48 protein-coding genes, 1 tRNA gene and 1 pseudogene are annotated in these 49,279 nt (G+C 68.0%); 21 read left to right on the top strand and 29 right to left on the bottom strand.

Features of this window, described 5'->3' with window-relative positions; translation table 11 throughout:
• From ACHZD8_RS14810 to ACHZD8_RS14775, 8 genes are all read right to left on the bottom strand, one after another.
• Positions 1-662: phosphate ABC transporter ATP-binding protein (locus tag ACHZD8_RS14810; RefSeq protein WP_394771194.1), on the bottom strand; the 662-nt coding region annotated here is incomplete at its 3' end.
• A gap of 24 nt (positions 663-686) precedes the next feature.
• Complete coding sequence (gene pstA, locus ACHZD8_RS14805) at positions 687-1,775, bottom strand: phosphate ABC transporter permease PstA (RefSeq protein ID WP_394771193.1); 1,089 nt, start codon at positions 1,773-1,775, stop codon at positions 687-689.
• Positions 1,775-2,716, bottom strand: a complete 942-nt coding sequence (gene pstC / locus ACHZD8_RS14800; protein WP_394771192.1) for a phosphate ABC transporter permease subunit PstC — start codon at positions 2,714-2,716, stop codon at positions 1,775-1,777. The genes pstA and pstC overlap by 1 nt, the downstream gene beginning before the upstream one ends.
• A gap of 100 nt (positions 2,717-2,816) precedes the next feature.
• Positions 2,817-3,929 (bottom strand): phosphate ABC transporter substrate-binding protein PstS, encoded by a 1,113-nt coding sequence (gene pstS, locus ACHZD8_RS14795; protein ID WP_394771191.1) that lies wholly within the window; start codon positions 3,927-3,929, stop codon positions 2,817-2,819.
• 132 nt (positions 3,930-4,061) lie between these two features.
• Positions 4,062-5,006, bottom strand: a complete 945-nt coding sequence (locus ACHZD8_RS14790; protein ID WP_394771190.1) for an NUDIX domain-containing protein — start codon at positions 5,004-5,006, stop codon at positions 4,062-4,064.
• A 2-nt stretch (positions 5,007-5,008) separates the two neighbouring features.
• Entirely contained in the window at positions 5,009-7,183 is a 2,175-nt protein-coding gene (locus tag ACHZD8_RS14785; RefSeq protein ID WP_394771189.1) for an RNA degradosome polyphosphate kinase, read from the bottom strand.
• A gap of 257 nt (positions 7,184-7,440) precedes the next feature.
• On the bottom strand, positions 7,441-8,289 hold the full coding sequence (gene mshD / locus ACHZD8_RS14780; RefSeq protein ID WP_394771188.1) for a mycothiol synthase: 849 nt from the start codon (positions 8,287-8,289) through the stop codon (positions 7,441-7,443).
• Positions 8,252-8,944: a DNA-binding response regulator gene (locus ACHZD8_RS14775; RefSeq protein ID WP_394771187.1), complete on the bottom strand. Its 693-nt coding sequence runs from the start codon at positions 8,942-8,944 to the stop codon at positions 8,252-8,254. Before ACHZD8_RS14775 ends, mshD begins: the two co-directional genes overlap by 38 nt.
• Positions 8,945-9,021: 77 nt before the next feature.
• On the opposite strand from ACHZD8_RS14775, the gene ACHZD8_RS14770 reads away from it, so the two are divergent.
• The 4 genes from ACHZD8_RS14770 (at position 9,022) to ACHZD8_RS14755 (ending at position 12,251) form a co-directional block, all read left to right on the top strand.
• Positions 9,022-9,312, top strand: a complete 291-nt coding sequence (locus tag ACHZD8_RS14770; RefSeq protein ID WP_394771186.1) for a hypothetical protein — start codon at positions 9,022-9,024, stop codon at positions 9,310-9,312.
• A gap of 168 nt (positions 9,313-9,480) precedes the next feature.
• On the top strand, positions 9,481-10,077 hold the full coding sequence (locus ACHZD8_RS14765) for an FABP family protein (protein ID WP_394771185.1): 597 nt from the start codon (positions 9,481-9,483) through the stop codon (positions 10,075-10,077).
• Entirely contained in the window at positions 10,067-11,158 is a 1,092-nt protein-coding gene (locus tag ACHZD8_RS14760; RefSeq protein ID WP_394771184.1) for a YgfZ/GcvT domain-containing protein, read from the top strand. Before ACHZD8_RS14765 ends, ACHZD8_RS14760 begins: the two co-directional genes overlap by 11 nt.
• A 10-nt stretch (positions 11,159-11,168) precedes the next feature.
• On the top strand, positions 11,169-12,251 hold the full coding sequence (locus tag ACHZD8_RS14755; RefSeq protein ID WP_394771183.1) for an aromatic acid exporter family protein: 1,083 nt from the start codon (positions 11,169-11,171) through the stop codon (positions 12,249-12,251).
• Positions 12,252-12,315: 64 nt separating this feature from the next.
• On the opposite strand, the gene ACHZD8_RS14750 is transcribed toward ACHZD8_RS14755, so the two are convergent.
• The gene (locus tag ACHZD8_RS14750; protein WP_394771182.1) at positions 12,316-13,104 is read right to left on the bottom strand and encodes a class I SAM-dependent methyltransferase; all 789 of its coding nucleotides are present in this window, start codon (positions 13,102-13,104) and stop codon (positions 12,316-12,318) included.
• A gap of 260 nt (positions 13,105-13,364) precedes the next feature.
• On the opposite strand from ACHZD8_RS14750, the gene ACHZD8_RS14745 reads away from it, so the two are divergent.
• Positions 13,365-14,108 carry a phosphoglyceromutase gene (locus ACHZD8_RS14745; protein WP_394771181.1) on the top strand — a complete coding sequence of 248 codons (744 nt, stop codon included), beginning with the start codon at positions 13,365-13,367 and terminating at the stop codon, positions 14,106-14,108.
• Between the two features lie 45 nt (positions 14,109-14,153).
• Here ACHZD8_RS14745 and phoU read toward each other — a convergent pair whose 3' ends face one another.
• The gene (gene phoU, locus ACHZD8_RS14740; protein ID WP_394771180.1) at positions 14,154-14,807 is read right to left on the bottom strand and encodes a phosphate signaling complex protein PhoU; all 654 of its coding nucleotides are present in this window, start codon (positions 14,805-14,807) and stop codon (positions 14,154-14,156) included.
• A 166-nt stretch (positions 14,808-14,973) separates the two neighbouring features.
• Here phoU and ACHZD8_RS14735 point away from each other — a divergent pair, with 166 nt between their 5' ends.
• Complete coding sequence (locus tag ACHZD8_RS14735) at positions 14,974-16,125, top strand: sensor histidine kinase (RefSeq protein WP_394771179.1); 1,152 nt, start codon at positions 14,974-14,976, stop codon at positions 16,123-16,125.
• Positions 16,125-16,805, top strand: a complete 681-nt coding sequence (locus ACHZD8_RS14730) for a response regulator (RefSeq protein WP_394771197.1) — start codon at positions 16,125-16,127, stop codon at positions 16,803-16,805. The genes ACHZD8_RS14735 and ACHZD8_RS14730 overlap by 1 nt, the downstream gene beginning before the upstream one ends.
• Positions 16,806-17,240: 435 nt before the next feature.
• Here ACHZD8_RS14730 and ACHZD8_RS14725 read toward each other — a convergent pair whose 3' ends face one another.
• Complete coding sequence (locus ACHZD8_RS14725; RefSeq protein ID WP_394771178.1) at positions 17,241-17,774, bottom strand: hypothetical protein; 534 nt, start codon at positions 17,772-17,774, stop codon at positions 17,241-17,243.
• Positions 17,775-17,938: 164 nt separating this feature from the next.
• On the opposite strand from ACHZD8_RS14725, the gene ACHZD8_RS14720 reads away from it, so the two are divergent.
• The 4 genes from ACHZD8_RS14720 to rlmB are packed head-to-tail and all read left to right on the top strand — an operon-like array spanning position 17,939 to position 22,081.
• Positions 17,939-18,421 (top strand): CarD family transcriptional regulator, encoded by a 483-nt coding sequence (locus tag ACHZD8_RS14720; protein WP_134506949.1) that lies wholly within the window; start codon positions 17,939-17,941, stop codon positions 18,419-18,421.
• A complete protein-coding gene (gene ispD, locus ACHZD8_RS14715; RefSeq protein WP_394771177.1) occupies positions 18,411-19,619 on the top strand; it encodes a 2-C-methyl-D-erythritol 4-phosphate cytidylyltransferase in 1,209 nt (402 codons plus the stop codon). Before ACHZD8_RS14720 ends, ispD begins: the two co-directional genes overlap by 11 nt.
• A 3-nt stretch (positions 19,620-19,622) precedes the next feature.
• The gene (gene cysS / locus ACHZD8_RS14710; RefSeq protein WP_394771176.1) at positions 19,623-21,053 is read left to right on the top strand and encodes a cysteine--tRNA ligase; all 1,431 of its coding nucleotides are present in this window, start codon (positions 19,623-19,625) and stop codon (positions 21,051-21,053) included.
• Entirely contained in the window at positions 21,053-22,081 is a 1,029-nt protein-coding gene (gene rlmB, locus ACHZD8_RS14705; protein WP_394771175.1) for a 23S rRNA (guanosine(2251)-2'-O)-methyltransferase RlmB, read from the top strand. The genes cysS and rlmB overlap by 1 nt, the downstream gene beginning before the upstream one ends.
• A 41-nt stretch (positions 22,082-22,122) precedes the next feature.
• Here rlmB and ACHZD8_RS14700 read toward each other — a convergent pair whose 3' ends face one another.
• Positions 22,123-23,328, bottom strand: coding sequence for a trans-sulfuration enzyme family protein (locus tag ACHZD8_RS14700; RefSeq protein WP_394771174.1), 1,206 nt, complete (start codon positions 23,326-23,328; stop codon positions 22,123-22,125).
• 140 nt (positions 23,329-23,468) lie between these two features.
• On the opposite strand from ACHZD8_RS14700, the gene ACHZD8_RS14695 reads away from it, so the two are divergent.
• Positions 23,469-23,930 (top strand): Lrp/AsnC family transcriptional regulator, encoded by a 462-nt coding sequence (locus ACHZD8_RS14695; RefSeq protein ID WP_394771173.1) that lies wholly within the window; start codon positions 23,469-23,471, stop codon positions 23,928-23,930.
• A 336-nt stretch (positions 23,931-24,266) separates the two neighbouring features.
• On the opposite strand, the gene ACHZD8_RS14690 is transcribed toward ACHZD8_RS14695, so the two are convergent.
• Positions 24,267-25,544, bottom strand: a complete 1,278-nt coding sequence (locus tag ACHZD8_RS14690) for a DUF4032 domain-containing protein (protein WP_394771172.1) — start codon at positions 25,542-25,544, stop codon at positions 24,267-24,269.
• A gap of 83 nt (positions 25,545-25,627) precedes the next feature.
• Positions 25,628-26,722, bottom strand: a complete 1,095-nt coding sequence (locus ACHZD8_RS14685) for an ABC transporter ATP-binding protein (protein WP_394771171.1) — start codon at positions 26,720-26,722, stop codon at positions 25,628-25,630.
• 243 nt (positions 26,723-26,965) lie between these two features.
• Between ACHZD8_RS14685 and ACHZD8_RS14680 the strand changes: the two genes are divergently transcribed.
• Positions 26,966-27,877, top strand: coding sequence for a DsbA family protein (locus ACHZD8_RS14680; protein ID WP_394771170.1), 912 nt, complete (start codon positions 26,966-26,968; stop codon positions 27,875-27,877).
• Positions 27,878-27,880: 3 nt separating this feature from the next.
• Here the strand turns inward: ACHZD8_RS14680 and ACHZD8_RS14675 are convergent, their stop codons facing one another.
• Positions 27,881-28,930, bottom strand: coding sequence for a LacI family DNA-binding transcriptional regulator (locus ACHZD8_RS14675; protein ID WP_394771169.1), 1,050 nt, complete (start codon positions 28,928-28,930; stop codon positions 27,881-27,883).
• Between the two features lie 210 nt (positions 28,931-29,140).
• Here ACHZD8_RS14675 and ACHZD8_RS14670 point away from each other — a divergent pair, with 210 nt between their 5' ends.
• Positions 29,141-30,256, top strand: a complete 1,116-nt coding sequence (locus ACHZD8_RS14670) for a Gfo/Idh/MocA family protein (protein ID WP_394771168.1) — start codon at positions 29,141-29,143, stop codon at positions 30,254-30,256.
• Positions 30,253-30,993, top strand: a complete 741-nt coding sequence (locus tag ACHZD8_RS14665; protein WP_394771167.1) for a ThuA domain-containing protein — start codon at positions 30,253-30,255, stop codon at positions 30,991-30,993. Before ACHZD8_RS14670 ends, ACHZD8_RS14665 begins: the two co-directional genes overlap by 4 nt.
• Here ACHZD8_RS14665 and ACHZD8_RS14660 read toward each other — a convergent pair.
• The 3 genes from ACHZD8_RS14660 to ACHZD8_RS14650 all read right to left on the bottom strand — a co-directional run bounded on the left by ACHZD8_RS14660 (position 30,990) and on the right by ACHZD8_RS14650 (position 33,992).
• A complete protein-coding gene (locus ACHZD8_RS14660; protein WP_394771166.1) occupies positions 30,990-31,682 on the bottom strand; it encodes a 4'-phosphopantetheinyl transferase family protein in 693 nt (230 codons plus the stop codon). The two genes, ACHZD8_RS14665 and ACHZD8_RS14660, sit on opposite strands and share 4 nt — an antisense overlap.
• A 2-nt stretch (positions 31,683-31,684) precedes the next feature.
• Positions 31,685-32,464, bottom strand: coding sequence for a phosphatase PAP2 family protein (locus ACHZD8_RS14655; protein ID WP_394771165.1), 780 nt, complete (start codon positions 32,462-32,464; stop codon positions 31,685-31,687).
• 88 nt (positions 32,465-32,552) lie between these two features.
• Positions 32,553-33,992 (bottom strand): MinD/ParA family protein, encoded by a 1,440-nt coding sequence (locus tag ACHZD8_RS14650; RefSeq protein WP_394771164.1) that lies wholly within the window; start codon positions 33,990-33,992, stop codon positions 32,553-32,555.
• A 171-nt stretch (positions 33,993-34,163) separates the two neighbouring features.
• On the opposite strand from ACHZD8_RS14650, the gene ACHZD8_RS14645 reads away from it, so the two are divergent.
• On the top strand, positions 34,164-34,601 hold the full coding sequence (locus tag ACHZD8_RS14645) for a BLUF domain-containing protein (protein ID WP_394771163.1): 438 nt from the start codon (positions 34,164-34,166) through the stop codon (positions 34,599-34,601).
• Between the two features lie 372 nt (positions 34,602-34,973).
• Here ACHZD8_RS14645 and ACHZD8_RS14640 read toward each other — a convergent pair whose 3' ends face one another.
• The 6 genes from ACHZD8_RS14640 to ACHZD8_RS14615 all read right to left on the bottom strand — a co-directional run bounded on the left by ACHZD8_RS14640 (position 34,974) and on the right by ACHZD8_RS14615 (position 39,307).
• Positions 34,974-35,255, bottom strand: a complete 282-nt coding sequence (locus ACHZD8_RS14640; protein WP_394771162.1) for a hypothetical protein — start codon at positions 35,253-35,255, stop codon at positions 34,974-34,976.
• A gap of 180 nt (positions 35,256-35,435) precedes the next feature.
• A complete protein-coding gene (locus ACHZD8_RS14635) occupies positions 35,436-36,272 on the bottom strand; it encodes an ABC transporter permease (RefSeq protein ID WP_394771161.1) in 837 nt (278 codons plus the stop codon).
• On the bottom strand, positions 36,269-37,258 hold the full coding sequence (locus ACHZD8_RS14630) for an ATP-binding cassette domain-containing protein (RefSeq protein ID WP_394771160.1): 990 nt from the start codon (positions 37,256-37,258) through the stop codon (positions 36,269-36,271). Before ACHZD8_RS14630 ends, ACHZD8_RS14635 begins: the two co-directional genes overlap by 4 nt.
• A gap of 31 nt (positions 37,259-37,289) precedes the next feature.
• A complete protein-coding gene (locus tag ACHZD8_RS14625) occupies positions 37,290-38,135 on the bottom strand; it encodes a DUF4097 family beta strand repeat-containing protein (RefSeq protein ID WP_394771159.1) in 846 nt (281 codons plus the stop codon).
• A 77-nt stretch (positions 38,136-38,212) separates the two neighbouring features.
• Positions 38,213-38,701: a histidine kinase gene (locus ACHZD8_RS14620; protein ID WP_394771158.1), complete on the bottom strand. Its 489-nt coding sequence runs from the start codon at positions 38,699-38,701 to the stop codon at positions 38,213-38,215.
• A gap of 165 nt (positions 38,702-38,866) precedes the next feature.
• Positions 38,867-39,307 (bottom strand): iron chaperone, encoded by a 441-nt coding sequence (locus tag ACHZD8_RS14615; RefSeq protein ID WP_394771157.1) that lies wholly within the window; start codon positions 39,305-39,307, stop codon positions 38,867-38,869.
• A gap of 663 nt (positions 39,308-39,970) precedes the next feature.
• Here ACHZD8_RS14615 and ACHZD8_RS14610 point away from each other — a divergent pair.
• From ACHZD8_RS14610 to ACHZD8_RS14600, 3 genes and pseudogenes are all read left to right on the top strand, one after another.
• Positions 39,971-41,749, top strand: a pseudogene (locus ACHZD8_RS14610) (adenylyl cyclase); the annotation flags it as partial.
• Positions 41,735-44,035, top strand: a complete 2,301-nt coding sequence (locus ACHZD8_RS14605) for an Ig-like domain-containing protein (protein WP_394771196.1) — start codon at positions 41,735-41,737, stop codon at positions 44,033-44,035. The pseudogene ACHZD8_RS14610 and the gene ACHZD8_RS14605, both read left to right, overlap by 15 nt.
• Positions 44,036-44,103: 68 nt before the next feature.
• Positions 44,104-44,445 (top strand): winged helix-turn-helix transcriptional regulator, encoded by a 342-nt coding sequence (locus ACHZD8_RS14600; protein ID WP_394771195.1) that lies wholly within the window; start codon positions 44,104-44,106, stop codon positions 44,443-44,445.
• 182 nt (positions 44,446-44,627) lie between these two features.
• Here the strand turns inward: ACHZD8_RS14600 and ACHZD8_RS14595 are convergent, their stop codons facing one another.
• Positions 44,628-45,266, bottom strand: coding sequence for an HD domain-containing protein (locus ACHZD8_RS14595; protein WP_394771156.1), 639 nt, complete (start codon positions 45,264-45,266; stop codon positions 44,628-44,630).
• Between the two features lie 147 nt (positions 45,267-45,413).
• On the opposite strand from ACHZD8_RS14595, the gene ACHZD8_RS14590 reads away from it, so the two are divergent.
• Both ACHZD8_RS14590 and ACHZD8_RS14585 read left to right on the top strand, forming a co-directional pair.
• A complete protein-coding gene (locus tag ACHZD8_RS14590; protein WP_394771155.1) occupies positions 45,414-46,379 on the top strand; it encodes a GlxA family transcriptional regulator in 966 nt (321 codons plus the stop codon).
• Between the two features lie 314 nt (positions 46,380-46,693).
• Positions 46,694-47,473, top strand: a complete 780-nt coding sequence (locus ACHZD8_RS14585) for a TylF/MycF/NovP-related O-methyltransferase (protein ID WP_394771154.1) — start codon at positions 46,694-46,696, stop codon at positions 47,471-47,473.
• A gap of 234 nt (positions 47,474-47,707) precedes the next feature.
• Here ACHZD8_RS14585 and ACHZD8_RS14580 read toward each other — a convergent pair.
• The 4 genes from ACHZD8_RS14580 to ACHZD8_RS14565 all read right to left on the bottom strand — a co-directional run bounded on the left by ACHZD8_RS14580 (position 47,708) and on the right by ACHZD8_RS14565 (position 48,929).
• Positions 47,708-47,777 (bottom strand) — tRNA-Thr (locus ACHZD8_RS14580).
• Between the two features lie 135 nt (positions 47,778-47,912).
• A complete protein-coding gene (locus ACHZD8_RS14575) occupies positions 47,913-48,173 on the bottom strand; it encodes a ribbon-helix-helix protein, CopG family (protein WP_394771153.1) in 261 nt (86 codons plus the stop codon).
• A 116-nt stretch (positions 48,174-48,289) separates the two neighbouring features.
• Positions 48,290-48,742, bottom strand: coding sequence for a PIN domain-containing protein (locus tag ACHZD8_RS14570; RefSeq protein ID WP_394771152.1), 453 nt, complete (start codon positions 48,740-48,742; stop codon positions 48,290-48,292).
• Complete coding sequence (locus tag ACHZD8_RS14565) at positions 48,732-48,929, bottom strand: type II toxin-antitoxin system VapB family antitoxin (RefSeq protein WP_394771151.1); 198 nt, start codon at positions 48,927-48,929, stop codon at positions 48,732-48,734. The genes ACHZD8_RS14570 and ACHZD8_RS14565 overlap by 11 nt, the downstream gene beginning before the upstream one ends.
• Between the last annotated feature and the right edge of the window lie 350 nt (positions 48,930-49,279).

The raw sequence follows: 49,279 nt of genomic DNA, 5'->3' as shown, positions 1-49,279 counted from the left end.
AAGAAGGCGGTGCGGTCGGATACCCGGCTGGCCTGCTGCATGTTGTGGGTCACGATCACGATCGTGTACTCGAGCTTGAGCTCCTCGATGAGGTCCTCGATCGCGAGGGTCGAGATGGGGTCGAGCGCGGAGCACGGCTCGTCCATCAGCACGACGTCCGGCTGGACGGCGATCGCCCGCGCGATGCAGAGGCGCTGCTGCTGCCCGCCCGAGAGGCCGGACCCCGGCAGGGCGAGGCGGTCCTTCACCTCGTTCCACAGGTTCGCGCTTTGCAGCGACTTCTCGACCAGGGCATCCGCATCGGTCTTGGAGATCTTGCGGTTGTTGAGCTTCACCCCGGCCAGGACGTTGTCGCGAATGGACATGGTGGGGAAGGGGTTGGGGCGCTGGAAGACCATGCCCACCTGGCGGCGCACGAGCACGGGGTCGACGCCCGGCCCGTAGAGGTTGTTGCCGTCGATGAGCACCTCGCCCTCGACGCGGGCCCCGGGGATCACCTCGTGCATGCGGTTGAGCGTGCGCAGGAAGGTGGACTTGCCACAGCCGCTCGGGCCGATGAAGGCGGTGACGGTGCGGGGTTCGATCGTCAGGGTGACGTCTTCCACGGCCTTGAACTTGCCGTAGTAGACGTTGAGATCGTTCACTTCAATGCGCTTGGACACGGGTTTCCTTTTATTGTGCGCCGCTCAGCGGCCGAGCTTGGGGGCGAAGATTCGGGCGATGAGGCGGGCGATGAGATTGAGGGCCATGACGATCAGGATGAGGGTGAGCGCCCCGGCCCACGCCCGGTTGACGAAGTCCGACTGGTTGGCGCCCTGGTTGGAGTACTGCGTGTAGACGAACACCGGGAGGGTCATCATCCGGTCGTTGAAGAGATCGTAATTAACGCTAGCGGTAAGACCGGCGATGATGAGCAGCGGGGCGGTCTCGCCGATCACCCGGGCGATGGAGAGCATGACGCCGGTGGTGATTCCGGCGATCGAGGTGGGGATCACGATCTTGATGATGGTGAGCCACTTGGGCACGCCGAGCGCGTATGACGCCTCGCGCAGCTCGTTGGGCACGAGCTTGAGCATCTCCTCCGAGGAGCGAACCACGACGGGGATCATCAGCACGGCGAGGGCGACGGAGCCGCCGAATCCCGACCGGTAACCGACGTTGCCGGTCACGAGCACGAAGAGGGCGTACGCGAACAGGCCGGCGACGATCGACGGGATGCCGGTCATCACATCCACCATGAAGGTGATCACGCGGGCGAGGGCGCCGCGGCCGTACTCGACGAGGTAGATCGAGGTGAGGAGGCCGATCGGCACGGAGATGAGGGCGGCCACGGCTGTGATCTCGAGGGTGCCCACGATGGCATGCACGGCCCCGCCCTCCGCCCCGAGCACGTTGCGCATCGACTGGCTGAAGAACGACGGCTGGATCATGCGGCCGAGCCCGTTGAGCAGCACGGTGTAGATCAGCGACACGAGCGGCAGCAGGGCGATGATGAACGCCGTGGTGACCAGCGAGGTCGCCAGGCGGTCCCTGGCCTGACGCACTCCCTCCACGAGGTAGGAGATCACGAAGACGAGGATGTTGAAGAGCACCGTGCCGAGGAACAGCGCCCCGACCAGGTTGTACTGCTTAGTGCCGCCCGCCATCTGCACGAGGGCGAAGATGATGCCGAGGAGCAGCCAGCTGCCGCCGAGCACCATCCAGATGGTGCCCTTGGGCAGCCGACCGGTGGTGAGCGCGTTGGGCATGGGGCCGGCGGCGGTGGATACGGCCATTAGTTCGCTCCCGAGAATGCCTTGCGCCGATTGACCGCGATGCGGGCGATCGCGTTGACGATGAAGGTGATGACGAACAGCACAAGTCCGGAGGCGATGAGCACGTTGATGCGCACGCCCGAGGCCTCAGGAAACTGAAGGGCGATGTTCGCCGCGATGGTGTTGGGGTTCTGCGAGGTGAGCAGGAAGAAGTTGATCACGATCGCGGGCGACAGCACCATGGCCACCGCGAGGGTCTCGCCGAGAGCTCGGCCGAGGCCCAGCATGGAGGCCGAGATGATGCCGGGGCGGGCGAAGGGCAGCACGGCCACGCGGATCATCTCCCACCGGGTGGCGCCGAGCGCGAGCGCGGCCTCCTCGTGCAGCACGGGGGTCTGCAGGAAGATCTCGCGGCACACGGCGGTCATGATCGGCAGCACCATGACGGCGAGCACGATGGACACGGTGAGCACGGTCTTTCCCGTGCCGGAGACGACGCCACCGAAGAGCGGGATCCAGCCGAGGTTCTCGTTGAGCCAGACGAAGAAGGGCTGGATGCCCTTGGCGAGCACGAGAACTCCCCACAGGCCGAACACCACGGAGGGCACGGCGGCGAGGAGGTCGATGACGTAGCCGAGGCCCTGCGAGAGCTTCCTCGGGGCGTAGTGCGAGATGAAGAGGGCCACGCCGATGGAGATCGGAATGGCGATGAGCAGGGCGATGGCCGCGGCCCAGACGGTGCCGAAGACGAGGGGCCAGACGTAGACCCAGAAGTTGGGTGCGGCATTCGGAAGCGTGCCGGCCTTGGCAGTGATCGCCGGGAGGCTCTGCACGATGAGGAAGATCGCGACGGCGGCGAGGAGAACGAGGATGAGGGATCCAGCGAAGACGGTGCTGCTCGAGAACACTCGATCACCAAGGCGAACCCTGGCCTTGATCGCTCCTGTGGTTGGGGTGGCCATTCCTAGCTTCCTGACGTGCGGACGTCGTTCTTCGGGTGAAACGCGCAAACTCGGCCCAGGCTGCGAATTGCCGCCAGCCCGGGCCGAGTGTGCACGAGCGCTACTTGATGGTAGCGATTGCCGTCGCAACCTTGGCTGCGAGATCCTTCGCGAGCGGCGAAGAACCGGCCTGCGTTGCCGCAGCGGCCTGGCCTTCGGCGCTGGCGACGTACGAGGCGTACGCCTTCACGAGGGTGCCCTTGGCGGCGTCGTCGTAGGTGTTGCAGACGATCAGGTAGCTCACGAGCACGAGCGGCCAGGCGTTCTTGTCGGTGTTCTTACGGTCGATCGCGATGGCGAGGTCGTTGTCGCCACGGCCGGTCGCGAGCGGGGACTTGGCAACCACATCGGCTGCACCGGCTGCGTTGATCTTGACGAACGAGTCGCCGACCTTGAGCTGCGCGATACCGAGGCCGGTCGCGCCGGACTCGTCGATGTAGGTGATGCTGTTCGCGGCGCCCTTGACGGCGTCGGCGACACCGGAGGTGCCCTTGGCGGCGTCACCCACGGTGAAGGGGAACGTCTGCGCGGCCGGCTTGTCCCACACGGTGGGGGCGTTGGCGGCCAGGTACTCGGTGAAGTTCTGCGTGGTGCCCGAGTCGTCAGAGCGGTGCACAACGGTGATCGGCGCCGAGGGGAGCGTGGCTCCGGCGTTGAGCGACTTGATGGCCGCGTCATCCCACTTGGTGATGGCGCCCTTGAAGATGCCGGCGATGGTCGCGGCGTCGAGCTTGAGGTCCTTGAGGCCGTCGACGTTGTACGCGATCGCGATCGGGGAGATGTAGACGGGCAGGTCGATGGCCTTCGCGCCGCTCTTGCAGAGCGGGGACGGGGTGGCGACCTCGGCGTCCTTCAGCGCGGCATCCGAGCCGGCGAAGTCCGCGGCGCCCGAGATGAAGTTGGTGCGACCGGCGCCGGAGCCCTGGGGGTCGTAGTTGATGGTGACCTTGGGGTTGGAGGTCTGGAAGCCGGCGATCCAGGCGGTCTGGGCCGCGCCCTGCGCGGACGAGCCGATGCCGTTCAGCGTGCCGGAGAGCTTGCTCACCGGGGCGGATGAGCCGGAGGTGGAGGGTGCTGCCTCGTTTGCTGCGCACGAGGAGAGGACGATGGTTGCCGCGATGGCAATGGCTGCGATGCTGCTCGCGCGTGTAACGATACGTCGATTGACGTTCACGGGGGTCCCTTCGGGAATTTCTTGATTACAGGAAGCGGGTCGGGTGCCGACCCCTCAGCGAGAATACAAAGCGCGGTTAACCGGTCACGCCCCAGACGGTTAACGGAGGGTGAACAGGACGCAAATTCCCGGCTAGAAGACGGCGGGTCCGTGCGTTTCGACCGCCACGATGCCCCCGTCGGGCTGCTCGACCGACAGGTGCAGAACGGTGAACTCCGAGGTGGCGAGCATGCCCGCCCGGCGCAGCGGGGCGTCGAGCGGCGTGCCTGTCGCGTCGGCGATCGCGTCGATGATCTCGGGGAGGACCGGGCCGTGGCTGCACAGCACGACGGCCTCGCGCCGCTCCAGTCGTTTGCGCACCACCTTGCGCACGCGGGAGGTGCCGTCCTCGTAGGCGTCCTGGCTGATGCTCACCGAGCGCTTCACGAGCAGGCCGGTGAGGGCGGCGACGGGCTCGATCGTCGCGAGGCAGCGCACCGCCGTGCTGCTGATGAGCTTCTTCGGACCCCAGGCGGCGATGGCCGGGGCGATGCTCTCGGACTGCTCGAGTCCGCGGTGGAGGAGCGGCCGGGTGGAGTCCGGCCCGTCCCAGCTCGCCGGAGGCACCGCCTTGCCGTGCCGCAACGCGATGATCGGGAAGGTGCGGGCGGTGCCGGCCGCGACCCGCTCGGCGAACCGATCGAGCACATCCCGGTCCCGCTCGTAGCTCAGCATGCCGCGAGCGGAGTCGATCGACATCCAGTGCAGGGCGGCGATCTCCTCGTTCGGGGCGAAGGTGGAGGCGGCGACCGTCTCCTCGCTCACCTCGGCCGACCAGTAGAAGACGGTCTTCTCCCGGCCGCCGGGCAGGGTGTACTCGATGGTGCCGAGGGGGGCGCCGAGGGCGATCGACAGGCCGGTCTCCTCCGCGATCTCGCGCACGGCGGTCTGCGGAGGCGTCTCGCCCGGGTCGACCTTGCCCTTGGGCAGGGAGATGTCAGCGCGTTCCTCGCGGTGCACGAGCAGGATGAGCGTCTCGCCGTCGACGACCCTCCAGCAGAGAGCGCCGGCCGCGAATACCCTGGAGGGGCCGGGCATGATCACCGAACGACACCGGATCGCTTGCGGGCGGAGATTCGTCGCATCAGAACATTCTGCATGTCTTCGAGGGGCTGGCCGTTCGCGTCGTGGTGGAAGCGGCTCCAGCTGCCGTCGCCGGCGAGCTTCCAGTGCGAGGTCGAGTCGCCGAGCGCGAGCTCGAAGAGTTCGTCGATGTCGCGCAGGTGGTCGGCGCTGGTGAGCCGCACGAGCGCCTCCACCCGCCGATCGAGGTTGCGGTGCATCATGTCCGCGCTGCCGATGTACACCTGCGGGTCCCCGTTGTTCACGAAGGAGAAGATGCGCGAGTGCTCGAGGTACCGGCCCAGGATCGACCGCACGATGATGTTCTCGCTGAGCCCCTCCACGCCGGGCTTGATCACGCAGATGCCGCGCACCACGAGCTCGACCGGCACGCCGGCCTGGCTCGCCCGGTAGAGCGCGTCGATGATCGCCTCGTCCACGATCGAGTTGAGCTTGATCCGGATGCCGGAGGGCAGCCCGGCCTGCGCGTTGACGGCCTCGGCGCGGATGCGCTTGAGCAGACCGTTGCGCAGGTGCAGGGGAGCCACGAGCAGGCGCTTGAACTTCTTCTCGATGGCATAGCCGGAGAGCTGGTTGAACAGTCGCGTGAGGTCCTTGCCCACCGTGTTGCTCGCAGTGAGGAGCCCCAGGTCCTCGTAGATGCGGCTCGTCTTGGGGTTGTAGTTGCCCGTGCCGATGTGGCTGTAGTGCCGCAGCGTGCCACCCTCCTGGCGGATCACCAGGGCGAGCTTGCAGTGCGTCTTGAGCCCGACCAGCCCGTAGACCACGTGCACTCCGGCCTTCTCGAGCTTGCGGGCCCAGGAGATGTTGGCCGACTCGTCGAACCGCGCCTTGATCTCCACCAGGGCGAGCACCTGCTTGCCGGCCTCCGCGGCCTGGATGAGGGCCTCCACGATCGGGCTGTCTCCGGAGGTGCGGTAGAGCGTCTGCTTGATGGCGAGCACGTTCGGGTCGGCCGCGGCCTGTTCGAGGAACGCCTGCACGCTGGTGGCGAATGACTCGTACGGGTGGTGCAGCAGGATGTCCTGCCGGGCGATCGAGCCGAAGATGTCCGGCGGCGAGTTCGACTCGAGCGGCATGAGACTCACGCTGGTGGTGGGCACGTGCCGGCGGTACTTCAGCCGAGGGCGATCGATCTTGGTGATCTCGAACAGCCCACCGAGGTCGAGAGGGGCCGGCAGCCGGTAGACCTCGTGCTCGGTGATGTCGAGCTCCCGCACCAGCAGGCTCAGGGTGAGGTCGTCCATGTCGTCCGTGATCTCGAGCCGGATCGGCGGCCCGAACCGGCGGCGCAGCAGCTCGCGCTCGAGGGTCTGGATGAGGTTCTCGGACTCGTCCTCCTCCACCTCGACATCCTCGTTGCGGGTGACCCGGAACTCGTGGTGGTCGAACACCTCCATGCCCGGGAAGAGATCGCCGAGGTGATTGGAGATGAGGTCCTCGAGGGGGATGAAACGCAGCAGCCCGGTTCCGTCATCCGGCAGCTGCACGAAACGGGAGAGCATCGGCGGCACCTTGAGGCGGGCGAACTCCTCCTTGCCCGTCTTCGGGTTGCGCACGCGCACCGAGAGGTTAAGGGAGAGGCCGGAAATATAGGGGAACGGATGCGCGGGGTCGACGGCGAGCGGCATCAGCACCGGGAAGATCTGGTTGGCGAAGATCTCGTCGAGCGACTCGCGGTCGGCCGGGCCGAGGTCGGCCCAGGTCTCGATGTGGATGCCAGCGTCGTCGAGGTCGGGCTTGACCAGGTCGCGGAAGGCGGCCGCGTGCCGTGCCTGAAGCTCGTGGGCGCGATCCTGGATCACCGCGAGCACCTCCGTCGGCGCGGTTCCCACGTTGGTGGGCACGGCGAGGCCGGTGAGGATGCGGCGCTTGAGGCCGGCGATGCGCACCATGAAGAACTCGTCGAGGTTGCTCGCGAAGATGGCCAGGAAGTTGGCACGCTCGAGCAGCGGCAGCTCCGGGTCTTCGGCGAGCTCGAGCACCCGGGTGTTGAAGGCCAGCCAGCTCAGCTCGCGGTCGAGGTAGCGCTCGGGCGGGAGCGTCCCGTCGTCGACCCACGTCGTGTCGTAGTCGTCGTCGAGGCTGTCAGTGGCCAGCCCGGCATCGCCAAGGTACGTCTCGCTATCCATCCCCACATCATCCCACTCCCGCATTCCCGGCAATCGCGTGCCACATTAACGCGGGGTAAACGCGGCCCCTCTCGCCCCTCGCCCCTGCCCTTCCTTCCGAAATCCATGCAATCGGAGGCAACACGCCGCTCAACAGTGACTCCCAGCGCGTGTCGCTCCAGAAATGCATGGATTTCGGAACCGGGAACTCGGAACAGGGAGCGCCGAAGCGCCGAGCGCGGAAGCGCCGAAGTGCGGCGTCCGGCACCGGGGCGGCGTCAGGTGGCGCGGGCGTACTGGATGTCGATGGAGTGGTCGACGAAACCGAGCGGCCGGTAGAGCCGCAGCGCCGGCACGTTGTCGGCCTCCACGTAGAGGGAGGCGGTGCGGATGCCGCGCGCGGCGAGCCGCGCGAAGCCCGCGTGCATGAGGCGCCGACCGATGCCCTCGCCCTGGCGATCCGGGGCGACCCCGACCACATAGAACTCGCCGACGGCTCCCTCGATCTTGAGCCAGCAGTATCCGATGATGGCGCCGTCGGCGCCGCGCAGCAGCAGGAAGTCGTCAGGGTCGAACCAGGGTTCGCCCAGGAGCGCGTCGAGGTCGGGCTGGCTCAGCCGTCCCTGCTCCGGGTGGGTGGCGAACGCGCGGGCGTTGAGCCGCAGCCACTCCTCGTCATCGACGCCCGGGCGGAACGGCTCCACGGGCTCCGCGTGCGCGGGGGCGACGACGGGCGCCCTCAACTGCAGCAGCTCCCGCACCGGCTCGAACCCGTGGCTGCGGGCGAGCGCCCTGGCCGCCGGGTGGTCGCCGTGTGCCCAGATCCTGAGCTCGCCCGGCCTGGCCGCCAGGATCGCCTCGAGCATGGTCGTGCCGTTGCCGCGGGCGCGGGCATCCGGGGCCACGACGAGCTCCGCCTCCGTGGGTGACAGGATGGCGGCGGCCACCTCGTCCATGAGGAGGAGTTCGCGCGAGCCGCCCCGCATCCCCACCAGGGACTGGTCGGAGAACGGCGGCTGGCCGTCCTGCCGGGTCGCCTGCTGGATCAGCCCACGCAGAAACGGCTCGGCGCTCACCGGGTCCGCGCGCTCAGGACGAGACGGGCTGGGCAAGTCGTTCGGCCTCATCGTCGTACACGTTGAAGCGGTACCCGACGTTGCGCACGGTGCCGATGAGTGACTCCAGGTCGCCGAGCTTGGCGCGCAACCGTCGCACGTGCACGTCGACCGTGCGGGTGCCGCCGAAATAGTCGTAGCCCCAGACCTCGCTGAGCAGCTGTTCGCGAGTGAACACGCGCGAGGGATGCGTGGCGAGGAAGCGCAGCAGCTCGAACTCCTTGAACGTGAGGTCGAGGGGACGCCCGTGCACCTTCGCGGAGTAGCTCGCCTCGTCGATGACGACCCCGGAGGCGTGGATCTTGTTGCTCGTCTTGTCGAGGGCCTGGCGTCCGACGACGAGTCGGATGCGGGCATCGACCTCCGCCGGCCCCGCCGTCTCGAGAATGACGTCGTCGACCCCCCAGTCGGCGCTCACCGCGGTGAGGCCGCCCTCGGTGAGGATGAGCATGAGCGGAACGTTCACGCTGGTGGTGTTGAGAATCTTGCAGAGCGACTTAGCGCTGGCCAGATCCTGGCGCGCGTCGACGAGGATCAGATCGCAACTGGGCGCGGTGATGAGGGAGGCGGGTTCCGCCGGAATCTGCCGCGTGCGATGGCTGAGCAGCCCGAGGGCCGGTAAGACGTCGCTGTTGACGGCAGAAGTAAGGATCAACAGCTGCGCCAAAGGGTCCTCCAAGTGCCAAGACCACAGTCTAAAGGCACTTTCAGCGGCGGGCCCGCCGGGTAGGGCAAGATTGGCAGGTGACCATTGATCAGCCCGGCCTGGCCCTCGCGCTTCGCAGCGTGATTCCCGTGTGGGTTCTCGTGGTCATCGGCGCCGTGCTCGTTGGCGTCTTCACGCCTGCCGCGGAGTTCGGAAAGTGGATTCCGATCGTGCTGGCCGCCGCCATCCTCGTCACCTTCTGCGTGCAGCTCGCCACCGAGGAGAAGATCGGATTCGTCAACCGGGTGATGGCGAGCCTCGGCGGCTCGGTCGTGATCCTCGCCGCGGCCACCGCGATCCTCGCGGTCATCGCCCTCGCACCGAAATAGGCGCGAGCCCGGCATAGGATTGGCTCATGTATCTTCCGCTGGAACTGTTCTTCATCGGACTGCTCGTGCTGGCCACTCTCGCCATCGGGTACGTGTCGGTCGTTGTGCTGTACAACCTGTTCCGCGGCCAGCGCTGAACCGCTCGACGCTCATGACGACCCGGCTCTCATGATCGAGCTCGACGCGGATCTCCCGGCCGAGCTCGTTCCGCTTTCCTGGCTCATCGGGGTCTGGGAGGGCACCGGCATCGTCAACTACGCGGTCGGCGAGGAGACCCGAAACTACGAGTTCGGGCATCGCCTGAGTTTCAGTCACGACGGGCTGCCGCATCTCAACTACACCGCGTACACCTGGTTGCTCGACGAGAACCTCACTCCGCTCGCCACCGAGACCGGCTACTGGCGGCTGAGCCGGGCGGCCACGGAGGGCGATCCCGGTCCGGGCCTGCTCACCGGCGTGGGCATCCAGCCCTTCACCACCGCGCGGTCGGTGGAGACCCTGCGCAACGCCACGGGCGGCTTCGACATCGAGGTGTCGATCCTGCACCCGGGCGGCGTGAGCGAACTGTATGTGGGCCAGGTGAAGGGACCGCGCATCGACCTGGTGACGGATGCCGTGCTGCGGTCAGTCACCTCGAAGGAACACAGCGCGTCAACGCGCCTCTACGGCCTTGTCGACAACCATCTGCTCTGGGCGTGGGACATCGCCGCGCTCGGGCAGGAACTCGCCAGCCACGCATCCGGAAGGCTCGCCCGTGTCGAATAGCCCATTCCTCGATCGCCCGGGCGCCGTCGACGGTGCCGGCCGGGACGCCGGCGTGCCAGCGCACTACGGCAACCCGATGGCGGAGCAGCGCACACTCGCCGACGGCACGGCCGTCGTCGACCTGTCCAACCGCGCGGTGCTCACCATCACCGGGCCGGATCGCCTCACCTGGATCGACTCGCTCACCAGCCAGAGCGTCGCCCGCCTCTCGCCGGGCGAATCGAGCGAGACTCTGCTGCTCGACCCGACCGGACGCCTCGAGTACGCGGTGCGCCTCCTCGACGACGGGGTCACCCTGTGGCTGCTGCTCGAGAGCGCCGAGGCGCCGGGGCTCCTGGCCTGGCTCGATCGGATGCGGTTCATGCTGCGCGTGGAACTCGCCGATCGCAGCGCCGACTTCGCCACCATCGGAACGCTTGGCTCGCCGGTGATCGCCGCGGCGGTGCCCAGCGGCGTCCCCCTCGTCTGGCACGACCCGTGGACGGCGGTGACTCCCGGCGGCCACCAGTACGCGGTGATCGACCGGCATCCGGGCGCCGACTGGACCTACAGCGAGATCCTCGTGCCGCGCGAGGCGCTCGCCGGCCTCGCCGCGCTGCCCGCCGGCGGCCTGCTCGCCCTCGAGGCGCTGCGCATCGCCGCCTGGCGTCCGCGCTTCGCCACCGAGGCCGACGACAAGACGATTCCGCACGAGCTCGACTGGCTTCGCTCGGCGGTGCACCTCAGTAAGGGCTGCTATCGCGGCCAGGAGACCGTGGCCAAGGTGCACAACCTCGGGCATCCTCCGCGCCGCCTGGTCATGCTGCACCTCGATGGGTCAGAGTCTGTGCTGCCGCAGCCGGGGGACGAGGTGGTGGACGGCGAGAAGGTGGTCGGGGCGATCACCTCCTCGGCCAGGCACTTCGAGCTCGGGCCGATCGCGCTCGCCGTGGTCAAGCGCACCACGGATCCGCTGGCGACCCTCACCGTCCGCGCCGCCGACGGGATCGTGGCCGCCGCGCAGGAGATCGTCGTGCCGCCGGGCGCGGGGGCAGAGGCCCACGTCCCGCGGCTTCCGCGACTCGGCGCGGTCAAGCGTTAAAGGTTCCGTCGTGTCGCGCTCCGGCCTGACGCTCGGGCTCGCGCCGCGGGAGTCGCTCGGCAGGGTCATCGACTCGATCGTGCCCGCGCTGCAGATCGTCGCGGCGGCGGCCGCGGCCTACGCGATCGCGCACTACCTCTTCGGCCATGCCGTGCCGCTGCTCGCCGTCACGGTCACCATCTCGAGCCTGGGCTTCGCCCGCGACGCTCGGCCGGCCAGGGTGCTCGAGTCGGCGATCGGCATCGTGATCGGCATCGCGCTGAGCGAGCTGCTGCTGCTGGCGATCGGGCGGGGCGTGTGGCAGATCGCCCTGGTGCTGCTCGTGACCCTGCTGGTGGCGCGGCTGCTCTCGTCGAGCAACGCCTTCGTCGTCGCCGCCGGGGTGCAGTCGATCCTCGTGATGCTGCTGCCGGCGCCGTCGGGGGGACCGTTCGTGCGCAGCATCGACGGCATCATCGGCGGGGCCGTGGCGCTCATCGTGACGGCGCTGCTGCCCCGGGACCCGCGCCGGATCGCCCGGCGGGACGCCGCCCGGCTGTTCGGCGCCCTCAACGAAGCGCTCGACTCCCTCGTGTCGGCGCTCGAACGGGCGGATGAACCGGCGGCGGAGCACGCGCTCGAGCGCCTGCGCAGCACCCAGCCGATCATCGACCAGTGGCGGTCATCCCTCGACTCCGCGGTCGCGATCGCCCGGATCTCGCCGTTCCTTCGCCGGCACGGGCCGGAGCTCGATGCCCAGCGCCGCGTGCTCATCGGCATGGACTTCGCCACCCGCAACCTGCGGGTGATCAGCCGGCGCATCGACTTCCTCGTTCGGGACGGGGTCGCGCGCCCGGCGCTGGCCTCGCTCGTGGCCTCCCTCGCGACCTCGGTGCGGCTGCTCGGCCAGAGCCTCGACGATCCGCGGCTCGCGGACACCGTGCGCGTCGGCCTCGTCGCGGTGGCCGAGCGACTGCGTCCGGAGCTCGTGGCGAAGGGTGCCCCGATGACCGAGTCGGTGGTGGTGCTCATGCTCCGGCCGCTCCTCGTCGACCTGCTCACGGCGGCGGACCTTCCGGAGGAGAAGGCGCGGGCGCTCCTCCCCGAGGTCTAGCTGTTGTTCCCCGACAGGCAGACCACATCCGAAAACGCAGGAGCTGCCGCCGGGGAGCGGCCGTTCAGCTCCAGTCGAACCCGGTCGGGGCGACGGCGCCCCACGCGATCGTGAGCTCTCCGAGCTTCCATCGCGACCGGGTGCCCAGCACCGGCCAGCCGTCGCCGGCGAGGCCTTGCGCGGTGGCGATCCATCGCTGCGACGGCCCGTAGACCGAGAGCGGGGAGTTGAGCTGCCAGTGCCGGTCGAGATCCCGCAGGAAGGCGTGGATCCTCTCCCCGGGCACGTTGCGGTGGATGAGCACCTTCGGCAGTCGTTCGGCGACGATCGACGGCCTCTCCAGGTCGGCGAGGCGCAGGCTTACCGTCAGCGAGAGCGGACCGCTCGCCGCGACATCCACCCAGCTGGCCACTCGGCCCACCTCGTTGCAGGTTCCCTCCACGAGCACCCCGCCCGGCTCGAGTCTGGCGACCATGCGGTGCCACGCGTCGGGCACCGCCGACTCGTCATACTGGCGCAGCACGTTGAGGGCGCGGATGACCGTGGCGAGACGCCCGCCGGGCAGCGGCACCTCGAAACCCCCGAGCGCGAAGCTCACCCCGGGCCGCGCGGATACCGACGCCAGCCTCACCCGCGCCGGGTCGATCTCGATGCCGATCACCTCCACGTCCGGCCGCACCCGCCCGAGACGCTGGTGCAGTTCGAGGGTCGTCGTGGCGGATGCGCCGTAGCCGAGGTCCACGACGAGGGGCGCGGTCGACCGGCGGAAGGCGGGAAGCTGCGCGATCCACCGGTCCACCCGGCGCAGGCGATTGGCGCCCGTCGTTCCGCGGGTGATCGAACCGATGGGCATGCCCCCAGTATCCCAGCGCCCCGCCCGGCCCCGCCGCCGCGCTGCCGTCACTGCCGCTCCGCGCTGACCTCGCTGCTCCCCGCCCTTCCGAAATCCATGCATTCGGCGCCGACACTCCGGCCGGAGTGACCCCGCGGCGGCGTGTTGAGAAGAAATGCATGGATTTCGGAAGGAGGAAGAGGAAGAGCAAGAGGAACGGGGGGAGGGGCCGGGCGGCGGCACCCGCGGGCACCCGCGGGCGGCTTCGGTAGAGTTGGGGCATGACTTTCACGCTCATCCTGCTGCGCCACGGCAACAGCGAATGGAACACCAAGAACCTCTTCACCGGCTGGGTGGATGTCGACCTGAGCGACCAGGGACGCGCCGAGGCGAAGCGCGCCGGCGAGCTCATCGCGGAGTCCGGCGTTCTGCCGGACATCCAGTACACCTCCGTTCTGAAGCGCGCCATCCACACCGCGAACATCGCGCTCGAGCTGGCCGACCGCGACTGGATCGACGTCAAGCGCAGCTGGCGGCTCAACGAGCGTCACTACGGCGCCCTGCAGGGCAAGGACAAGGCGCAGACCCTCGCCGAGTACGGCCAGGAGCAGTTCATGACCTGGCGTCGCTCGTTCGACGTTCCGCCGCCGCCGCTTGACGACGACAGCGAATTCTCCCAGGCCCACGACCCGCGCTACGCGGGGCTCGGTGCCGACCTCCCGCGCACCGAATCCCTCAAGCTCGTGATCGACCGGATGCTGCCCTACTGGGAGTCGGACATCAAGCCGGATCTCGCCACCGGCAAGACCGTGCTCGTCACGGCGCACGGCAACTCGCTGCGCGCGCTCGTGAAGCACCTGGACGGCATCTCGGATGCGGACATCGCCGAGCTCAACATCCCCACCGGGATCCCGCTCGTCTACGAACTCGGCGACGACTTCATGCCGACGAAGCCCGGCGTGTACCTCGACCCGGAGGCCGCGGCCGCCGGGGCCGCCGCGGTCGCGGCCCAGGGCAAGAAGTAGGCTGAGCGCCGCCCGGGCAACCGGTCGGCGCCCAGGGCCTGCCCCCTAGAGGTCCGCGGAGACCCAGTCGCCGGTCGCCAGGTACTGCACCTTCTTGGCGATCGACACGGCGTGGTCGGCGAAGCGCTCGTGATACCGCGAGGCGAGGGTGGCGTCGACCGTGTCGACGGCCGCGCCCTTCCAGGTCTCGCCGAGCACCTTGTCGAACACGCTGAGGTGCAGCGCATCGATCTGGTCGTCGTCGTTGCGGATCTCCTCGGCGAGACGCACGTCTTCGGTGCGCAGCAGCTCGGTGAGCTTCTTCGCGATCTGCACGTCGTACTTGCCCAGGTCGGCGAAGGTGCTGCGCAGCGAGCGGGGGACGACCTTGTCCGGGAAGCGGTAGCGCGCGAGCTGCGCGATGTGCTCGGCCATGTCGCCCATGCGCTCGAGGGAGGCGCTGATGCGCAGCGCGCTCACGACGATGCGCAGGTCGCGGGCGACCGGCTGCTGGCGGGCCAGGATGTTGATGGCGAGCTCGTCGAGGGCGATCGCCGCCCCGTCGATCTTGTCGTCATCCGCGATGACGGCCTCGGCGAGTGACACGTTGGACTCGTTGAAGGCCCGAGTGGCGTTCTCGATCGAGATTTCGACGAGGGTCGCGATCTCGACGAGGCGCTCCTGCACCTCTTGAAGTTCCTGCTGGAAAACCTCGCGCATTGTCGAATCCCTTTCGCTGCGAGCATGACGGTCCCCGCACAGTTGAAGCCACACTGCCCCATGCTGGTAAACACTTGGTGATGAGCACCTGAACAAATGCCAAAGTATCGCCATCCCCCGACACGGGCGGCGAGGCGAGCCGTGAGACCTAACTAATCTTATTGTCATGACCTCCGCGTGGCTCGTGCCGCTCACACTCGTTTTCGGTGTGATCGTCGGTGCGGCCATCGTGCTGGTCCTCGTCGCCTCTGCGCGCCGGGGCCAGCGGGCGGTGGATGTCGTAAGCAACGCGGTGCCGGACGGCGTCGACCAGGTGATCGAGGCCCTCGAGTCCGCCGGGGTGGTGCTCGACCCGTCGAACAACGTCGTCAAGGCCTCGCCGGGAGCCCTCGCCTTCGGCCTGGTCTGGAACGACGCGCTCGTGCACTCCGAGCTCGTCGCGCTGGTCGATCAGGTGCGCCGCACCGGCGATTCCATCACCCAGGAGCTCGAGCTCGCCCGCGGTCCGTTCGGCGACGCCAACATCTACCTGTTCGTGCGGGTCGCGCGGCTGGGCGCCCGCTACATCCTGCTGCTGGCCGAAGACCACACCGAGAGCTACCGGCTCGATGAGGTGCGACGCGACTTCGTGGCGAACATCAGCCACGAGCTGAAGACGCCGATCGGCGCCGTGAGCCTGCTCGCCGAGGCGCTCCAGGCCGCCTCCGACGAGCCGGACCAGGTACGCCGCTTCGCGAAACGGCTCACCAAGGAATCCGAACGACTCGCCAAGATCACCCAGGAGATCATCCAGCTCTCCCGGCTGCAGGCGGCCGATGCGCTCACCAAACCCGAGGTCGTCGACATCGATCACGTGGTCGCGCTCGCGATCGACCAGAACCGGGTGGCGGCGGACTCGAGCCGGGTGACCATCGTGAGCGGGGGAGACGCGGGCGCCGAGGTGTACGGCGACGAGCCGCTGCTCGCCGTCGCGCTGCACAACCTGATCGCCAACGCCATCCAGTACTCGCCCAAGGGTTCCCGGGTGGGGGTCGGGGTCACCAATGCGGACGGCATCGTCGAGATCGCGGTGACCGACCAGGGCGCCGGCATTCCCGAGGAGGACCTCGACCGGGTGTTCGAGCGGTTCTACCGCATCGACCAGGCGAGGTCACGGCACACCGGCGGTTCGGGCCTCGGCCTCAGCATCGTCAAGCACGTCGTGCAGAACCACGGCGGCGACGTTCGCGTGTGGTCCCAGGTCGGCAATGGCTCCACCTTCACCATCCGCCTGCCGGAGGCTTCCCACGCCTCGCAGGCATCACTGAAAGAAGCATGATGACGCGAATCCTGATCGTGGAAGACGAATCGTCCCTGAGCGAGCCCCTCGCCTTCCTGCTGGGTCGGGAGGGGTACGAGACCACGATCGCCGCCGACGGCCCGGCTGCGCTCGCCGAGTTCGACCGCAACGGTACCGACCTGATCCTGCTCGACCTCATGCTGCCGGGAATCCCGGGCACTGAGGTCTGCCGCGAGATCCGCACCCGTTCGCAGGTGCCGATCATCATGCTGACGGCCAAGGACAGCGAGGTGGATGTGGTGGTCGGCCTCGAGCTGGGAGCCGACGACTACGTCACCAAGCCGTATTCGACCCGCGAGTTGCTGGCCCGCATCCGCGCGGTCATGCGCCGCCGTGTGGAGGGCGACGACGACGATGTCGCGGTTCTCGAGGCGGGCGACGTGCGGATGGACGTGGAGCGGCACACCGTGGCGGTGCGCGGCACGGAGACGGCGATGCCGCTCAAGGAGTTCGAACTGCTCGAGGTGCTGCTGCGAAACTCGGGGCGCGTGCTCACCCGCGGCCAGCTGATCGACCGCGTCTGGGGTGCCGACTACTTCGGAGACACCAAGACGCTCGACGTGCACATCAAGCGCATCCGCACCAAGATCGAGCGGCATCCGTCAGACCCGACGATGCTGCTCACCGTGCGAGGGCTCGGCTACCGCTTCGAGGCCTGACCGCTCTCGGCGCACCGTCGCGAACGCGCGTTTGTCCGAACGCGCGTTTTCTTGAACGCGCGTTTCTCCGAACTTGCGTTTCTTGAACGCGCGTTTCTCCGGAGGTTCGTCTTGCCGCGGCCCAAATCGCGGCCGAAAAGCCCGATTCCGGCCGGTTTGAGCCCGAAGCTCCGGAGAAGCGCGGGTGTGGGCGCGGCTGGGATGGGGGCCGTAGGAGATGCGCCCGGAGAGCGACTTCGGCCAGCGCGCTCGGCCAGCGCGCGTTTCTCCGGAGGTTCGTCTTACCGCGGCCCGAATTGCGGCCGAATAGCCCGATTCCGGCCGATTCGGCCCCGAAGCTCCGGAGAAACGCGGATGCTCCGGAGAAACGTGGGGTGGCGGGGCGGCCAGAGCCGCGGCCAGGGGTGCAGCCGGGGCCGCGCGGCCCCGCGAGGCTCAGTTGCTCGGTGAGGCGCTCGGGGTCGGGATGCCGGTAGGCGTCGGCGTCGGAGTCGGGGTCGGCGAGGGCAGCAGGCCCTTGTATTCCTTCTGGCTCGCGTCCAGCACCGGCAGGAGAAGCTGCTTGCCGGTGTCGGATCCCGACTGGAAGTAGACCGGGAAGAGCCCGCCCGGCTCGGTGTTGATCCCCTGCAGCACGAGCTGCTTGGAACCCTTCGCGCCGAAGGTCCTGGCCTCGCCGGCATCGAGCCGCACGGTGGAGGTGAGCTTGCCCTCTGATCCCTCGTACTGGATGTTCACGGCGGCCGGCTGCTCGCCGTCGTTGATGAGGCTCACCAGCAGGGCGGCCTCCTCGCCGTCCTTGGTGAAGACCAGGGCGTTGCGCACCTGGATCGAGCCGAGGGTGGCGCCGACGCCGTCGCTCGGGTCGTACTGCTTGGTGGTCGACTGCGGGGCGAACAGGCTGCAGCCGGTCGCGCCCAACATCATGGCGGCCGCCAGGACCACGGATGCAGCAATGCGTGCTCTCACAAAACCCTCCAGAAGCAAAGAAAACGGCCTCACATCGCGGACGATCGCCGCGGGAACCTGCTTGGAGTTTAGCCTACCGACCCTCCGCGCCGGGCTCGGGGTAAGGCCACCCTAACTGGGAGATCGCTGTGGTAAACTAGAGGCCACGGAACGGAGTCCCATCCATGCTTTTCGAGGTCGGCGAAACCGTCGTTTACCCCCATCACGGTGCAGCAACCATCACCGAGGTCAAGACGCGAATCATCAAGGGCGAGGAGAAGCTCTACCTCAAGCTCAATGTCACCCAGGGTGACCTGACGATCGAGGTGCCCGCAGAGAATGTGGACCTCGTCGGCGTGCGCGATGTGATCGGCAAAGAGGGACTGGACAAGGTCTTCGAGGTGCTGCGCGCCCCGTTCACCGAGGAGCCGACCAACTGGTCGAGGCGCTACAAGGCCAACCTCGAAAAGCTCGCGTCCGGCGATGTCATCAAGGTGTCCGAGGTCGTGCGCGACCTGTGGCGCCGTGACCAGGACCGTGGACTCTCCGCCGGTGAGAAGCGGATGCTCGCCAAGGCACGCCAGATCCTGATCTCCGAGCTCGCGCTCGCCGAGAAGACTGACGAAGAGAAGGCATCAACGGTTCTCGACGAGGTCCTTGCCTCCTAGGGGCAGCACCGAATCTCCGCGCGTCGGAGTGATCGTCGTTGCTGCCGGAAGCGGCAGCAGGCTCGGCCAGCCCGCGCCGAAGGCCTTTGTCGACCTCCAGGGTCGGCCGATCCTCGAGCACGCCCTGCTGCCGATCTTCGGGCTGAGCGCCGCCGTCCAGGTGGTGGTGGTCGCCCCGGCCGCGCAGCTCGCCGAGGCGCGGGCGATGGCGCACGAGGTCGCCGGTGTCGCGGCGGACTTCGTGACGGTCGTCGCGGGCGGCCCGACCCGGCAGGCCTCGGTCGCCGCGGGAATCGCCGTGCTCGAGCCCGGCATCCGCATTGTCCTGGTGCACGACGCCGCCCGGGCCTTCACGCCGACCAGCCTCTTCGAGACGGTGATTGCCGCGGTGGAGGGATCCGGCTCCGGGGTGATCCCCGGGCTTCCCGTGGCCGACACCATCAAGCGTGCGGTGGACGGCATCGCCGTCGCCACCGTCGATCGCTCGGAGCTCGTGGCGGTGCAGACCCCGCAGGGCTTTCCGCGCCAGCCCCTCGCGGACGCCTACGCGACGGCCACCGCCGAGCACACCGACGACGCCGCCCTCTACGCCTCGGCCGGGCATCCGGTGATCGTCGTACCCGGCGACCCCCTCGCGTTCAAGATCACCACCCCCTGGGACCTGCGTCGCGCGGAGACTCTCGCGTCTTCCGCTCCGGATGTCGCGCGGGAGGCCACGCGAACCGGCGTCGGCATCGACGTGCACGCCTTCGACGAGTCGAGCGAACTCTGGCTCGGCGGGCTGCACTGGCCGGGCGAGGTCGGCCTCGCCGGCCACAGCGACGGCGACGCGCTCAGCCACGCGATCTGCGACGCCCTGCTCTCCGCGGCGGGACTCGGCGACCTCGGCGAGCGTTTCGGCACCGCGGACGAGCGCTTCGCGAACGCGCACGGCGAGGTGTTCATCGCCGAGACGGTGCGGCTCGTGAACGAAGCCGGCTGGGCGATCGGCAACGTCGCCGCGCAGGTGGTGGCCAACCGACCGAAACTCGCCGCTCGCCGCGACGAGCTGCAGCGCACCCTCTCCGCTCTCGTCGGCGCGCCGGTGAGCGTCGCCGCCACGACATCCGACGGCCTTGGTTTCACCGGCCGCGGCGAGGGTGTCGCGGTCGTCGCCACGGCCCTCCTCCGCCCGCTTCCCCCGCAAGTTAGGCTGTGAGTCGTGACTGTGCGCCTCTATGACTCCAGGACCCAGTCCGTGGTCGACCTCGTGCCCCTCGTCGAGGGCGAGGTAGGAATCTACGTGTGCGGGCCGACCGTGCAGTCCTCGCCGCACATCGGCCACCTTCGCTCCGCCCTCGTCTACGACCAGTGGCGGCGTTGGCTGTCCTACCGGGGCTACACCGTGACCCTCGTGCGCAACGTCACCGACATCGACGACAAGATCCTGGCCAACGCGGCCTCCTCCTCGTCCGACGCCACGGAGGAGCAGTGGTGGGCCCTCGCCTACCGCTACGAGCTCGAGTTCACCGAGGGCTACCGCGCCCTCGGAATCCTGCCCCCCACCTACGAGCCGCGCGCCACGGCGAGCATCACCCAGATGCAGCAGATCATCTCCCGCCTCATCGAGAACGGCCACGCCTACGTGGCCGACGACGAGTCGGGCGACGTCTACTTCGATGTGGCGTCCTGGCCCTCCTACGGCGAGCTCACCAACCAGCGGGCCGACGACATGGCGGCCTCGGCCGATTCCGAGTCGAGAGCCAAACGGGATGCCCGCGACTTCGCCCTCTGGAAGGGGCACAAGGAGGAGGAACCGGAGTCCTCCGCCTTCCCCTCCCCGTGGGGCGACGGCCGGCCCGGCTGGCACATCGAGTGCTCGGCCATGGCGACCCGGTACCTCGGGCCCCGGTTCGACATCCACGGCGGCGGCCTCGACCTGCGCTTCCCGCACCACGAGAACGAGCTCGCCCAGTCGTCGGCCGCCGGCCTGCCGTTCGCCAACCACTGGGTGCACAACGGGCTGGTGAACGTGAACGGGCAGAAGATGTCGAAGTCGCTGGGCAACTCGGTGTTCGCGTCGGAGTTCCTCGAGGAGGCCCGTCCCCTCGTGATCCGCTACTACCTCGGCGCCGCGCACTACCGTTCCACCCTCGACTATCACGACGGGGCGCTCATCGAGGCGGAGGCGGCCCTCGAACGCATCGAGGTGTTCCTCGACCGCGCCGAGCGCCGGCTCGAGGGAACCCAGTTCGCCGGGCAGGGCGTGGAGCTGGTTCCCACCGAATTCGCCGAGGCGATGGATGACGACCTCGCCATTCCGCAGGCCCTCGCCGTGCTGCACGACCAGGTTCGGGCCGGCAACGCGGCCCTGGACGCGGAGGATCTGGGCGGCGCCGCCGTGATCCGGGGCAGGGTGCTCGCCATGGCCGAGGTTCTCGGTATCAACCCGATGGCCGTAGAGTGGCACACTGCCGCACACGATCCGGCCAGCGTCGCCCTCGCTGCCCTCGTGGAGAAGCTGCTGGAAGACCGGGACGCCGCGCGCAAGGAGCGCGACTTCAGCTCGGCCGACCGCATCCGCGATGAACTCGCCGCCGCCGGCATCCAGATCGAAGACACCCCGACGGGGTCACATTGGAGTCTTGACTAATGAAGAGCAGTGGAGCGAACAAGCCTCGCGCGGGCGCCGTCCGCAAGAGCAGCACCGGCAAGCAGGTCGGCTCGGGCGGCCAGGGCCGCCAGGCCCTCGAGGGAAAGAAGCCCACGCCCAAGGCCGTCGACCGCCCGTACCACCCCGCGGGCAAGCGCAAGGCCGCGAACGACCGGTTCACCGCGGCCGGCGGCTCGCGCCAGCCCGCCAAGACCGGTTCGAGCGCCGGGGCGCCGCAGCGGCCGCAGGCCGGCCGGGCCAACCGCCCGAAGCAGACCGACGAGTTCGAGGTCGTCACGGGCCGCAACTCGGTGCTCGAGGCGCTGCGCGCCAAGATCCCGGTGACCGCCCTCTACATCGCGACCCGCATCGAGTATGACGACCGGGTGAAGGAGGTCATGCAGCTCGCCACCAAGCGCGGGCTGCCGATCCTCGAGGTGATGAAGCCCGAGCTCGACCGCCTGGCCGGGTTCGACTCGGTGCACCAGGGACTCGCGCTGAAGATCCCGCCGTACGACTACGCGCACCCCACCGACCTGCTGGAGAAGATCATCTCCCGCGGCCAGGTGCCGCTGCTCGTCGCGCTCGACGGCATCACCGACCCGCGCAACCTCGGCGCGATCATCCGCTCGGTCGCCGCGTTCGGCGGGCAGGGCGTGATCGTTCCGCAGCGCCGCTCGGTGGGACTCACGGCCGCGGCCTGGAAGACTTCGGCTGGCGCCGCGGCGCGCACCCCGGTCGCCATGGCGGGCAACCTCACCCAGACGCTCAAGGCGTTCAAGGAGCGCGGCGTGTTCATCCTCGGCCTCGACGGCGGCGGCGACACCCCGCTGCCCGACCTGTCCTGGGCGAAGGAACCCCTCGTGGTCGTCGTCGGCAGCGAGGGCAAGGGGCTCTCCCGACTCGTCACCGAGACCTGTGACGCGATCGTCTCCATCCCGATCAACGCGGCCACGGAGTCGCTCAACGCCGGCATCGCCGCGAGCGTCACGCTCTACGAGATCTCCAAGCAGCGCGCCCGCAAGTAGCGCACGCCGCGGCCGCCAGGCGGTGGCGCCAGGCGGTGGCGCTAGGCGGTGGCGCTCACCGGTGCGAGCCGGTGGGCGGCCGCCAGCGCGCCGAGGATGTCCTGGCTGAGGTCGTCGACGTGTTCGAGACCGATGGAGAGGCGCACGAGCCCGGCGTGGGGCCTGGCCTCGGCAGCGACCGGCCGGTGGGTGAGGGACGCCGGATGCTGGGCGAGCGAGTCGACCCCGCCGAGGGAGACCGCGTTCGTCACCAGTCGCAACGCCTCGATGAACCCCACGGCGGCGTCGTAGCCGCCGGCCAACTCGAGGGCGATCATGCACCCTCCGCCGTGCATCTGGCGGCCGAGGAGGCCGTCGGGATCGCAGCCGTCGAGCGTCGGGTAGAGCACCCGGGAGACGGCCGGGTCTCCGAGCATCCGCCGCGCGAGAGTCTCGGCGGTCTCCTGCTGGGCGCGCACGCGGATCGGCAGCGTGCGCAGCCCGCGGTGCAGGAGGTAGGCAGCGAGCGGATGAAGCACCCCGCCGGTGAGCGCGCGCACGTGGCGCAGGCGGCCGGCCCACTCGTCGGTGGTCGCGACGACCCCGCCCATGACATCGCCGTGGCCACCGATGTACTTGGTGGCGCTGTGCAGCACGAGGGTCGCGCCGTGTTCGATGGGACGCTGCAGCACGGGAGTCGCGAACGTGTTGTCCACGAGAACGGGAACGCCGCCCGCCGCCGCAACGACGGCGGCGATGTCCACCAGCTCGAGCGTCGGGTTGGCGGGGGACTCGATGACGACGAGACCGGTGTCCGCCCGGATGGCCCCGGCGATGCCGGCGAGGTCGGTCCAGGTGACGGAGGTGCCCACGAGGCCGCTCTCCAGCACGTGGTCGGTGCCTCCGTAGAGCGGGCGGAGGGCCACGACGTGCGGGCGGCCGGCGGTGACGGTGGCGAGCAGGCAGGCGGCGAGGGCGGCCATGCCGCTCGCGAAGGCGACCGCGGACTCCGACCCCTCGAGCGCGGAGAGGGCGTCCTCGAAGCGGGCGACGCCGGGCTGCCAGAGCCGCTGGTAGACCGCAGACTGGCCGGGCAGCAGCACGCCGCCGGTGGCGAGCTGTTCGTAGGATTCGCCGCCGAGCTCCACGCCGGGAAGCGGGTTGGTGGTGGAGAAGTCGATGGTGGGCACATGCGAGCCGCTCTCGCTCAGGCCCTCCATTCCGGCATGCACGGCGCGGGTCTCGAGACGGAATTCGGAGGTCGACATGGGTCGACGAAACCAGAATCTGCGACCAAACTCGAGAGAGCCGAAAGCAAGTGCGATAATTGACCCTGTCATTGGGGATCCTGCATTTTCGGGCGACGATCTCCCCGTCCGACGAAAGAACCAGCGAAGGGGTCGACGCGATGATCGACGACACGGACCGCCTCATCATCCGGGCGCTCTCGGCCAATGCACGCATGTCTGGGTCCGCGCTGGCCGCCGCCGCCGGAGTCGCCGAGTCCACGGTCTCGCTCCGGCTGAAGCGGCTGCACGCCTCGGGGGTGCTGCGCGGCTACCACGCCGACGTGGACATCGCGGCGCTCGGCATGACCGTGCAGGCGCTCATCTCGATCCGCCTGGTCTCCATCGTGCGAGAGGAGGTGGACCGCTTCCGCCGAGAGGCTCCGAACTGGCCGGGCGTGCTCGCCCTCTTCCACATGGGAGGCGTGGACGATTTCCTCCTGCACGTGGCCGCGCCGAACGCGTCAGATCTGCGCGACTTCGTGCTCGAGAACCTCGCCGGCCATCCGGCGGTCGCTCACACGGAGACCAACCTCATCTTCGACCACGTTGCCGGCCGCGGCCTCGAGCGACTGCTCGGCTAGTTGTACTGCCCAGGCAGGTTGGTTGATTGGGTGTGCCTCTCTGTCCCGAGCTTTTCGGCCCGCTGGCGGTGTCGCCCGCGTCGGTCGCGCCGTGTTCTGCAGGACGGGCCCGGAGTCTTGGGTGCCTGCCTCGCAGACTCTGGTTATGCAGGACAGCGTCTGCAGGACACGGCAGGAATGTGGCGACCCGAACGGTCCCGGTCTGCGGGACGCTCCCGTCGGTTCTGCACCTCCCGTGCTCGCTATCGGCCCGAGCCGTCCTGCACAACGCGTCCTGCACAACGCGCGCCGGGGCAAGGGAGTGCCGCACGGCGGCGGGGACAGGCGGGCCGACAGCTAGACCCTCGAGCGCCAGTCGCTCTCATCGACCACCGAGATCGGCAGGGTGATCGTGCCGGTGACCGGGTCGATCACGGTGGCCTCGTCGCGGCGGTGGCGCAGCACGGTGTCGACGTAGGAACTCACGGCCTCGGCGAGCGGCACGTCCCGGTTCTCGTTCTGCGAGAGGAACCAGCGGTGGTCGAGCAGCTGGTGGAAGACCTCGGCGGGCTCGAGGCGACGCTTGAGGTCGCGCGGGATGGCGCGGATCACCGGTTCGAAGACTTGGGCGAGCCACTCGTGGGCCACCATCTCCTCGTCGAGGCCCTGCTTCTTGAAGGTCGCGGTGTAGGAGTCGAGGTCGTTGAGCAGGCGGCGGGCCTGGTTCTCCTGGGCGTCGAGTCCGGTGAGGCGCAGCAGCCGGCGCTGATGGTGGCCGGCGTCCACCACCTTCGGCTGGATGCGCACCTGGGTGCCGGAGTCATCGGTCTTGATCGCGAGCTCCTCGATGTCGAATCCGAGCTCGTTGAGGCGCTCGACGCGCTCGTTGATGCGCCAGCGCTCGGAGGAGGAGAAGGACTCGGATCCCGTGAGCTCCTTCCACAGGTTGCGGTAGGCGGCGACGATGCCGTTGGAGACCTCCACCGGGTCGGCGTCCTCGTCGAGGCGACCACCGGCCGCGAGGTCGAGCAGCTCCCCGGCGATGTTGACCCGGGCGATCTCCAGGTCGTTCTCACGCTGGCCGTTGGAGAGGCCGCTGTAGAGCTGGCCGGTCTCGGCGTCCACGAGGTAGGCGGCGAACGAACCGGCGTCGCGGCGGAAGAGCGTGTTGGACAGGGACACGTCGCCCCAGAAGAAGCCATGGATGTGCAGCCGCACCAGCAGCACGGCGAGGGCATCCACGAGCCTGGTCGCCGTGTCCGGTCGCAGAGTCTGCGAGTACAGCGCCCGGTAAGGGAGCGAGAACTTGAGGTGTCGCGTGACGAGCACGGACTCGAGCGGGTTGCCCTCATCATCAGTGCGGTTGGTGATCACCGCGACCGGGTCGACGCAGGGCACGTCGAGCTTCTGCAGCGCGCGCAGCATGTCGTACTCGCGCTTGGCCAGCTCAGACGAGGTCTCCTTGATCGCGATCACGTAGCCGCTGAGATGCACGAACCGCACGAGGTGCCGGGAGATGCCCTTGGGCAGGGCGGCGATCACGCTGTCTGGCCACACGTCGAGGGGGAGATTCCACGGCAGGTCGAGCAGGGCCGGGTCGACGGTTGCCGAGGTGATGTTGAGTGAGCCGCTCATGCGTTGTGCCTATCGAGATCTGGAGAGAAAAAAAGTGCGGGCGACGAAAGAGATCGTCGCCCGCACCAGGGTTGTTCGACCGACTAGTCGGCGACGGCCTTGCTGAGGCGGTTGCCCGACTCGATGTCGAAGGCGTGGATGTGGGCGGGCTCCGGAAGGATGAAGACCGTCTCGCCGGCGTTCGGGTGAACGCGGCCATCGACGCGGGCGACGATGTCGACGCGGCCACCGTCGATGTCGGTGTGACCGTAGAGGTAACCGTCGGCGCCGAGTTCCTCGACGAGGTCGACGTCAACCTTGAGGCCCTCGCCGGTGGTCGAGACGCGAACGTCCTCCGGGCGAACTCCGATGGTGACCTTGGTGTTGCTCGTCGCGCCCATGGTGGCACGGTCGAGGGCCGCGACGGCCGATCCGAACTTGAGTCCACCGTCGACGAGGTCGGCGGTGAAGAGGTTCATGGCCGGCGAGCCGATGAATCCGGCGACGAAGACGTTCTTCGGGTTTGCGTACAGGTCGCGGGGGGTTCCCACCTGCTGCAGCACGCCATCCTTGAGCACGGCGATGCGGTCACCCATGGTGAGCGCCTCGGTCTGGTCGTGCGTGACGTAGACGGTCGTGACGCCGAGGCGGCGCTGGAGGGAGGCGATCTGGGTGCGCGTCTGCACGCGGAGCTTGGCGTCGAGGTTCGACAGCGGCTCGTCCATGAGGAACACCTGCGGCTGGCGAACGATTGCGCGGCCCATGGCGACGCGCTGACGCTGTCCACCGGAGAGCGCCTTCGGCTTGCGGCCCAGGTACGGCTCGAGGTCGAGCAGCTTGGCGGCCTCGAGAACGCGGGTGGCGCGCTCGTCCTTGTTGACGCCGGCGATCTTGAGCGCGAAGCCCATGTTCTCGGCGACCGTCATGTGCGGGTACAGCGCGTAGTTCTGGAACACCATCGCGATGTCGCGGTCCTTCGGCGGCACGTCGGTGACGTTGCGGTCGCCGATGAGGATGTTGCCGTCGTTGACCTCTTCGAGGCCGGCCAGCATGCGCAGCGACGTGGACTTGCCACAGCCGGAGGGGCCGACGAGGACGAGGAATTCGCCATCAGCGACGTGCAGGTCGAGGGCGTCGACGGCGGGCTTGGTCGAACCCGGGTAGAGACGGGTTGCTTTGTCAAAAGTGACAGATGCCATGGTTCTATTGCTCCTTCACCGGCAGGTACGTGCCGGACGATCCGTAGTGAATGGAAGATACTGCTCGGTCATTATGTCACGTAGAGGTGTGTGCCGTTAAACCTGCGTTCGCCGACTGGCTAGGCTTATCCAGCGTTCGTCTGGGTTATTCCCAGAATCACTGTCTACTGTGCAAAGGGCTCCCGCTCACTGCAGTCGAGACGGTTCGAGGGCCACAACCATGTTGATCAATAGTGAGGTTCGATGAGTTACGGCGGTGCTGGCGACGATCGCCTCAGCAAGAACCAGAGGCGCGAGGCCGCTCGTGAGAAGGCCCGCACTCTGCGCGAAGAGCAGAGGAAGAAGGATCGCCGAAGCCGCTTCGTGCTTCAGGGCAGCCTCATCGTCGTTTCCCTGGCGATCATCGCCGTCATCGTCGTCGTGATCACCAGCTCGGTGCGCCCGCCGTCTGCTGGACCCAAGAACATGCTCAGCGACGGCATCAAGATCGGCCAGAACCTGGCCGCCGTGCCGACCGCCGCCCTTGAGCCGGGCGATGCCCCGGTGCCGTCGCCCCGCAACAAGGCCGACGTGATCGACATCCAGATCTTCGTCGACTACCAGTGCCCCGTGTGCCAGGTCTTCGAGCAGACCAACACCGCCCAGATCGAGTCCTATCTCAAGACCGGGGCCGCCACGCTCGAGATCCATCCGATCGCGATTCTCGACAACCGCTCGCTCGGCCAGCGGTACTCCAGCCGCGCGGCGAACGCGGCGGCCTGTGTCGCCAACTTCTCGCCGAATTCCTACTTCAACTTCAACGGCCTGCTCTTCGAGGAGCAGCCGAAGGAGAACACCGAGGGGCTGACCGACCAGAAGCTCATTTCCATCGCCAAGCAGGCCAAGGTCGAATCCCTCGCCTCGATCACGAGCTGCATCACGGACCAGTCGTTCAAGGCGTGGGTGACGGCGGCCACGTCGCGCGCCACCACCGGTCCGATCCCCAACTCCGATGTGAAGAAGGTGTCGGCGACGCCGACCGTGATCATTAACGGGGCCAAGTTCAATGGCGCGGCGACGGACGCGAGCGCGTTCTCCGCCGCCATCCAGAAGGCCGCCGGCGACACGTTCCGCGAGGGCGCCACGGCGACCCCGAGTCCCAGCCCGGCCCCGTAACGCTCAGCTCCGGTCGCGAGCCCCGGGGGGAGCGGCGACCGAGGCCCGCTCGACCAGCTGCACCGAGGTGACGATCGGGGACGCCGATCGCGCGCTCTCGGCGCGATCGGGGAAGAGCAGCGACGAGACCGCCCTGGCCTTCGCCCCGAAGTCCTGGGCGATGGTTGTCAGCTGCGGGGTCACGAATCGTCCGGCCGCGAGGTTGTCGAAGCCGATGATGGACACGTCCTGCGGCACCCGCAGCCCGGCCGCCACGAATCCCTGGATGAGTCCGATCGCGAGGATGTCGGCGGTGGCGAAGATGGCGGTCGGGCGGGCGCCCGGCTCGAGTCCCGCCTCCGACCACCGGGCCGCGAGGGAGGTCGCGAGGGCGTGACCGGCCTCGTGGCTGGCGTGCGCATCGAGCACGGCGTCGTCGGAGAGCAACACCCCCTCGGAGGCGAGGCCGGCGCGGAAGCCGGCGAGGCGTTCCCGCACGACCCCGGTGGTGCTGCCGATCAGCCCGGCGAACGCCACGGAGCGGTGCCCGGCGCCGAGGAGGTGCCGCGCGGCCTGCCTTCCTCCGTCGAAGTCGTCGATGCGTACCGACCGAACGGCCGGATTGTCGGCGTAGGCGTCGAGGGACACGAGCACCGCGTCGCCGACCGGGCGAAGGGCGCCGACCTGGCTCTCGGTGAACTCGAGCAGCACCGCGCCGTGGAGGTTCCAGGTCTGCACCGCCTCGCGCACCTCGGCGACGTCCACGATGCCGCGCAGCAGCAGGTCGAATCCTCGCGCTCGGAATTCGCGTTCGAGCCCGCCGAGCATGTCGACGTCGTACGGGCTGAGCAGCAGGCGCGAGGTGTCCGCGGCGGGCACGATGAGACCGATCGTTCGCGAGGCGCTGCCGGCGAGGGTGCGGGCGGAGGCGCTCGGCACGTAGCCGCGTGCGGCCACGATGGACAGCACCCGGTCGATCGTGGCCGACGACACCCTGGCGTGGTTTCCGTTGACCACGTTGGAGACCGTCTGGAGGCTGACGCCGGCCTCGGCGGCGATGTCCTTGAGGGTCACGCGCACGGCATCCTCCGATTGGGGTCACTCGAATTTAGCGGATCTGGGTCGTCGCGGATCTGGGCTTTCGCGCATCTGGGGCCGACACGCTGACGGCGGCTTGACAGCGAGGGGGCGATGCCGCTTGACTTTCGGAGGCAAGGTTGAGCGCTAAACCATTCCCGCTCGATTCCGCCGGAAACCCCCTCCCCTCGCCGTGAAAGGCCGTCAATGACCCTGTCAGCGTCCACCGAGCCAGCGCCGTCCGCGGCCCCGACCGAGCTGAGGGTGGGAGTGATCGGGCTGGGATTCGCCGGCACCACCCACCTTGACGCGTACACGGCGCTCCCGGGTGCCACCGTCGTCGCCCTCGCCGGCCAGGAGGAGCCCAGGCTGGCCGAGCTCGGCCGCACCCGCGGCGTCCCGAACCTCTACCACGACTGGCAGGACCTCGTCGCGCGCGACGACCTCGACATCGTGAGCATCGGCGTGCCCAACCACCTGCACCATCCGATCGCGATCGCGGCGCTGGCCAGCGGCAAGCACGTCTTCTGCGAGAAGCCGCTCGCCACCACCGGCGCGCTCGCCGCGGAGATGACCGACGCGGCCCTCGCCAACAACCGAGTGCTCGAGATCGCCTTCAACCATCGCCGCCGTGGCGACGTGCGCCTGCTCAAGGACTACCTCGCCTCCACCGAGCTGGGCCGCATCTACCACGCCCGCGCGAGCTGGCGCCGACGCAGCGGCATCCCGGGCATCGGCTCCTGGTTCACCAACCGGGCGATGTCCGGGGGCGGTCCCATGATCGACCTCGGCTCGCACGTGCTCGACATCGTGCTCCACCTGCTGGGCGAGCCCCGCGTGCTCTCCGTGAGCGCTGTCGACTACGGGGAGGTCGGGCGACTCGGTCGGGGCGGCGCCAGCAACTCCCAGACGACCGGGGGCACCCAGACCTTCGAGGTGGAGGACTTCGCCTTCGCCCTGCTCAGGCTCGACAACGGGGCGAGCATCCAGTTGGAGGCGTCCTGGGCCGACTACACGGCCCACGACAACGACATCTCCGTGGACCTGCTCGGCTCGATGGGCGGCGCGAGCCTCTTCGTGCGCGACCACGCCACCGACGACACCCTGCGGCTTCACTCGGAGGTGCACGGCGCGTCGGCCGTCACCGTGCCCCGGGTGCACGTGCCCGGCGGGGAGCACCGGCTCGTGATCGAGGAGTTCCTCGCCACGATCCGTTCCGGCCAGTGGGCGAACTCCTACGGCGAGTACGCCCTGCACCGCAGCCGCGTGCTCGACGCCGTCTATGAATCCGCTCGCACCAACAAGGAAGTGACTGTCGCATGAGAATCACCGTCTGGAACGAGAACGTGCACGAGAGCCGCGGCGACGCGATCGTCGCCGAGAACTACCCGCGGGGCATCCACGGCGCGATCGCCGAGGGCCTCGCCGGGCACTTCGACCTCGCCGAGGGTGGCGCGGACACCATCCGCACCGCCACCCTCGCCGATCCGGAGCACGGCCTCACCGACGAGGTGCTCGACGCCACCGACGTGCTGCTCTGGTGGGCGCACATCGCCCACGACCAGGTGTCGGATGAGGTGGTGGAGCGGGTGCACCGGCGCGTGCTCGCCGGGATGGGCATCCTCGTTCTGCACTCCGGCCACTACTCCAAGATCTTCCAGAAGCTCACCGGGTCCACCGCCTCGCTGCTCTGGCGCAACGAGGGCGAACGCGAGCTGGTGTGGACGATCGCGGCCACCCACCCGATCGCCGCGGGCATCCCGAACCCGCTCGTGATCGCGCGGCAGGAGATGTACGGCGAACCCTTCGACATTCCGGTGCCGGACGAACTGGTCTTCGTCTCGTCCTTCGAGGGCGGCGAGATCTTCCGCTCGGGCGTCACGTACACGCGCGGGCACGGCCGGGTCTTCTACTTCTCGCCCGGCGACCAGGAATACCCGGTCTATCACCAGCCCGAGGTGCTGAGGGTGCTGGCGAACGGAATCCGCTGGGCGGCCCCGACCCTTCCGCTCGAGGAGCAGGTGGCGAAGCACGCCCCGCTCGGGTGGTTCGAGGGCTAGCCAGCTCGTCGGATCTCGACCTCGCCCAGGGCCGGACCGGCGATCGCGGCGGCAAGCGTCTGGCCGGCGGCGAGGTCGCGCACGATGATGCCGGGCGTGCCGTCGTCCGCCCAGCCGCCGCCCTGGGGTCGAAGGTGCACCGTCGACATCTCGCGGGAGAGACCGAATCCGGTGGCCTTGAGCAGGGCCTCCTTGCGCACCCACACGTCGAGAATGTCGCCGGACACGGCTTCGCCGGCGGCCAGGATGTCCCGCTCGAGCGGGCCGAGGTCGGCGCCGGGCCGCCGCTCCTCGAGGTCGACGCCGACGGCTGCCCCCTGCCGCACGGCCACGGCGACCCAGGCACCGGAGCGGCTGAGGCTGAACTCCGGTGCGTGCGGGTGCGCCAGCTGTGGCCGACCGTGCGGACCGCCGCAGGCCGGGCACGCGCCCCGGCGAAACGACACGAGCGCGGGCTCCACCGCCAGCACCGAGCCGAGCACCAGGCGCAGCACCGCGTGCGCCCGGGCGAATCGTGCCGAGGCCAGCGGGTCGACGAGGCTCCTCGCGCGGGCCCGCTCGTCCGGGTCGAGCCACTCGGTGGGCCGGGAATCGTGGCACGGAAGGCCGAGCTCGGCGGCGACCCGCGGAAACTCGTCGTCGACGCAGGCGACCCAGACGCGGGTCGCGCCTGGGTCGACTTCACTCATGTCTAGGTGCCATCCCGTTGCGGCTGGGACGCGGGCCCGGTCACCGGCTCGCCGGGCACCCGCACGGTGCGCCAGGTGTCGATCGCGATGACGGTTCCCACGATCACCATGGACAGCGAGAGGGCGGCGAGAGTATCGGTGAGCCAGTGGTAGCCGAGATACATCCGGCTCGTCATCGCGGCGACGATCCCAAGCACCGAGACGATGGCGGCCACCACCACGCGACCGACCGATGGAGCGCGGGAGATGAGCAGGAACGACGTGAGGATGAGGAAGTCGCTGGCGCCGAGCACGTGTCCGGACGGAAACGAGGGTGTCGAGTCCGGTCCGATCAGCATCAGGTTGCTCGGAGGCCGGTGCCGGTGAACGATGGGGGCGATCGTATTGGCCACGATCACCCCGGTGATCATGGCGCCGGCGAGGAGGAGCGGCCGCCACAGGTGTCGCGCGAGCAGCGCCCAGGTGACCGTGGTGATGAGGATGATGATCGGCAGGAAGATCGGGCCGAAGATGGTCGTGATCACTCCCATCACCGCCGTGGTGGCTGGCGAGCGCAGCGAGTTGATCCAGAGCTCTGTCGGTCGGTCCAGCCGAGCCAGGCCGGTCTGCTGCAGCACCGACGTAAGGATGACGGCGAACAACACGAGGCCGAGCGGGATGAGGATCGAGGAAGTCAGGTAGAGGTTCCGTCGGGTCTCGGGGCGAACGTAGCGCTCCTCGACGATGAATTTGCCGCGCCAGCTCTGCCAGCGGCTCTCATCGGGTGCGGTGGCAGTGGCCATAGTTTTGTTTCCTTATCACTCGAGACGCGCAGTCGTCACTGACCGGCCACAATATCGCGTAACGGGGAGTCTGGCGCCCTCGGCCCGCCTAGAGTCCCTCCGCGATGGCGGCGGTCGCGCGAAGCCACGCCTCGCGGGTGGCCGGTGCGAGGGCGTCGATCACCAGCGGCCCTCCCGCCACCAGTGCCGGGTCGTATGGCACGTCCACGACCGCGCGGGTGAGCTGACCGAAGTGGTCGTGCAGCCGCGCGGAGAGCTGCTCGTCGGCGTTCTTCGCCGGGGACGCCAGGATGGTCACCGCCTGGTCGACCTTGTCCGAATGCCCCTTCTGGCGTAGCCCGTCGAGCAGGGAGGCGGCTCCGTATGCGGTGTCCTCGCGGATGGTGGAGACGATCACGAGCTGGTCGGCGGTCTCGACGGCCGCCTCCCAGTTCGACGCCCGCATGTTGTTCCCGGTGTCGATCACGAGCACCCGGTAGAAACGGCTGAGGGTGGCGTGGAGCTTGCGGAACGCGTCGGCGTCGATGCTCGCGGCACCGGCCGGGTCCAGGTCGGAGGCGAGCGCGTCGAACTGGGCGTCGCCCTGGGCCCGCACGTAGTTGTCGAGATCGCCCACGCGCACGGAGCGGGGATCGGCGAACCGGTCGAGCGCGCGCAGCAGGTCGACGGCCGTGTTGGTGTGCCGGGCGGCCTGCGCCCGCACGCCCAGGGTGCCCATCGTCTCGTTGTTGTCCCAGGCCAGGGTGTACCCGCCGCGGTATATGCCGAGGGTGGCGGCGATCAACAGGGTCGTGGTGGTCTTGTGCGCACCTCCCTTGGGATTGAGCACGACGATCGTGCGCGGCCCGTTGAGGCTGCGCTGCACGGCGGTGATCGCGGCCCGGTGGGCTCGCTCCCCCGAGCCCGGTGTCGGCGAGATCAGGCCCGCGGAGAGGCGGCGAACGGCACCCTGCCAGCCCCATCCCGCCGGGCCGGCCGGGGGCTCCGGGCGGGAGTCCAGGAAGTCGGCGAGGGTCGGGGGCGTGGCGGATTCGCCGTCGAGCGCCCCCGCGAACGAGCGGGAGTCAGGCGCCGAAATCGGCATCGGAAAGACGGACTCCTCGTCGAGAGCGGGCAGGGCAGCCCGCGGCGCTGGTTCGGACGCCGCAGGTTCGGGCAGTGCCGGCTCGGGCGGAAGGGGCATGGCCGTCTCCCGCCTGACGGCGGAGACCGGTTCGGCCCGGCCGTCTTCGGCCGGCGGCACCAGGATGGGGCGGGTCTGCGGGGGAACCCCGGCCCCCACTCCCTCGACGCGTCCGTCGGGGTGCACCAGCAGCTCGCCCTGGCCGGACTCATCCTCCGTCGTGATGTAGAGGGCGCGACCGCTGACCCGCGCGCGGGTCGTCACGTGGGCGATGATTTCCTCCCGCACACCGGCATCGTCGGCGGCGACGATGGGGTGGCTGAGACCGTCGACGAGTACCTCGCCGGCGGTGCTTCCGCGAACAATCACATGGATGCGGGGTTGGGCGGTTTCTTCCTGAGACATGGGTGAACGGTTCCGTTCTTACTCAATGCGGTGGTTTTGCGCCGCCTGAGCAGCATAGTGTGCCCCGTTCGGGGGTGCCCGACCGGCCGCCCTGCGCCGCGTGCGCCCTGAAGGGGGGACTGTACCGAACTGTCGGTATACGCGAGCATGGTTCAAGAAAAAGGAGGCCGCATGTTGTCGATCGCGTACCTGAGTTCAGCGAGCCGCGCGTACTCCGACGAGGACCTGGCGCGACTGCTCACGAGCATTCGCGGAAACAACGCCCGGCTCGGCATCACGGGCATCCTGTTGTACAGCAACAGCCAGTTCATGCAGGTTCTCGAGGGTCCGGACGAGGCGGTGCGGGCACGCTACGCCGCCATCGCCGTCGATCCTCGACACTTCGGCGTCCGGATGCTCAGCGTGGAGTCCATCACCGAACGGCACTATCCGAGCTGGCGGATGGGCTACCGCGCGCTCACGGACAGCTTCTCGCGGTCCATCCCCGGCTACGACGACTTCTTCCACCAACCGCAGAGCCCGACAAACGTGTCGGAGACCGCTGAGCGGGCGCTGCGGCTGCTCGATTGGTTCCGCGACAACTCGCTGCCCGTCGGCCAGACGGCGTAGGCCTCGCCCCGAGGCCGCCGGATCCCCGGCCGCCTGTCCCCGCCCTGGTGCGCCCCGCCCCAACGTTCATAACTCCTGCAAAACCTCGCATCGAGGCCGTGCAAGTCCTGAATTCCCGGGGTTGCGGCAGGCGGCGTGCCGGGATTTGCCGGAGTTATGCGCGCGGCTTGGCCGGTTCGGCGGCCCGGCCCGGCGTGGCCCGACCGGCTCGGGCGGCCCCGGATCGTCGTCGGGCGGAGGGATCTCGCTCGCCGCCCCGCGTTCACAACTCAGGCAGGATGCTCCCGCGCGGCCGCGCGCGGCCCCAATTCCCGGGGCGCGACGGGCGGCGGGCCGAGATCAGCCTGAGTCATGCGCGCGCCGGCGGCGGCCTCAGGCGGTGGGGAGCTCGCTCGCCATCCCGGCATGAACCGGCACGAACTCGATCATGTTCCTGGGGTGCACGGTCTTGGCCGGGCCGCGAGAGAACCCCTTCGCGTCCAGGTGGTTCTGGGCACGGAACTCCGCCAGGGTCGTGTCGTAGATCGCGTTGACCTGCTCGCCCGAGAACACCTCTGATGACCCGTCGGCAAACGTGATGGAAATGGTGGCGGAAGTCGGGAAGTGCCTGTTCATGCGGATGAAGCCGTCGGAATCCTGATGGAGGGTGATCATTTCGTTCCCGTCTACGCGATAGTTCGCCGCTGACACGCTACAGGCCGCACGAGTCGACGGCGGCCTGATCATGGATGAACTCGTGCTGCGCCGTGGGCGGCCGCGAAAAAAGGGGCGGCCGCGATACCTCGAGACCGCCCGGGAACTCGCGACCGCCCGCCCCTCGGGGTGCGCCCCGGCTCAGCGCACCGACTTGCGCTCGTAGATCGCCATCGACCAGGCGTACCCGACGGCCGTGATCACGACGCACCAGCCGATCGCGAGCGTCGGGTTCCAGCCGAGCGGTGTGCCGAGCAGCAACCCCCGGATGGTCTCGATGAACGGGGTGAACGGCTGGTACTGGGCGAACCACTGCAGCCAGGCCGGCATCGACGCCGTCGGCACGAAACCGCTGCCGAGAAGTGGCAGGAGGGTGAGGATCATCGGCAGGTTGCTGGCGGTCTCGACAGTCTTCGACTGCATTCCCATGGCGACCCCGATCCAGCTGACCGCGAACGAGATGAACACGATGAGGCCGACGGCGGCGAGCCACTCGATCGGCCCGGCGGATGGGCGGAAGCCCACGGCCAGGCCGACGCCGAGCACCAGGGCGACCGCGATGACCGCCTGGATGGTGTTGCCGAGCACGTGTCCGGCGAGTACCGCCGCCCGGGAGATCGCCATCGTGCGGAACCGGGCGGTGATGCCCTCGGTCATGTCCATCGAGACCGTGATGGCGGCGCCACTGGCGGTGCCCGCGATGGTGATGAGCAGGATGCCCGGCATCACGTAGGCGAGGTAGGCGTCCCGCCCGGCCGCCGGGTCCACGCCGGGCAGGCCGGCCCCGAGCGTGCCGCCGAAGACGAACACGACGAGCAGCAGGATCACCACCGGTCCCAGGATGGTGAACATCGACAGGCCGGGATAGCGCACGATGTGCAGCAGGTTGCGGCGCAGCATCGTGATCGAGTCGGCGACGACGTGCGACTGTGGACGCGCGCCCAGGGCCGTCTGGCGCGGGGCGATCGTGGTGGTCATGATTCGTTTCCCTTCCTGTCTGTCAGGTCCGACCGACCCTTCGTGCCGGTCAGGGCGAAGAAGACGTCGTCGAGATCCGGGGTGTGGATGCTGAGGTCGTCCACCTCGAGGCCCGCCGAGTCGAGGCGGTCCAGCACGGTTCGCAGGGCGCGCACCCCGCCGTCGGTGGGCACGGTGAGTGCCAGGCCGGCATCGTCCCGAGTGGACCCGTCGCGCGCGGACTCGGGGCCGTGCTCGCGCAGGGCGCGGGAGGCGCCGTCGAGCGCCGCGGCATCCGCGAACCGGAGCCGGATGTGCCCGCCCGGCACGAGGCGCTTGAGCTCCTCCGGCGTGCCGGCCGCGACGATGCGTCCACCGTCTAGCACCGCGATCCGGTCCGCGAGTTCGTCCGCCTCGTCGAGGTTCTGGGTGGTGAGCAGCACGGTCGTGCCGTCCGCGACGAGGTCGCGCACGATGTCCCACATGGTGTGGCGGCTGCGCGGGTCCAGCCCCGTGGTGGGCTCGTCGAGAAAGATCACGCCCGGCGTGCTGACGAGGGTCATCGCGAGGTCGAGGCGGCGCTGCATCCCGCCGGAGTAGGTGGCGAGTGGTTTGCGGGCGGCCTCGACCAGGTCGAACTGCTCGAGCAGCTCGGCCACCCGCGTCTTCGCACGCCTCGCCCCCAGGTGGCGCAGCCGGGCCATCAGCAGCAGGTTCTCTTCGCTCGTGAGCAGCTTGTCGACCGCCGAGAACTGCCCGGTCAGGCCGATGACCGCGCGCACGCCGGCCGGATCGCGAACGACGTCGCAGCCGTTCACGTGCGCCGTGCCGCCGTCGGGCCGCAGGAGAGTGCTGAGGATGTGCACGGTCGTGGTCTTGCCGGCGCCGTTGGGGCCGAGAAGCGCGGTGACGGTGCCCGGTGCAACCGTGAGGTCGACGTCGTCGAGCACGGTCTTCTTGCCGTAGGACTTGCGCAGCCCACGGACTTCGATCGCGGGGATTGTCATGGTGTCGTGCCCTTCTGTTCGAGGCCCGGGACTACCGGGCGCGTTGGATGGTGATGTCACCGAACTGGGTGCGTGCGCGCACTGCCACCGACGAGTCGGAGGTGTCGGGGGCGCGGTCGCCGTCGAGCTGGTTGCGCACTCGTCCCTCTTTCGACGACAGGTCGAGCCAGGCGGGAACACCCTCGCGCACGCCGATGGCGATCAGGCCGTAGCCGCTGTCGACCTGGATGGACCCGCTCGACACCTCGTGCAGTTGGATGCTGCCGTACGCGGTCTTCGCGGTCACCGAGGCGAGAGCCCTGGTGACCTCGAGGTCGCCGTAGGAGAGCTTCGCTTCGAGCTCGCCGCCGATCTCCCCGACCGTGACGTTGCCGTGAGAGGCCTTGAGGAGGGCATCCCCCGTGACAGTGCCGACCTTGATCTGGCCGTGGTCTGCGGTGATCTCGATCCCGCCGTGCGCGCTGCCCACGATCGCGGCGCCGTGCCCCGCGCGCAGCCAGAGGTCGCCGGTGGAGTCGACGTCGATCCCACCGGTCGAGGCCTTGATGCGGGTGGCGCCGAGGCGGCCGACGGTGCGCACCAGGCCGACCGCAAGCTCCGCGGTGAGCCGTGATCCGGTGGGAAGCTCGACCCTGAGGTCGACGGACTCGGTGGGGCCCACGAAGCTGATTCGTGGCCGCGGGCCCTTGACAGTGAGCCGCTCGCCATCGAAGTCGACTTTCGTCTCTTCCGCGCCTCGGCGATCGACGGCCTTCTCCGGGTTGGTGGGCGACACGGTGATGACGGTGTCTGTACGGTCACTGGCGATGACCTCGATCTCGCCGACCGGCAGGTTGATGGCGACGTCGATCGGTGTGGGGGTCGTGAATGTGGGCATGCTGGCGCTTCCGTTCTGTAGGCGTGGCTGACGGGCCCCGCGGGATCGCGGGGCTGGGGAGTGCTGGGCGGGAAGGCTTATCGCGCCCAGCCGGCGAAGTTGTCGCCGGTGCGCAGAGTGCGCTGCGCGGATCGTCGCTGTTTGGGTTGCAGGGCCGCCGCGACCGCACGCACCAGCCAGGTGTTGACGGACAGGCCGTCGGCGGCGGCCGCCTCGTCCACCCGGGTCTTGAGGGCATCCGGCAGCCTAAGCGTGGTGCGCGAGGTGCTCGCATCGTCGAGATCGACGGATGCGACGGTGCGGTCGTCGTCGTCGGGCTCCGTAGTCGATTGCGTGACCACGAACTCGATCTCGCGTCCGCGCAGCCGCAGGTCGACCGAGCCAGGCGCGAGGTCGCGGGTGATCTCGCCGGCCGCGGCCGACAGGGCGTCGAGCAGCACGAGCCGGGTCGCGGCATCCAGCCCGGCGGCGAGCCGTTCGGCCACGGCGCGGGTGTCGTTCGAGCCGTTCGCCGCGGCATCCACGAGCTGGCGCTGCAGATCGGTGACGTACTGTCCAAGTTCCATGTCACCAGAATGACACCATCGTGGTGTCATGTCAAGCGTGAGTGGTGTCATCCCCGCGAAATGACCGCGATCTGTAGGCTGGCGCCCGGCCTGGCCGAGTCTCTCCCGCTGCCATCGGGGATCGTCGTCAACACCTGCCGGCGGGCCGACGCGGGCTGAGCATCCTCAGGAGATCGCGGCCGTCACCAGTTCGGCGACTCGCTTCTCCACCGCCGGGCTCCACTTCTCCAGCGCGTAGGACACCGGCCAGATCTCGCTGTCGTCGAGGTGGGCGGCGTCCTGAAACTCGAGGGTCGAGTATCGGGAGTTGAACTTGCCCGCGTTCTTGAAGGCGAAGACGATCTTGCCGTCGTCGTTCGTGTAGGCGGGCATGCCGTACCAGGTCTTCGGCCACAGCCCCGGCGCGCTCGCCGTCACCGTGGCGTGCACGCGTTCGGCGAGCACCCGGTCGTCCGGCGCCATCTTCGCGATGCTGTCGAGCAACGCATGCAGGCCGTCCGCCCTCTTGGCGCCGGCCTTGCCCTCGGCGCGCAGCTCCGCCGCGCGACCCTTCATCGCGGCACGCTCCTCGGCGGTGAAGCCGCCGGATTCGGAATTCGTGGGCATTCTGGCTCTCCGTTCGTTACGCGCGCGGCTGGACGTGGTCGCCGCCTTCGTTCACAGGCTAGGCCGACCCGCTCGTCGGCGCTTCTCGGATCCTGCTCGTTTCCCGCCGACTGCGGGCTCTCTCTCGGCGGCCAGGCCGAGGTCGGCCCGATCGAATGGCCGGTGGTGGCGGGAGCGTCAACGGGGTAGTTCGTTTGCGTGTGTGCCCGTTTGTCGAGATCGGGCACGGTCGTGGTGCCCCAATCGCGACAAACAGGCCCAATCGCGAGCTATCCGGTTCGGTGACGTGCATACGAACATCGACTTACGAGGTGACATCAGAGGGCCTCGTACGTGACCGGCGCAATCGTGCCGGTCGACGGCGGTGCTACCGCCTGAGGCGAATCTCCGACACCTGCGGGAGCCTCGCCGTGTCGGCCGAGAAAGGCGTTCAAAGCTCTTGTCAGGGAGGGCGCCGAGGTGCTATTGTCTGCCTGAGAGCGCTCTCACCCGTGGCATCGTCGCCGGCGACACGAGCACTCACTCTTCCCCCAGAGAGCAGGACCAGCAATGTCGCTATCCTTTTTCCGCCCGAGCTTAGTTGCCTCAAAACTCCGGAGCCGGAAGGTGTCGCGACTGCACGTGCGGCTCGTCGCTGGCGCCATTGCCATCGCGCTCGGCGTGATGACGGCCGGCACGGGGCTGGTGGTGGCTCCCGCTGCTGCTCTGGCCGCGCCGGCCAAACCGACACCCGTGGCCACCCCGGATTTCGGCCCGAACGTGCGAATCTTCGACCCCAGCATGCCCATTGCCGACATCCAGGCCGCGGTCGATGCCATTTCGGCCCAGCAGGTCGATGACGAAATGGGGACGAACCGATATTCCCTGCTGTTCAAACCCGGGATCTACGGCACCGCCGCGAATCCCCTCATCATCAAGGTCGGCTACTACACCGAGGTCGCGGGCCTGGGCGTCTCGCCCACGGATGTCACGATCAACGGCCACGTCGACGTCTACAACCGGTGCCGGCCGACCACGGGCTGCATCGCGCTGGACAGCTTCTGGCGCTCCGTGTCGAACCTCACCATCAACGTCATGGGCCTGGACGGCTGCCGGTCCAGCGCCAACTTCTGGGCCGCCTCTCAGGCCGCGCCGATGCGACGGGTCAACATCACCGGCGGCAAGCTGTCGCTGATGGATTACTGCACCGACGGGCCGCAGTACGCCAGCGGCGGCTTCATCGCCGATTCCAAGACGGGCGATGTCATCAACGGCTCGCAGCAGCAGTACCTCGTGAGAGACAGCAGCGTCGGTTCCTGGTCGAACGGCGTCTGGAACCAGGTGTTCGCCGGGGCGCAGGGCGCACCCGCGCAGTCCTACCCCGATCCGCCGTACACCACGCTGGCCAAGAACCCGGCCAGCCGGGAGAAGCCCTACCTCTACGTGGATTCCGCAGGCGCGTGGCAGGTATTCGTGCCGGCGCCCAGGGCCAACTACTCCGGAACCACCTGGGAGAACGGACCCACTCTCGGGCGCTCGATCGCGTTGTCGAAGTTCTTCGTCGCCAAGCCGTCCGACTCGGTGGCAGCCATCAACAGCCAGCTCGCCAAAGGCCTCAACCTGTTGATCACACCCGGGGTCTATGCCATCAACAAGACGATCACCGTCAAGAACGCGGACACCGTGGTGCTCGGCATGGGAATGGCCACGTTGACCGCAGTGGGCGGAGCACTCGTGATGAGCACCGCCGATGTCCAGGGCATCGACATCGCCGGCATTACGATCGATGCGGGTACCACCAATTCGCCGGTGCTGCTGCAGATCGGCACCAAGGCCCACCACAGCGGGACGAGCAATCCGGGCGACCCGACCGCCCTGCAGGACGTCTTCTTCCGGGTCGGGGGACCGCACGTTGGAAAGGCCACCGTCAGCCTGGAGGTCAACAGCGACAACACCATCCTCGACGACATCTGGGCCTGGCGCGCCGATCACGGCACCGCCGGCAGCGTCGGCTGGACCATCAACACCGGCCAGAACGGCGTCATCGTCAACGGCGATAACGTCACCGCCACTGGACTCTTCGTCGAGCACTACCAGCAGTACAACGTCATCTGGAACGGAGAGAACGGCAAGACCGTCTTCTTCCAGAACGAACTGCCGTATGACGCACCGAACCAGGCAGCCTGGCAGCACAACGGCGTCCTCGGTTGGGCCGGCTACAAGGTCGCCGACACGGTCACGACCAACGAACTGTGGGGCGGTGGCAGCTACGTCTACACCAATGTCGATCCCACCATCCACGCCGCCGTTGGCTTCGAGGTTCCCCGCAAGCCGGGCGTGAAGTTGCACGACCTCCTGACCGTCCAGCTGGGAGCTGGAACTCTTGACCACGTCATCAACGACAAAGGGTTGGCCGTGACGCAGGCGGGGGTCGGAGCCCCCAGTTGCGTGGTCCTCTACCCCTCTGACGACGCGACGGCGCCGACTGTCGCCATCACCGACGATGTTGCTGCTGGTGCCACCGCGACCGGCAAGGTCACGTTCACCTTCACCTTCAGTGAGGATGTCTGCAGCTTCACCGCCGACGACATCACCGTCACCGGTGGCTCGAGGGGATCGTTCACCCGCGTCAACGCTCGCACGGCGACCCTGGTCGTTCCGCCCACGGAGAACTCGAGAGGGAACATCAACGTGAGCCTGGCCGCGGCGACGTTCACCGATTTGGCGGGCAACGCGAACACTGCCGCCGCCACAGCCCAGCAGGCGTTCAACACGACCACGCCGCTGACGGTCGCCATCAGTGACAACATCCCGGCCGCTACCGCGACCGGCGATGTGACCTTCACGTTCACCTTCAGCAAGGACGTCGGCACTAGCTTCACGGCCGACGACGTGGTGGTCACTGGCGGCACGAAGGGCGCGTTCGTTCGCGTCGACGCCACGCACGCCACTCTGGTGGTGTCACCGCCGGCCAACGCGACGGGGACCGTCGCGGTCAGCGTGGCCGCGGGAACGTTTACCGATCTGGCCGGCAACGCCAACACCGCCGCTGCCACCGCGCAGCAGGCATTCAACACGACCTCGTCGCCGCCGCCGCCGCCCTCCTGGGTGATCACGTTCGATGACAGCGCGAAGACGTACACCCTGACCGACTTCGGTGACAACGGGGGCGCGGTCGTGGCCGATCCCGCCGGTGGAACCAACAAGGTCGCCACGGTGTCCAAGGATCTCCTGGCGTCGGCGACGGCGGGCACCACGGTATCCACCGGGGCCAACCTCTCCGTCGACACGATCCCGTTCACGGCCACTCAGACCCGGATGTCGATGCGCGTCTACAGCCCGGCCGCGGGCGTTCGCGTGCGGATCAAGGCCGAGAACGCCGGCAACCCGGGACAGAACGTCGAGACGGATGCCTTCACGACACTCGCCGGGGCGTGGGAGACCCTGACCTTCGACTTCGGCGACACGTCAACGCACTACATCCCCGACGGCCCGACGACGTACGACACGACCAAGCCGACCCAGAATCTGAACCTGGCCAACACCTACAACAAGGTGAGCGTCTTCTTCGACTACTTCGTCGGCGTCGGCGGCTACGCACCAATGCCCGCCGCCCGGACGTATTACTTCGATGACCTGACCTTCCTGACGGACGTGGCGCCCCCGCCGCCGCCGGTGCAGGGCACGGTCATCACGTTCGACGAAAGCACCCCGCCGGTGCTCACCGGCTTCGGTGGTGCGGCGGACTCGACAATCGCTTCCGACCCGGCCAATTCCGCCAACAAGGTGGCGAAGGTCGTCAAGGCGGTGGGCGCCGAGGTCTGGGCGGGTACCACGGTGTCGAACCTCCCTAACCAGGCAATCGCGCCGATCGGTTTCAGCGCCACCCAGAAGTCCGTGACGGCGCGCGTGTGGTCGCCCGACGCGGGAATCCAGGTGCGGCTGAAAGTGGAGAATGCGTCGAACGGCGCCCAGTCCGTCGAGACCGAGGCCACCACGACGGTGGCCGGCGGGTGGCAGACGTTAACGTTCAACTTCGCCAACCAGGCCGCCGGTACCCCCGCGCTGGACCTGGCCGTGACGTACAACAAGGTGTCGATCTTCTTCGACTTCGGCACTGCCGGAACAGGGAAGACCTACTACGCCGACGATCTGGACTTCACCTTCGGCGGCAGTCAGCCGCCACCGCCGCCCACTTCATGGGGGGTCACGTTCGATGACAGCACGAAGACCTACACCCTGACCGACTTCGGCGACAACGGGGGCGCGGTCGTGGCCGATCCCGCCGGTGGAACCAACAAGGTTGCCACGGTCTCCAAGGCCGTGACGGCGTCGGCGACGGCGGGCACCACGGTGTCCACCGGGGCCAACCTCTCCGTCGACACGATCCCGTTCACGGCCGCTCACACCAAGATGACCATGCGCGTCTACAGCCCGGCCCCGGGCATTCGTGTGCGAATGAAGGTGGAGAATGCCGGCAACCCCGGTCAGAACGTCGAGACCGATGCGTTCACCACGGTCGCTGGGGCCTGGGAGACGCTGACCTTCGACTTCGGCGACACGTCGACGCACTACATCCCCGACGGCCCGACGACCTACGACCTGACTAAGCCGACCCAGAATCTGAACCTGGCCAATACCTACAACAAGGTGAGCGTCTTCTTCGACTATTTCGTGGGCGTTGGCGGCTACGCACCGATGCCGGCCGACCGGACGTACTACTTCGACGACCTGAGCGGGGTTTACTAAGCAGCGGGTTCACTGAGTTGAAACGGCGCGGCCGCGGCATCCTTCGGGGCCGCCGCCGCGCCGCCCTTATGCCGCTGAAGGTGACGAGACGGAACACGGGTCCAGTTCAATCCAGAGATCGATGCACCCCACTGGTGGTGTTTGTTCTCAGCAGCCGCACCCACCGGTTCAGCGAACTTCTGCGGAGAATCGAGGGCATCTCCCAGAAGATGCTCACCCAAACCCTTCGAGACCTCGAGCGGGCGCACTGCGTCCAACGAACCGTCATCCCCAGTACCCCGGTGGCAGTCGAATACTCACTCACCCCGCTTGGCGAAACTCTGGTGGGCCCGCTGCACGGCATCATCAACTGGGCAACCGAACACGCCGCAGAAGCCGGATTTACCGAACCAAGCAGCGCCGTCGCGTAGATGGGTCATGGCCCCAGTCGATCGAGCCCCGCGGCACGATCCATCCGTTGAGGGCGACATCCAAGTCCGGATCGGGGCGCCTCGTGGCGGCCTGCGCGTCGGCGCTTCCGAGTCGCGGTCGCCCTCGCTCGATTCGGTGAATTCCGCGTGGTTTGCCGAGTTGCTTTGGCCGTCCCCGTCGCCTAGTCACTCCAAGCGGAGTTCTCTATCGTGTCGACGAAGTCGGCGCGGCGGAACGACGGGACGAAGTGTTCGAGCACGTCGGCGTTGACCGTTCCCGTCGTCGTGTGCGGCCGGTCGCGGAACCCGTCGAGGAACGCGGCGAGGATGCGCTTCTTGAAGTCGGGCCGCGGATGGGCGGCGATTACTGCTGAGATCTCCGCGGCGGAGATCCTGTCGAGGTTGATGCCGAGGACGTCGGTCTCGACGCCTGCGGTGGTCGCTGCGATCACCGGGCTCATCAGGTAAGGCACGGCCGGGGTCGTGTGCAGGGCGATTGCCGTCCAGACGGTGTCGCTGTCTACGGGCGAGAAGCCGTGGGAGGTCAGGAAGGCGCGCGCGTGGGCGGCGCCGTCGAGTTCGAACCGCTGGTCGTCGCTCTTGTACGGGGCGACGAGTCCGAGGTCGTGGAAGAGCGCGGCGACGTACAGCAGCTCGGGGTCTGGGACGGTGCCGAGAGCCCGCGCCTGGAGGGTCCCGAAGAGGAAGACACGGCGGGAGTGGTTGTAGATGAGTTCGTTGGTGGTGTCGCGGACGAGCTCCGTCGCCTCGACGACGAGGGTGCTGTCGGGGATGCTGATTCCTGCGATTGTCTCGATCACGATGGTTCGATTCCTGTTCTGCGTCTCCGGGCGGGCCGGAAGCGCGTGTGTTTGACTTGTTCACAGCTTGCGCTTCACCCCCTGCCGGGCACCCCGCTCCGATGGGCACGAATCCCTCGATTCAAGACATCGCCGAAGGGCCGTCTCATGCCGTCTGCCCCTCACAGAGTCGGGATCCTGCTCTTCGACGGGATGAAGATGCTCGACGTCGTCGGTCCCGCAGAGGTGTTCACCGAGGCGAACCTGTCGGGCGCTGATTACCGGATCAGCATGATCTCTGCAGACGGCGGCGACGTTCGCTCGTCGATCGGATTCCGGGTCCCTGTCGATACGTCGGCCGCGGCGGCTGGACGGTTCGACACCCTTCTCGTCGCCGGCGGCGAGGTGTTCCCCGAGAACCCGGTCGCCGACGAACTCGCGTCGGCAGCCCTCGAATTGTCGGCACGCTTCGCCCGCACCGCCTCGATCTGTACCGGAGCGTTCATCCTCGCCGCCGCCGGACTGTTGGACGGGAAGCGGGCGACAACCCACTGGAAACACACCCGCGAGTTGGCGAAGCGGTACCCCTCGATCCGGGTCGAGCCTGATTCGATCTTCGTGAAGGACCACACCACGTACTCGTCCGCCGGCGTCACCGCCGGTATCGACCTGGCCTTGGCGCTCCTCGAGCAAGACGAAGGCGCGGAACTCACCCGAACGGTCGCCCGCTCCTTGGTGGTGTACCTGCAGCGGGCGGGCGGTCAGTCCCAGTTCTCCGCCAATCTCGCAGGTCCCGGCCCGCGGACACCGCTGCTGCGGATGGTGGTCGACGCGATCAAGTCCGATCCGACCGGGGAGTACTCGGTCGTCAGCCTCGCCGAGCTCGCCCAGGTGAGTGCCCGGCATCTGACCCGGCTGTTCCACGAGGAACTCGACACCTCCCCGGCCAAGTACGTCGAGCTGATTCGCTTCGACACCGCCAAGGCGCTCCTCGACGCCGGATACAGCATCACCGACACGGCCGGGCGTTCCGGATTCGGCACCTCTGAATCCATGCGGCGGGCGTTCATCTCCCACCTGTCGATCCCGCCATCGAAGTACCGAGGCCGCTTCGCATCGACGATTTCGTCCTGAGCGTTCGGCTGACCGCTCCGATCCGGAGAGTTCTCCGCGCGAAGACCAGCTTCAGCGCGCGGCCTCCATCTCATGATTGGTGCCAAGTGCTGGGCCGGCCCGACCGGCGCAAGCACCGACCTTCCGGCCATACGCGGCACTGGTGGCTCCTGACGGGCTGACGGGGCGAACGAGGCCCAGAGCCCGTTCGCGACGGCCGAAATGTATCCTCTCCGCGTAGTGTGCACAACGTGGAAGGTGTTGAGCCGCTCGCGGTTGAGACGGTGGACCAGAATGCGGATGACACCAGCTAATGGTGGGGTAACTTGTGGCTTATGTCGGTGCGCAAGCGTGTTAATGGTGTTCTTTCCCAACTGACCGGGTATGAACTACGGCGCGTCCGGCGCGGAATAGGCGGCGAGGCCGCAGCGGGCACGATTCCGGCAGATATCGACGAGGAAGCCTCGGCGATCATCCGGATGGTACGGCCATACACGATGACGAACGTCGAGAAGCTGTACGCGGTGATCATGGCAGGGCGCTACATCACCCGGCACAACATTCCCGGGGCGGTAGTGGAATGCGGAGTGTGGCGCGGCGGGAGCATGCACGCGATTGCTCGGACGCTGGACGCTCTGGGCACACACGAGCGCGACTTGTACCTGTTCGACACGTATGAGGGCATGACCGCCCCCGGCCCGCGGGACCGGCGTGGCGATGGTCGAACCGCGGTCGAGATGTTGGCCTCCTACAGCAAGAATTCCCGCGTGTGGGCGTATGCGTCGCTGGAGGATGTGCAGGAGGGTTTCCGTCAGGTCCCCTATCCGGGGGAGAAGCTGCATTTCGTCAAGGGGCCTGTCGAGCGGACCATTCCCAGCGAGGCGCCCGACCGCATCGCCGTCCTGCGGCTGGACACGGACTGGTACGAATCGACCGCGCACGAGCTGGCACACCTGTACGACCGGCTCGTGCCGGGCGGTGTTCTTCTGCTCGACGACTACGGATGGTGGCAAGGTTCCCGCGAGGCCGTCGACGAGTTCCTCGCCCGCACTGACGCCCGTCTGTACCTCGCCCGAACCGGAAGTGGACGCGTAGCCATCAAACCCGTCGAGTGAGCCCGCACCGGCGCGGAGCAAGCGTCGCTCCGCCAGTCGGGTTCGGTGAGCGCGGTTGCCTGGGTTTGATCTGAGTTTCCCGCTGGCGGGCCTCGGGGGCAAGACGGCGGCAGCGTTGCTGTGTGCCAGAGATCGTGCGCCGCGTTTGTGGGGCGGGGCTGGGGATGCCGCGATGACGGGTCAGGGCCATGCGGGCTGAGAAAAAAAAGAGCCGAATCTTCGGCTCTTTTTCTGAGCCCCCTGTCGGATTCGAACCGACGACCCCCGCTTTACAAGAGCGAAATGGACCCCGAAAACTAGGGGCAGATTCGGCAAAAAGCCCGGAATATCAACGAATTTCATGCCATGTGATGATCGCAAATAACGTCGGAAGTGAAGCGTTGGTGGGCAAAACGTGGGCAAAACCGCGCGGCCGGCACTAGTCGACCGCGCGAAGAGCCTACGAGGCTTCGAGCCACGCGCGCAGCGCGTCCCGCATCACGCTGCTTCGTGTGGTGTGGTCGCGCTGGGCGCGTTCGTTGAGTGCGGCATCCAGTTCTGGGTCCAGGCGGAGAGTTGCGACTTGCGCGATGGCGGAGCCGAGCCGGGGACGCCCGCGTTTCTTGAGATCGTCGACGTCGTAACCGGCTTCGGCTTCGTCCGCCCATTCGGCGATCTGTTCGTCGCTCACTGGCTTCCCGCCAATGGTGTCTCGGTCCATGTTCATTTCTCCTTTCACGGTAGTAGGTCGAGGTAGATGGTTCGTGCCTTCATCGCGTGGATGGAATATCGTATTACGAATTTGGCCCTTGGGAAAGGCGAGAGTTCAGGGCCGATTCAATCGATCGAGCCCCGCGGCACAATCCACTGAGCATGAAACTCGGGCATCACGCTCGCGATGTAATCGAAGTCTCGGTCGTAGTGCAGCAGCACGGCCTCGTTCTTGATCGCGTATGCCGCGATCAAGCTGTCCATGGCGCCGGCCGATCGAACCAAGCCGGCGTTCCAGAGCCGGTTCTGGATGAGCATTGCCTCCTCGTTTGTCGGATGGTCACGGCATTCTGGGAAGGCGGCCAGCTGGGCCATTAGCGCCGAGTGATCCGATCCGGTCCTTGCGCTGAAGCCCAGTTCGAGGGCGATAGGTGGGCAGATGAGGACGTCGTCGGGACGGGCCAGGTCGACCACTGACTTCACCGCGGCGACCACGCTGGCATCCGTCGAAAGACGAGCCCAGACGCTGTTGTCGATGAGGTATCGAGAGGGGCTTCTACGCGGGGCCTTAGTCGCCATACGGGATGGCCGTGGCATCGCGGTCAAGGGGGATTTGAGCGATCGCGTCGATCGCCTCGATCTGGCGACGACGCATTACGACGTCGCGAAGCGCGAGGTCGATCGCCTCCCGGTTGGTGCGCACGCCGAAGGAGCTTTTGGCAAGCCGAAGCAATTCACTGTCGATGTCTACGCTCGTGACCGCCATGAATCCTCCTATATAAGACCTCTGGCAATTCTATATAGTCGAGCCGAGACTGACAAGTATCAGCACCATGTGAGGTTGCCCACCTACGGGGTTTCAGCCCCGAGCGCAGCCCGTCGCGCAGCTGTGTCGAGGAGTAGCCGACGGCGGCTTCGTCGGCCCAGTAGAGGATCTGCTCGTCGGTCACCGACTTCCCGCCGAGGACGTCTCGTGCGGCCATGACGATCGATCGTCTATTCGTTTGCTTCTACCGCGGCGGCGAATAGGCAAACGAATAGTTGTGGGGTGTTTTGCCCTTGTCCCACCGCCATCCCCGAGCGAGCTCGCTTCCCGACCCCACACCCTCCGCAAGC

It is taken from the genome of Lacisediminihabitans sp. (assembly GCF_043726815.1).
Lineage (GTDB): Bacteria > Actinomycetota > Actinomycetes > Actinomycetales > Microbacteriaceae > Lacisediminihabitans.
Note: the sequence above shows the minus strand (reverse complement) of the source record. Positions and strands in the feature narration are given on the sequence as shown.

Excerpts from the sequence above, each read along its gene's own strand:
- ACHZD8_RS14745 (WP_394771181.1), top strand. The coding sequence starts at position 13,365 with ATGACTTTCACGCTCATCCTGCTGCGCCACGGCAACAGCGAATGGAAC.
- mshD (WP_394771188.1), bottom strand. The coding sequence starts at position 8,289 with ATGAGGCCGAACGACTTGCCCAGCCCGTCTCGTCCTGAGCGCGCGGAC.
- phoU (WP_394771180.1), bottom strand. The coding sequence starts at position 14,807 with ATGCGCGAGGTTTTCCAGCAGGAACTTCAAGAGGTGCAGGAGCGCCTC.
- pstA (WP_394771193.1), bottom strand. The coding sequence starts at position 1,775 with ATGGCCGTATCCACCGCCGCCGGCCCCATGCCCAACGCGCTCACCACC.
- ACHZD8_RS14665 (WP_394771167.1), top strand. The coding sequence starts at position 30,253 with ATGAGAATCACCGTCTGGAACGAGAACGTGCACGAGAGCCGCGGCGAC.
- ACHZD8_RS14785 (WP_394771189.1), bottom strand. The coding sequence starts at position 7,183 with ATGGATAGCGAGACGTACCTTGGCGATGCCGGGCTGGCCACTGACAGC.
- ACHZD8_RS14690 (WP_394771172.1), bottom strand. The coding sequence starts at position 25,544 with ATGAGCGGCTCACTCAACATCACCTCGGCAACCGTCGACCCGGCCCTG.
- ACHZD8_RS14600 (WP_394771195.1), top strand. The coding sequence starts at position 44,104 with ATGCCGCTGAAGGTGACGAGACGGAACACGGGTCCAGTTCAATCCAGA.
- pstC (WP_394771192.1), bottom strand. The coding sequence starts at position 2,716 with ATGGCCACCCCAACCACAGGAGCGATCAAGGCCAGGGTTCGCCTTGGT.
- ACHZD8_RS14730 (WP_394771197.1), top strand. The coding sequence starts at position 16,125 with ATGACGCGAATCCTGATCGTGGAAGACGAATCGTCCCTGAGCGAGCCC.
- ACHZD8_RS14650 (WP_394771164.1), bottom strand. The coding sequence starts at position 33,992 with ATGTCTCAGGAAGAAACCGCCCAACCCCGCATCCATGTGATTGTTCGC.
- ACHZD8_RS14700 (WP_394771174.1), bottom strand. The coding sequence starts at position 23,328 with ATGTCGACCTCCGAATTCCGTCTCGAGACCCGCGCCGTGCATGCCGGA.
- ACHZD8_RS14790 (WP_394771190.1), bottom strand. The coding sequence starts at position 5,006 with ATGCCCGGCCCCTCCAGGGTATTCGCGGCCGGCGCTCTCTGCTGGAGG.
- ACHZD8_RS14765 (WP_394771185.1), top strand. The coding sequence starts at position 9,481 with ATGATCGAGCTCGACGCGGATCTCCCGGCCGAGCTCGTTCCGCTTTCC.
- ACHZD8_RS14635 (WP_394771161.1), bottom strand. The coding sequence starts at position 36,272 with ATGACCACCACGATCGCCCCGCGCCAGACGGCCCTGGGCGCGCGTCCA.
- ACHZD8_RS14655 (WP_394771165.1), bottom strand. The coding sequence starts at position 32,464 with ATGGCCACTGCCACCGCACCCGATGAGAGCCGCTGGCAGAGCTGGCGC.
- ACHZD8_RS14695 (WP_394771173.1), top strand. The coding sequence starts at position 23,469 with ATGATCGACGACACGGACCGCCTCATCATCCGGGCGCTCTCGGCCAAT.
- ACHZD8_RS14670 (WP_394771168.1), top strand. The coding sequence starts at position 29,141 with ATGACCCTGTCAGCGTCCACCGAGCCAGCGCCGTCCGCGGCCCCGACC.
- ACHZD8_RS14565 (WP_394771151.1), bottom strand. The coding sequence starts at position 48,929 with ATGGCGGTCACGAGCGTAGACATCGACAGTGAATTGCTTCGGCTTGCC.
- ACHZD8_RS14590 (WP_394771155.1), top strand. The coding sequence starts at position 45,414 with ATGCCGTCTGCCCCTCACAGAGTCGGGATCCTGCTCTTCGACGGGATG.
- ACHZD8_RS14615 (WP_394771157.1), bottom strand. The coding sequence starts at position 39,307 with ATGCCCACGAATTCCGAATCCGGCGGCTTCACCGCCGAGGAGCGTGCC.
- ACHZD8_RS14685 (WP_394771171.1), bottom strand. The coding sequence starts at position 26,722 with ATGGCATCTGTCACTTTTGACAAAGCAACCCGTCTCTACCCGGGTTCG.
- ACHZD8_RS14620 (WP_394771158.1), bottom strand. The coding sequence starts at position 38,701 with ATGGAACTTGGACAGTACGTCACCGATCTGCAGCGCCAGCTCGTGGAT.
- ACHZD8_RS14735 (WP_394771179.1), top strand. The coding sequence starts at position 14,974 with ATGACCTCCGCGTGGCTCGTGCCGCTCACACTCGTTTTCGGTGTGATC.
- ACHZD8_RS14575 (WP_394771153.1), bottom strand. The coding sequence starts at position 48,173 with ATGGACCGAGACACCATTGGCGGGAAGCCAGTGAGCGACGAACAGATC.
- ACHZD8_RS14680 (WP_394771170.1), top strand. The coding sequence starts at position 26,966 with ATGAGTTACGGCGGTGCTGGCGACGATCGCCTCAGCAAGAACCAGAGG.
- ACHZD8_RS14585 (WP_394771154.1), top strand. The coding sequence starts at position 46,694 with ATGTCGGTGCGCAAGCGTGTTAATGGTGTTCTTTCCCAACTGACCGGG.
- ACHZD8_RS14625 (WP_394771159.1), bottom strand. The coding sequence starts at position 38,135 with ATGCCCACATTCACGACCCCCACACCGATCGACGTCGCCATCAACCTG.
- rlmB (WP_394771175.1), top strand. The coding sequence starts at position 21,053 with ATGAAGAGCAGTGGAGCGAACAAGCCTCGCGCGGGCGCCGTCCGCAAG.
- ACHZD8_RS14570 (WP_394771152.1), bottom strand. The coding sequence starts at position 48,742 with ATGGCGACTAAGGCCCCGCGTAGAAGCCCCTCTCGATACCTCATCGAC.
- ACHZD8_RS14630 (WP_394771160.1), bottom strand. The coding sequence starts at position 37,258 with ATGACAATCCCCGCGATCGAAGTCCGTGGGCTGCGCAAGTCCTACGGC.
- ACHZD8_RS14640 (WP_394771162.1), bottom strand. The coding sequence starts at position 35,255 with ATGATCACCCTCCATCAGGATTCCGACGGCTTCATCCGCATGAACAGG.
- ACHZD8_RS14720 (WP_134506949.1), top strand. The coding sequence starts at position 17,939 with ATGCTTTTCGAGGTCGGCGAAACCGTCGTTTACCCCCATCACGGTGCA.
- ACHZD8_RS14645 (WP_394771163.1), top strand. The coding sequence starts at position 34,164 with ATGTTGTCGATCGCGTACCTGAGTTCAGCGAGCCGCGCGTACTCCGAC.
- ACHZD8_RS14750 (WP_394771182.1), bottom strand. The coding sequence starts at position 13,104 with ATGCCCATCGGTTCGATCACCCGCGGAACGACGGGCGCCAATCGCCTG.
- ACHZD8_RS14660 (WP_394771166.1), bottom strand. The coding sequence starts at position 31,682 with ATGAGTGAAGTCGACCCAGGCGCGACCCGCGTCTGGGTCGCCTGCGTC.